The following is a 44,283-nucleotide window of genomic DNA, read 5'->3' as shown; positions in this document are numbered from 1 at the left end:
GTTGATGAATGAGTTAGGGCTCAAGTCAAAAGTAAGGCCTAAACGCTATAAATCCTATAAAGGTGAAGTGGGTAAAATCGCAGAAAATACGCTTAACCGCGAGTTTACTGCGCAGAAGCCAAATCAAAAATGGGTGACGGATGTGACGGAGTTTAAAGTGGATAATGAGAAGGTATATCTATCGCCTATGATTGACCTATTCAACCAAGAGGTAATCAGTTACGAAGTCAGAAAATCCGTTGCACTCCCTTTGGTAACTGACATGCTTAAAGCAGCAACTGCTAGGTTGAAGCCAAATGAAAAGCCAGTTGTACACTCAGATCAAGGGTGGCAATATCAAAACAAACAATATCAAAATCACCTTAAGGAAAAAGGATTGCAACAAAGTATGTCTAGAAAAGGAAATTGTTTAGATAATGCGGTTGCTGAGAACTTCTTCGGCATATTGAAGAGTGAGATGTACCACAACGAAACGTTTAAAGACGTGAATGATCTTATTGAAAACATTAAAGAATATATCCACTATTACAACAATGAGCGTATTAAACTGAAACTAAAAGGCCTGAGTCCGATACAGTATCGAAATCAGGCCTTGGCAGTCGCTTAGAAATGAGTCCAACTTTATGGGGTCACTTCAAATAATGGTGTGCGGTTTTTTTTATTAACTAAATTTTGTTGTTACAAAAGTATGGTTTAACCAATTGCGGGTATAAACCCCGCCATTTGCATAAATTGCGCAGCAATTATTAGCACGCCACATAACCCTGCAATTAATAGCCCAACACTACCACTTTGTACTTTATAACCAGTGACAGTGCTTGCTGAACCTCGTTGCTTATAAACCATAGCAACAGGTAAAAATACAGCTAATATAACTAAAGCTATAGCAGCGTAACCTAGGGCCATAATAAACCCTTGCGGGTAAAAAAGGGCAAACCCCAAAGGCGGTATAAACGTAACAAGCGCGGTTTTAATTCGGCCTACGTTGTTGTCGACTTGCTTGAATGTATCGGCAAAAAAGTCAAATAAACCCAAGCTTACACCTAAAAATGAAGTTGCTAGTGCTAAATCAGCAAATAACTTTACCGCTACTGACACATTTGAATTATGTGCAATGCTTGCAACACTGGCTACAAACCCGCTCAAACCTTCGCTATTAAGTAAATCGCTTTGGCTCATAATACCTTGGCTTAATAATTGCCAAAAAATATAAATAACTAAAGGAAGTGCCGCGCCTGCAATCATCACTTTACGAAGCGTTTTTACGTCAAGGCCTACGTATTTCACGATTGATGGAATAGAGCCATGAAATCCAAAAGAGGTAAAGACGACAGGGATCGCGGATAATATTAATCCTTGTTGTACTGGCATTTCGAGTAAATGCTTGGCTTGTACATAAGGTGTAAGCATATAAAATAAGCTGGCTAAAACAATCACTTTAATTGTAAACAGCACTCTATTGAATTTATCTACTTTGCTTGTTCCCAGTGTAACTACGCTTGCAATAATGACCGCTAATATGACAGACCCAAATTGGGGAGCCATGTCTAAATCAAATCCAAGATTAATTCGTTCTTGAAGCTGTGCACCACCGCCTGCAATATACGCTGCGCATAAAGCATAAAATAAAAACACCATAGAAAAATTGGCAATGTATTGACCGCGCTTCCCAAGCCAGCGTTTAGCAAGTGTATTCAACGTTGCATCACGTGGGGCAAATTGATGTAGCTCTAACATCAGTAAAGCGGTGTAAGTCATTAATACCCAGCTTGCAACAATAAGTGCAAGTGCAGTCATAAAACCTAAACCAGCAGAGGCGATAGGTAAAGCAAGCATGCCAGCACCAATTGTGGTACCTGCTACGATTAACATGCTGCCTATTGTTTTATTTTTGAGCACTTAATTACCTTAATTATTATTAATTTACACGCACGATATAACTACTTCAGTAAAACTCAAATAGTTTTGTTCTAAATGGCATTAAATAAAATGTAACTTACAATTTACAGCTGTATATTTACACGTTTTTTAATCTTTAATATGATTAAACGCCTATTCATAAACCCTTTACAGCGTATAATCGTGTGACCAGTTCTTAGGCGTTTATATTTTAAGATTAAGCTGACAGTTAAGTGCTTTTAGCGAGTTTTAACAAAAGCTATTTAGCTTTGCCTGTAACTCATTTATTCGTGCGTTAAGCTGGTTTTTACTTCCTAAGCTCAACTCGCCTTATTTTTAACTTACAAAGGAATGGCACGTGCCAGTTAAAGTTTCTTATTTTTTAATGGTTCTTATATGGTCCACCACACCGCTGGGTATTGTGTGGAGTAGTGAAAGTGTTTCGCCCTCATTAGCGGTGTTAATGCGTATGCTGGTGGGGCTATTTATGGGGGCGCTTGTCGTAGCCGTCACTAATGTAAGAGTGCCATGGAATAAGTCGGCGTGTTTACTATATTCTTACTCAAGTATTGGTATTTTTGGTGGCATGCTATTGAGTTATATGGCGGCTAAAACAGTGCCTTCTGGCATTATTTCACTCATGTTTGGGTTGGCTCCTATTTTATCGGGGTTGCTTGCTCAGCAGCTATTAAATGAGCCTAAATTTAGCCCAATAAAGCTCATTGCTTTAGCAAGCGCTTTAGTTGGCCTTTATTTTGTAAGCTACAACCAAGTACAAAATTCACAAACTCAGGGACTCGGGCTTTTATATGTATTTATAGCTGTGTGTTTTTTTAGCTTAAGCGGTGTCATGATAAAGCGGGTGAAAATTGCAATTCACCCTATGGCCACAACATTTGGTGCACTTGTGTTTGTAACGCCACTATTTTTTATTGCATGGTGGTTGCTTGATGGTGAGCTTAATATACAAAACTGGAATGTAAGGTCGCTTTGGGCAATTGGTTATTTAGGACTATTTGGTTCGTTAATAGGGGCATTAGCATATTTTCATGTTTTACAAAATTTAAATGCAAGTACTGTTGCGTTAACCACACTTATTACTCCAAGTTTTGCTATTGGACTAGGTGCGTGGCTTAACAACGAGCCACTGAGTATAGAGCTAATAACTGGCGCGGTTATCATTGTTATTAGTTTAGGCTTTTTTCAATTTGGCGATAAATATTTAAAAGCAAAGCGTTAGCACTAGGGCGTGTTGAACTTTGAGGCTAGAAATTTGTTCAATCTAGGAGCGATTAAATTACAGCGTGAGGTCTGTAACCTGTTGGGCTGAGTATAAGCTCCTACATTTTAGCTATTTGAATTACCAAACGGCGGTTTTTATCGCGACCTAAAATATTATCGTTGGTGTCTACAAAGCGCTTTTCACCAAACCCCGTTGTTTTGACTTTATTTTCATCTACTCCTAGGCTAACCATGTAGTCTTTTATTGCTTTAGCGCGTTTACGCGATAGGTCTAAATTGTTCCAACGACCGCCGTAGCTATCGGTATAAGAGTCGATACTAATTGATTCGATGGTTGAATCGTTTTTTAAATATTCAGCAATTTTGTCAAGGCGTTGCTGAGATGATTTAGTGAGCTTACTGCTGTTAGATTGATAGTTCATTACTGTAAACGAAATATCTTCAAAGCTGTAAGGCAGTAGTTCGTCACGACATTGTAAAAACGCCCAATAAGCTTGCTTAAAATTAACGCTTGAAATACCAACGGCAATTTTATCGGCATTATTTTGCCAGTCTTGATAGTAAAAAGTGGGGTAAAATCCTTTTTCAAGCTCGGTGAGCATTTCCCAAGCTGTTTGATTGCCTAGCTCGCCATCAAACTTTTTTAGTAGTTTCATATTCGCAATATCTCGGGCTGGTAGCCCAGAACGCCATGAAGGCGGAACTGCTTTAAGTCCAGCAATAGAGTAGTTATCTGGGCGCACAACCATATCTAAATTAAAAGTTAGGTTTTTATTTTTGCTGGCAGTGGCTTTAAAAATAGCTTCCCCGTAGTAAGGAACCTCATGATTTAATTGGCACTGTAAGCGTGTTGTTCTAACGACTTCCCAGCTTGAACTGTCTTGATTAGCAGAGTAATTACGCATGGCTGCAGTTGCACTTGTGCTTAATAGCACAGAGCTAATACTGGCGCTCATCAATAATAATTTAAACTTCATAAAACTCTCCGTAACCCTACACGCCAAAAATTTGGCATTGTTCAGTACTACTTTATTAAAGTGCAACGTACACTTTGCTAGCGTCATTCTAAAGCAAGTTATATGCCTATTATTATAGGCGTAAATAATAGTTAATGCCTCTAGCCGAAAGCCCTATACTTTTGACATAATAGAAGGCTTATACCTACAAACCAAGAAGACTATGGCAAATACTGAGCAAACTCTTTTCGCAAAACGCTTTCGTGGCTTTTTTCCTGTTGTTATTGATGTTGAAACCGCAGGTTTTAATAAAGAAACAGATGCATTACTTGAAATTGCAGTCTCTGTATTAAAAATGGATGACAATGGCTTGTTGAGCATAGATCAAACAGTGCATTTTCATGTTGAGCCGTTTGAAGGTGCTAATATTGAGCAAGCGGCAATCGAATTTAACGGAATTGATCCATTTTCACCGTTAAGAGGAGCAGTAAAAGAAGAGGATGCCATTAAAGAGATTTGTAAGGTAGTGCGCAAAGCGCAAAAGGCAGCCGGATGTCAACGTTCTGTTATTGTGGCGCATAACGCAGCCTTTGATCACGGATTTTTAAATGCAGCTATTGAACGCAATAGTATAAAACGCACTCCATTTCATCCATTTGTAAGTTTTGATACAACAACGCTAGCAGGGCTTGCATTAGGTCAAACAGTATTAGCTAAAGCGTGTCGTGCAGCTGGAATTGAATTTGATAACAGCCAAGCCCACTCAGCACTTTACGACACAGAACGCACCGCTGAATTATACTGTTTAATTGTTAACCGTTGGCAAGAGCTAGGCGGTTGGCCGCTTGCACCACTCGATGATAGTGACGAAGATGAAGCAGCCAATGAACCTAAAACGACTGAGTAATTTTACCCTCAGATAGTTTTACGAAGTGGGGGGGGTAAATACGCGAAAACTGTTTTGTTTCTTTTGCTATTTTAACCTCCACACCAGGGTGCATTAATTCGTTCACTTTTACGCGGCTAGAAGCTAATAGTTGGGCTATTTTTCTTTTTACGAGTGCTTTTTGCTGCTTAACATTGCGAGAGCGAGCATTCACTTGCTTTTCGTTAGCACTGATTTTATCTGTAAATTGCTTACGCTGAGCAGGGTTCGTGATTTTTTCTGCTTTAGTTCGCGCATTTTTTAAATCCAGTAATTTAGTGCTTAATACTTTTTCAAAGTCGTTAATTTGGCTCTGCTTATCACGCAGTTCAAACCAATTTTGAGCTAAAAATACACGCGTTTTAGTACCGGCTGGTGCACCTAATTCGCCAGTCTCAATACGCATAGCATCAAATATATTACCACCTATAATTTTGCCTCGAGGCTTATCTGCCTTGCCAACACGAATCAAACGTTTAGCCGTTAAATCACAATGTAATACTTGACGTTCAATAAATAGGTTTTGATCGGTTTTAATATTACAGTATTGGGCATAACCTATAGAAATTGTGCGCTTAGCTGAAATGCTACATGTAAATGCTTCTTCGTTTTCACGGTTACGGCCTATAGCCCCTAGCACAATTGTAACTGCACTTTGGCTTTCAACAATGGCCGATTCAACAAAGCCTAAAACAGTAATATCACCTTTTGCCTTTACTCGCATACCGTCTTTTATGTCACCGCTGATAATTACACTGCCATCAAAATCAACATGACCGGTGCTCACATCGACATTATCGAAACATAAAACGTCGTCAACGCGCATCCCGCGTGGTAGCGCAACAGGTACGCCTTTGCAGTCTGCTATTAATAAATTTGGGTTTGTTGGGTCTATTTTTGTCCCTTCAAAAGGTTGCAGCTCAAGCTCTTTACCAGGCGTTGCAGGAATGATATCGCCAAACACGGTATAGCCGTCTTCACCCATTGTGGCTGCAATACGTTGCATAAGAGGTGTGCCTGGTTTAACAGTAATAATGGCACCAAGATCTTTCATATCAACTTTGCCACCGGCAGTAGCTTGAGGGCTTAAAATACGATCTTGTGCTGTTGAACAAAGGCGAACAAATTTAGCATCGCTTCCTTCTTTTGGGTTACGACCATGCGCAACAATAGCGCTGTAAGTTGACCCAGAGGCTTGTTCAAATTGTTGACCCAAAAAACTATCAAGTGCGCGAGGGCTAATCCCTTTTTTTACACCCGCTTTGTTCAACGCCTCTTGTGCATCTTCTATTGAAAGCAGTGCACCACCTTTGGCGGTTGTTATTGTTGCTTCTGCAACCATGTTTTTTTCATCAATATTAATTACAATAGATGCATCCACTGCTTTTGCGACAACTAAAGACACTTCTTTGTGGTTATTTGTAGGCGCAAAAAGTTTTCCGATATTGGCTGAGATGATCTCATATTCACCAAATTCAGATTGCTCAAACATTTCAATTAGTTGAGTGCTTGTGACCGGAAAACCACTATCAACAGGATGCTTAGTTAAAGACACACATCCTGTACTTTTATCTAATGAAAAAACCGACATTTTTAATTCCCTACTTCTTATGCCTGTTATTATTCTTAACTTTTACAGTTACAACTAAACCTTTAGCACTAGTTTGCTAATCCCTTATTTGAACACAGGTTAACCATATTGTTAAGTAAATGTTTACTGTATCTAGTACATTATTGTTAATTTGTTCATTAAATGTGCAGTTAACCTAGGTGAATTAAATAAAGCGTTATTAAGCCTTGAGTATCATCACTTTACTCAGTTATACTGCTTGCACGCTCTGAATGAGTTTACTAATTCAGGGGCTGATTAGGATTCGACGGAATTCAAGAAGCCCAAGGTGCATGTCGAGGTGCGGTTTGCCTCGTAAAAAAGCCGCAATCTAAAGTAATCGCAAACGACGATAACTACTCTCTAGCAGCTTAGGCTGGCTAGCGCTCCTTCCATGTATTCTTGTGGACTGGATTCTGGAGTGTCACCCTAACACCTGATCGCGATGGAAACCCTGGCCGGGGTTGAAGCGTTAAAACTAAGCGGCCTCGCCTTTACTTACCGTGTTTGTCCGGGATTTAAAGGTTAATTAAATGACAATACTAAACATGTAGTACCGACGGTCGAGGCTTTTCGGACGGGGGTTCAAATCCCCCCAGCTCCACCAATTTGCTGTTCGATAACATCCGAACAGATACAGGAAACCCGCTAAACATAAAGGTTAGCGGGTTTTTTATTGCCTGTAATATCCCAAGATGTTTACCTACATCCAGTATTTTTAGTACCATGGTTAGTACCACAGCACTCATTTGTGAAAATGCTGTGGTACTAAAAATAAGAAAGCCTTGAATTCACAGGGCTAGAGCATGGTATATATAAAATAAATGGCCAGAACTGTAAAACCCCTCAACGATACACAAATTAAGCAAGCTAAGCCTAAGGAAAAGGAATACTCACTTTCAGATGGCAGTGGTCTTCAATTATCTATAAGACCAAATGGTACTAAAAGTTGGATATTTAAGTATTACAAGCCATTCACTAAAAAAAGAACAAACCTTTCTTTTGGACAATACCCTCAAATTACCCTTGCCGCTGCTAGAGTAAAAAGAGAAGAAGCACGCGGGCTTCTTGCTAATGAAATAGACCCAAAAGAGTACAAAGAGCAACAATATACTCAAGAGACACAAGCACGTTTAAATACTTTAGAGAAGGTAGCGTGGGAATGGTTTGAAATTAAAAAGTTAGCAGTAAAGCCTAAACACGCAGAAGGCATTTGGGGTAAGGTAAAAAACCATGTACTTCCTGAATTAGGTAAGCGACCTATAAGTAGTATCGATGCAGTAAGTACAATTAATACATTAAAGCCTGTTGCTGCAAAAGGCGCCCTTGAAACAGTGAGTAGGACGTGTCAGATCCTCAATCAAATTATGCGCTACGCAGTAAATACAGGAGTCATCAAACATAACCCTTTAGAGGGAATTAGGGATGCCTTTGCAAAGCCTGTAACAAAGCCGATGCCAACGATAGATGTTATAAGGATACCTGAATTTATGGGGGATCTTTCAAGAGCTAGTATAAAGTTTCCTACTCGGTGTGCGATTGAGTGGGAATTACACACAATGGTAAGACCAAATGAAGCCACAAAAGCAAAATGGTCTGAGATAGACTTAGAAAACAATGTGTGGATATTACCTGCAGAAAAAATGAAAGCAGCTAAAATCCATAAAATACCATTAACTCCAAGAACGTTAAAATTGCTCGAATTGATGAGACCGATAAGTGGTCATCGTGAATATATTTTTCCCGCTGATAGAAACCCTAGAGGACATATGAGTCCTCAAACCCCAAATGGCGCAATACGTCGAATGGGCTATAAAGGAAAGCTTGTTGCCCATGGCTTAAGATCACTTGCAAGCACCGCGTTAAATGAATCTAGGTTATTTGACTATGAGTTAATAGAAGTTGCATTAGCGCATCAAGACACGAACCAAGTTCGAGCTGCATATAATCGAAGTGACTACCTAGAAAGTAGAAGAGAAATAATGTGCTGGTGGAGTGAGTATATTCATAACGCTAAGGTCAAATCGCTTGTTTGATAAATTATCCCAGTTCAACGCCATTGACATAGTTACTGCTAATTTGATTTCTAATAACAAAGAGCTTGTTGAATCAGGCTCATTATTAGCTTATTTAGAGCATATAAAAAATATATTTTTAGAAATTGAAGAGAGTACAACGTTAACAGCTTTTGATGAGCTTCACTTGCTGGGAGTTACTCGAAAAGAGATCAAGGCTAAGTTTGATAAGTTATATAGCTCGGTTAAAAAAGACCAAAAGTTACAACCAATAGATTTTTTAGCATTAGGTGAGCTTATAGGTGAGCTTAATGCATTGAGCCGTTATTCAAAAAGCTTGATGTATCATCAAGGAGTTTCTTTAAGAAATAAGAAGGTTGCCAAGGTAAGGGAGTTAAAAACCCTAACGTATAAAAGAGTAGCAAAGGAGTTATATCAAATAGTAAGCGCAAAAAAAGCTTATAATATATTTGATGCTTGGGCTGTTGTTTCAAGTATAGACTTGCTACTTAGGTTGTATCTAAATCCAAAGTTGGTCATATCTGAGCATAAAGCTACCCAAAGTTTAGCAAAATACATCGGCGTTAATTTAAGCAAAGGTAAAAGGAGCCAGGAGCAATTAAAGCAACGAGATATTGTGTTTAGCTACCTTGAAAAGCACTTTGCCTGTGATTGTACTACTTTATACCAGTCATTTTTTGATAGTGGTTACCAAGATATTAATGGCATAGCTAATACTGAAGAGGATCGGCGACTCACGTTAGCTTACAGTGTGGTTGATAAGCTTATCAAGCTAAAAGCTTTTCAAAGCTTAAAACCTAATATTAGCCTCGATGTGCTAGTTGATAAAATACTCAAAGGGCTTGCTAAAAAATTTCGTATTTCAGCATTTGATGACTATACCGAGGCTATTTATATTAGTTGCCTATACGTCAAAATCCCTAATTATGAGGCTTTTTATTACCAAAACAACAGGCTTCACAAAGACTTAAAATCAACTCAAAACAGTAAGCTTGATGAAATGATTTTTAATGCATTTAATAATACCCCTTTTATGTAAATGCTAATCTCATCGCTATAGTTATTACCTCAAGACTTATAGTTTTTTATTATGTTGTAAATGGAGTTTAACTAACTAAACTCCATTTTTGTCATCTATTTTTTTATTCATAATCCTTCCCGTACTTAAGCGAACATCTTAGTTCGTTTTAATAACTTATCGGATTCACCCCCTTCAATTATTGGAATTATATTATGAACTTAAATAGCCTATTAACTGACAGCAAAAGAATTTTACGCCTTAAAGATGTACAAACTTTAACTGGTTTATCTCGAACTATGGTTTACGACTTACAGAGTAAAGGCGAGTTCCCACAAAGTATAAAGTTAGTGCAAAGTGGGCGGGCTATGGGGTGGCAATATAGTGATGTTATTGATTGGATTGACTCAAGAGTACAAGCATGAGGTTTTTAGCTAAACGAGAAGTTAAAATTGCTGATGAAGATGTTTTTATTTCAAAAGTTGCGATTCAAAAGCACTTTGGTTTTTCGTCTTACTTAATAGGCAAGCTAGTAAAAGAAAGGACTCTTTCAGAGCCTGTGGAGTTAGTTCAAAAAGTTACTGGTTGGCCTTTGACAGAGGTAAAGCAACTCAACCAAATTAGCACTTCTTAGGATTACAAGGGATGTTATTTCATTAGTTAGACCCTTTTATATGACCTTTACTTGCTTAAAACGTCAATCATAGTGCGGTTAACTTCATTGTTGTAATGCAGGTTATTTATAATATTTAGAGAAAATCATGCCATCTCAGTTAGTTCAAAAATTAAAAGATAAATATGGTGTTGAAGTACATTATCAAAAACTATCAGAAGAATCTTATATGGCTTTGGAGATAATGAATTTCCCAAGTGGATATTACTACGACATTATTAAAGCTACGCTAAAACAATTGGATGTGATGCTTTGTAAGTTTTCCAAAGTGCTCGTACTCAGGCTCGATTTAAGATTAGAACAATATAGTAAAGACAATAAAGTTGTTTCACAGTTTATTAATAGTATTCAAAAGAAAATAAAGAATACATACGGTGAGTTCGCCTATATATGGGTAAGAGAGCAAAACAAAGCTGATAAGCAGCATTACCACATAGCTTACTTTTTTAATGGTCATAAAATCATACACCCTAGTAAGGTCATAAGTTTAATTCAGACAGGATGGTTTAAGGCTTCTGCTGGTGGAACACTATATATACCTGAGCATTGCTTTTATCAGTTATTTATCAATCAGCCTAACTTTTACGATAACTTTAAGGAAGCAGTTTACAGGCTTAGTTACCTTGCTAAATGCTATTCAAAACGGCGTGTCTCGCAATCAGTAAAAAACTACTCTTCAAGTAGACTTGAATATAATGAGGGTAGTTAAATGGCTAGGGGTGGCAAAAGAAAAGGTGCAGGTGCACCAAAAGGTAACAAAAATGCTCTTAAGCATGGCGGCAGGGCTAAGGTAATGCATGGTGTACCCTTAGATAAAGAGCTCTCTGACTTTGAATATAAAGCCTTGTGCTTAGTGCAGTTAGAAATGCTCAAAAAGCTCAATAAAGATGACAGTTACGAATCCAGACTTCTAATTTATAACCATTTTATGAGGTATAAAGGCACTTTGTCGTTCGACTTTTAAGGGGGTAGGTGGGCTTGGTACACAGCAAAGTCGCTTTAACACGGTAAAATAAAAAAAGGAAAGTTTCCGATCAAGCTACCAAACAATCAAAGATGTTTTTATTTACCCTTTAAATTCAGTGGCTTAAAGTTTTTATGACTAGCCTTGTATAAATTCTAAAAGGTGATCGCTCTTGTATTCGATCACCTTTCGCTTTTAAATTTACCATTTCACTACCATGCAATAGCTAAAGCAGCCTTTGTTTTGATAAACGGGTCAGTTTTATATAATATCTTTTACTTAATAATGGATTATAGCTAACTCATCAGTAAAGGAATTCTATGTCACTCCCTGATTACCAATCATTTATGACCCCGTTGCTAGTATGTTTAGGCGACAGTAAAACCGTTAAACTGCGTGATATTGATGCCGATGTTTACCGAAAGCTTGGGCTTAGTGCTGATCAACTAAAGCTCCGCATACCGAGCGGCAAGCAAACCTATGCCTATCATCGCTTGGGATGGGCTAAAACTTACTTAGTTCAAGCAGGTTTAATAGAACAGCCTAGAAGGGCTTTTTGTAAAATCACACAAAAAGGGCTAGCTGCAATAGAGTCGGGCGAGTCAATCAATAACCAATATTTAAGTAAGTTCGATGCTTTCCTCGATTTTAAAACACGCTCTAAAGACGCAAACGAGCCCGCACAAGTAAATGCCACCAGCATAGTAAGTAATAACGCTGATAAAACCCCTGAAGAGCTCATAGAAGCCGCAGTAGATACGCTCAATACCAACCTAAGTGACGAAATACTAAAAGCGATATTAGCAGCGTCCCCCGTATATTTTGAAAACCTAGTGGTCGATTTAATGCTCGCTATGGGGTACGGCGGGTCGCGCAAAGATGCAGGCCAAGCCACGCAATACACGCAAGATGGTGGTATTGATGGCGTAATCAAAGAAGATAAACTTGGTCTTGAAATGATATACTTGCAAGCCAAACGTTATACCAATAAAACAGTTGGTCGCCCAGATATACAAGCCTTTGCAGGTGCGCTTGATATGCACCGTGCTAAAAAGGGCGTTTTTATTACCACCAGCGGCTTTAATAAAGAAGCCCTCGAATATGTAGGCATGATAGAAAAACGCATAGTGCTGGTGGATGGGGCACAACTAACCGAACTCATGCTTACTCATAATTTAGGCGTAAGCACCAAACAGGTCTTTGAAGTAAAAGCGGTCGATAGCGATTACTTTATGGAAGATTAAAAGTATTTTTCAATAGGGCTGTGGTTTAAAGGATTACAAAAAGGTTGAATATCATCCACTTTTATAGTGTATTGAATATCGGAAAAGGATAATGATTTAAAGGATTAAGCAAATGGATGACTTTTCGCCTTCAGACTTAAAAACAATCTTACACTCTAAACGCGCTAACATGTATTACCTCGAATATTGCAGGGTAATGCAAAAAGATGGACGGGTGCTGTATCTCACAGAAGCGAAAAGCGAAAATCAGTATTTTAATATTCCGATTGCGAACACTACCGTTTTACTATTAGGTAATGGTACATCTATCACGCAAGCCGCTATGCGCATGTTGGCTCAAGCTGGAGTATTAGTGGGCTTTGCTGGTGGCGGCGGCACGCCTTTGCATATGGCCTGCGAAGTAGAATGGTTTACGCCACAAAGTGAGTACCGCCCAACAGAATACCTTCATGGCTGGTTACAGTTTTGGTTTAATGATGAAAAGCGCCTCAAGGCCGCAAAGACATTTCAACAAGCGAGAATTAATTACTTACAAAAGGTCTGGCAAAAAGACCGCGATTTAAAAGGCGAGGGGTTTGACTTTAATAGCGAACAAATACAAAACGCATTAACTACCTTTCATACCCGTACCGATGCAGCAAGTAAACAATCAGACTTGCTGTTGACCGAAGCCCAACTCACTAAAGTACTTTACAAATATGCTGCCAATAATACCAATGCAGCAGAGTTTAAGCGCCAATATCAGCCTGATAAAGATAGTACGAGTAAAGCTAATGATTTTTTAAATCATGGTAATTACTTAGCGTATGGCCTAGCCGCAAGTTGCTTATGGGTACTTGGTATTCCTCATGGTTTTGCGGTTATGCACGGTAAAACAAGACGCGGCGCGTTAGTGTTCGATGTGGCCGATTTAATTAAAGATGCAATCGTTCTCCCTTGGGCGTTTATTAGCGCCAAAGAGAACGCCACCGAACAAGAATTTCGCCAACAAGTATTACAAGTCTTTACCGACCACAAAGCACTCGACTTTATGTTCGATAAAGTAAAGGAAATTGCCTTACAAGATTATTCAACACAAGACATTGAGGCACAAAACCTATGATGGTCACGTTTGTCTCACAATGTGAAAAAAACGCCCTCGCCAAAACCCGCAGGGTACTCGACGCCTTTGCCAACCGCATTGGTGACAATACATGGCAAACCCTAATCACCGAAGACGGCTTACTCACCGTTAAAAAAATGCTCCGTAAAACCGCCAGCCGCAGTACCGCTGTGAGTTGCCATTGGATCAGAAGTCGCTCACGTAGTCAGTTCTTGTGGGTTGTAGGAAACAGATTGAAATTTAATGAACAAGGCATAGTGCCAGTGAATAGAACAGAAAAAGAGGTTTATATGGATGTCATAACCGACAAACCTAAATCTGGCGTACTTTATGCGAATACAAAGTTACAGCCTTTGGCTGAGCACTTGTTTGCCGTAGGCCACTTCGCAGAGCAGCTACATAAAAAGTTGTTCCCTGATAGCCCGCAATTTTCGTTGGTGAATTTTGTAGCGGGTTGTTTGCATGATGTAGGTAAGATAGACCCAAAATTTCAAGAGTGGGTCACTAACCCCAAAAAGAAAAGTTTTGTTGCTGATGATGGTCAACATATTGATGATGCAAAATTCAGCTTTGAAAAACACCCACGCCACAATGAAGTGTCATTATTTCTTTATCATCTTTTAGATAATGCTGAGTTAAAAGCGATAAACCCAAGCAATAAAGAATCCATAAAGCATGCTATTTATTGGCATCATGCAAAGCCATATCGTAAAGATAAAAGTAGTTTTACAACCTATAAAGACATTGGCAAAAAACTAATCGCTAACCAAAAAAGTGTGTTACTGCATGATATTTTAGGCCAAGCACACACCTTACTAAACCAAGTTATGGGGATAGATAAAAAATATCGCTCAGCAACGAGCTCAATTTTGAGTAAAGCTGTGAATAATGAAATAGTTTTAGAAAAAGAATTGACTATTTCAAGTTCATTGCACACGCCCAGTTATAAAGAATATGAGCTAGAAGAGTCTGTTTCTGCTAATCGTACTAATGTGAAAATAAATGCTTTAAATAATATTGCGCGAGCATGTGTGATCACAGCCGATAGAATTATTTCTGCAATGAGCGCAGCAGAATTACATGAAGCCATATTTCAGCAAACGCTTAATCAAAAAGTGAGTGAGCTTCTTGAAGTAGAATCGACACTTAAATCAGCTATTGAAGTTTGCCTGAGTGCATTTTATCCCAATAGTGAGCGCAGCATTAAGCAAACAGATATTGCTAAGCAGCTAACTAACGCTGAAGATGTTGCAGTATTAGCTGGGGCTGCAGGTTGTGGTAAAACCAAAATTGCCTTGGAGTGGGCAAAACTGCAAGGTGCAAAACGAATCATTTGGGTCTGCCCACGAGTGCAAGTCTGCCAAGGCTTGTTTTATGAATTAACCTCAGAACAATACTTGCCGAATAGCACCATCGAAATAAATACAGGCGAATTTAAGTTTCATAATCAATGGGATAACCCGATCCCTGAAGGTGAAAACTTCTCTGGTGATGTTGTTATTACGACTATTGATCAAATTTTAGGCTCGGTGATCAGCCACACCAATGCCAATACCCTCATCGACTTTTTAAACAACCATGTTGTTTTTGATGAGTTTCATGAATACGTCAACATGCCAGCGTTTAACTTACTATTTGCAGAGTTGATTGCCGCTAAAAAAGTCAAAGAGCAACAAGCGAATACACTATTGGTGTCAGCAACGCCGCATTATGTCTTTGTTGAAGAGTTATTGGGTATCCACCCCGATGACATCATAGAAATGCCATCGTTTAATCAAAGCCAGTATCAACTCGATTTTAAAACTTTTGATGATGCCAAGCTTGATAACAGCAACCCATTATTTACTCAGCAAAGTGACTGCACCTTTGTCATTAGTAATATGGCATTGACCGCACAAAATGGTTTTATTACCAATCAACATAATGAAAATGCGGTATTGCTGCATTCAAAATTTATTAAAAGCGACAAGCAGAAATGGTTTGAAGAAGTATTTGAATCCTACAAGCGCGGCGGCACACGTAAGTTTGAAGTGTTGCGCAGCGGTCCTATTGTACAGGCATCGTTAAATATCAGTTGTGATTACATGGTTGCTGAAATTACCAATGCAGAAGACTGCCTCCAAAGGTTAGGGCGATTAGATAGATTTGGTGAAAACGAAAAGGTCAATATTTACACCTTAGCAGTGCCAGAATCCATTGCAGCATCAAAAGGTAATAGCCCTGCATCACGATTTTTATCTAAGTTGTATGTGCTTAAATCTGTGCGTGAATGGTATCATTTTTTATTAAACTCATTAGAAGGTAAAGTATTTAACTTACCCGATATTTACGTCTTATATAAAAACTTTCATCATTCTGAGAGCACTAAACAGTTCATCGAAAGCGATTTGGTCGCAGCTTTAAAAGCCAGCGTAACAAAAATCAATGCCAAGGTAGTTGACCCTATCGTCGTGCCACCTAAAAAGACTAAAGATAAAAAACGCAGCAAAATTAGCAAAGGCTCATTGCGCGGTGATAACCGATTCGTACAAATGGCCGTTGTTGATTTAAGCGCATCTGAGCATCAATATCTCGAAGAATATGCTTACACAATACCGCTAGATGATGGCAGCGATATTGATAACTTAACCTACTCCACTAATGCAATTTTAGGCTATGGACAAAGCGATAAAGACTTACTTTCGCATATGTTTAAAAAACACCACAACATATTGGGTGGCACTAAGTCATATAACGATAATGCATTATTAAATGAAGCTAGAGATCCAGAGTCACCTATTTATTTAAGTTATACCACTAATGATTTACTGGCTGTGGGCGGCGAAAGTGCCCGCCATCCGCATGCAATATATTATGTCGTCTGTGATAAACAACCCATAGGCGCAATGTCAATTAAACAAATTAATCAAACCACAGAAGATGAGGAATAAATCATGGAAAAAGTAACAGGAATTAAAAGTGTTGATTTCAAAGTTAAAGCAGTAGGTCATGGCGTTGTGAACTGGAATGGGCCAACGACTTTAACTGGTGATAGCGGAAAAACAGTAGATAATCATACACTGCCAAAATTAAGAGGTTATACAAACTTAACAGGTAAAATAAAAGACGAAACAGGTTATAAATATAAAAAAGAGGCAACTGATATCGATTTTAAAAAAACACCGTTATATATCAGCCAAAACTGCATTCGCCATCATTTATTTAAAGAGCAATCATTTGATTTACATTTTGCAGGAGAAAAAAACTTAGAAAAAGTACTCGCTTCTATTACAGGATTAATTCGCGGTTACGTTGTACCTTCAAGCCAATGCAAAAGAACTAGCCCATTATTAATCGAAGACTTTGTAGATCAGTTAGGAAATGGTAACTTTGAGCAATTTGGTCAAGCTGGCGAGCGAGATAATTCATCCTTTTTCTCTAAAACAACGTTTGGCGACACTGAATATTTATCATACGGTTCTATCAGCATTGAACAATTACAGTTTATCTCGCTAGATAAAAAGTTCGATCGCGCTAGCATGATCATTAAAGAAGGCCAAGGTGAAGAAGTTGCTACGACAGTGCAAAACTTTATCAAACAGTTAAACCCATCACTGAATCCAGTCGCCACGTTTCACTCAAATTATGTTCGCAAAGGCACTATTTTCGAAGAAGGCGAATGCGGAATTTTACTGAATGACGATGCGATAAAAGCAATCATTGAGCATACACTAGCTCGTATAGCCGATTTAAGTATCCGCCAAGCCAAAGGTTATATGTATGTTGATGAAATCACGATTGATTATAACGATAGCCATAAAATGATGCGTATTAAGCGTGATGAATCCGATATTGTAACCGAGCCACAATCTCAATTCGCTCAATATTTTTACGCAAAATAGGTGGCAATATGAGAATCACCATTGATTATGATTCATGCTGGCGTAATTCGTTTTTAGGCGGTTCTAATAATGAACCATTGCCTAAAAAAGGCAGAGAGTTTTTAGGTTCTATGACCAATCTAAAAAAAGATGGGAACTTTAAAGTTTGCGAAAATACTTTAGATACAGTTATGGGGTTATTAAATCGTTTAATTGGCGATCAAAGAAAGCTCTATCAAGCACGCAGTAAAATGTATGAAGGTACTTATTTTTTCGAAGATCTTGAAAGTAAAATCTCTTTTGAAGACAAGCCTCAATTGACTAATGAAATGACATTTATCCGAAACATGAACGGCAGTACAGACCAAAATTCGTTTACAGGAATGATTAAAGTAACTGATCCTGTTTTCACTTCAGATTATTCATTGAAGTTTTGGGGAGTATTAAGTCTAGATATTACAAATCTATGCAGCTTCATAGTTGATGAGGAAATGAGTGAGGAAAGTATTCAACTTAACCCTCTGAGTATTATTAGTCGTCTTGAGTTTTTGAATAAAGAGAAGCCATTGGAAAATGAAGGCGCGGTTGCGAGGGCTGTGGAAACTCTTCACACAATATACCCAGATATCGAATACTTCAATAAAAAAGGGCAAATCATGACTATTAGCCTTTACTGTTCTGCTTTGTATTTGCAATTAGCACGTTTAGAAAAACAATATGATATGTCTTCAGCAAAAACCAAGGTTGGAGGAATCAGTGGTATTTCTAAGCGAGGCTTTACAAAAAAAGACTTTATGGATCGTTATACAACGGGACCTAAAAAAACGATTTGGGGTAATCCTTTTATTAAAAAGGAAAAAATAAAAGGCCAAGGTGAAGTGACTTCAATGATGACAAAGGCTAGTGGCCAATTAGAAATTACAATTGATGTTGATCGTGAGAAAGGTCAAGAAATAAAAACACTCATTGAAAATGCCGGAGTATCGAGTTTTTACCTCGGTAAAAAAGGCCTTGCTTATGTTTCAAGCATTCGAGTTTAGGAGGAAATATGGATTCTTATATCGAATTACAACTAAAACCTGATGCTGAAATGCGTGAAGCAGAACTCAGCAGTAAAGTATTTACCAAATTCCATAAGGCATTGGTAAAACTAAATACCAATAGTGTTGGTATTAGTTTCCCAAAGGTTCATTTAAAACTAGGGAGAGTATTTCGTATTCACGGTAAATCAAGCTTGCTTAATGATCTACAAGGGCTGGAGTGGTTAGGGCCTATAAGTGGCTATTGCCAATTAAGTGGTGTATTAACTGTACCTGAAAATACACAGTATCGCGTTATTTCTGAAAAAAGAAGTAATTTAAGCAAGGCAAAGCTAAGGCGCTTAATCGCCAGAGGTAATATCGATAAAGAAGGCGAAAAACGCTACAAGGTTAAAATGTTAAGTCAAGGTTTTGATAATCCATATCTAGACTTGTTCAGCAGTTCAACAGAGCAAGTACATCGCAAATTCTTTGAGTTTAGTGATATCAAAGCTGAACCTATCGATGGCGTCTTTGATTCATACGGGTTAAGTAAAACCGCTACAGTACCTTGGTTTTAACCTTTTAATTTCGCTCTTTAAAAATACAACATAAAAACAGTAGGTTACGACAGGTTGAGATTCGCAGGGTTAAATTAAAATAATTAACCTAATTACCTGTTGTAACTTATTTTTTGCCTGATATTCTATTGTTCACTGCCGCACAGGCAGCTCAGAAAACCATATTGCTTTGGTATAACTCAAAGTTGGCGTTCACTGCCGCACAGGCAGCTCAGAAATTTTAACTTTGCAAGCTCTTTGTGTAACTCTGGTTCACTGCCGCACAGGCAGCTCAGAAATTATCAAGTGGCGTAATGTTGGCGTTTTTAGTGTTCACTGCCGCACAGGCAGCTCAGAAAATAAATACATTTGGTTGACTTTTCCAGCCTCTGTTCACTGCCGCACAGGCAGCTCAGAAAACTACGAACGTGGCTAAGCTTTTGTTTTGATAGTTCACTGCCGCACAGGCAGCTCAGAAATCTAAAGACTTTATGCACGACATTATAGTATTGTTCACTGCCGCACAGGCAGCTCAGAAAGTCAACTGTATTAGCAAGACCATCAACAGAGCGTTCACTGCCGCACAGGCAGCTCAGAAATAAAGGCGCTGAATTTATAACAGAGCAAGAATGTTCACTGCCGCACAGGCAGCTCAGAAATAAAACTACTGCGGCAGCAGGTTGTGAAGTGCGTTCACTGCCGCACAGGCAGCTCAGAAATAAAGTAATGGTTAAACTACGTGAAGAGGGCCGTTCACTGCCGCACAGGCAGCTCAGAAATAAAAATCTTGAATAACCTGCTTTACTACACCGTTCACTGCCGCACAGGCAGCTCAGAAAAGTTGGGTCGGTTATGTTTGACTGCACACTTTGTTCACTGCCGCACAGGCAGCTCAGAAAACAACCATTACGCCCGCTTATGTGATCAGCGCGTTCACTGCCGCACAGGCAGCTCAGAAAGCTAGTGCTGGCACAGGTGAGCAAAATAATCAGTTCACTGCCGCACAGGCAGCTCAGAAAAACATACTTTGATTAGCAAAGTGTTTGTAATCGTTCACTGCCGCACAGGCAGCTCAGAAAGCTAACGTCAGCAATGGCGAACAGACAAACAGGTTCACTGCCGCACAGGCAGCTCAGAAAATATACACATACATACTGCGGGTAAAAAGCTTGTTCACTGCCGCACAGGCAGCTCAGAAAGTACTGAGTTGCTATATCTTCAATCGTTGGATGTTCACTGCCGCACAGGCAGCTCAGAAAGTACTGAGTTGCTATATCTTCAATCGTTGGATGTTCACTGCCGCACAGGCAGCTCAGAAAACTAAGAAAAACAGTAGGTAAAGTATCGGAGCGTTCACTGCCGCACAGGCAGCTCAGAAAAATATGATACAATACAACAAATACCAAACATAGTTCACTGCCGCACAGGCAGCTCAGAAATCAAATAATTGTTGATAACGTTATCAAAGGCAGTTCACTGCCGCACAGGCAGCTCAGAAAATTTTAGACCTCACTTAGCAGTTTGTTTTTTAGTTCACTGCCGCACAGGCAGCTCAGAAAATTTTAGACCTCACTTAGCAGTTTGTTTTTTAGTTCACTGCCGCACAGGCAGCTCAGAAAGTTAAACGCACAACAGCAAAAAACAGCGGGCCGTTCACTGCCGCACAGGCAGCTCAGAAAACAATCAAAACAGTGCTGATTACGCTTGGCGTGTTCACTGCCGCACAGGCAGCTCAGAAACCGATCCGTTTATAGTGCCGCGAGAACATGTAGTTCACTGCCGCACAGGCAGCTCAGAAATCTAAAGGCATTGGTGTTGGCATGATTAAAGAGTTCACTGCCGCACAGGCAGCTCAGAAAAGATGATAAAACAGAATTAAAATTATTAATCCGTTCACTGCCGCACAGGCAGCTCAGAAATCTTATATACGCCATTTTTGTTTAATAGATGGGTTCACTGCCGCACAGGCAGCTCAGAAAATAAACGGCACCGTGTTTGAGGTTGATCAGCCGTTCACTGCCGCACAGGCAGCTCAGAAAAAAACAGTTACAATAACACTGATTTAAACACAGTTCACTGCCGCACAGGCAGCTCAGAAAGCACGATCATGGCATGGCAAGACAGACTAAAAGTTCACTGCCGCACAGGCAGCTCAGAAAATTGTGCGGGGCTTTTTGTTGTCTACACGGTTGTTCACTGCCGCACAGGCAGCTCAGAAAATAAACGGCACCGTGTTTGAGGTTGATCAGCCGTTCACTGCCGCACAGGCAGCTCAGAAAAAAACAGTTACAATAACACTGATTTAAACACAGTTCACTGCCGCACAGGCAGCTCAGAAAGCACGATCATGGCATGGCAAGACAGACTAAAAGTTCACTGCCGCACAGGCAGCTCAGAAAATTGTGCGGGGCTTTTTGTTGTCTACACGGTTGTTCACTGCCGCACAGGCAGCTCAGAAATTACTGTATGGTTTGAGCCATTCCCAAACCGCGTTCACTGCCGCACAGGCAGCTCAGAAATGCAGCGGAAGTTATGATAAATAAATCATTCTTGTTCACTGCCGCACAGGCAGCTCAGAAAACTTGGTGCTAATTTATATACTCAAGAGGTTAGTTCACTGCCGCACAGGCAGCTCAGAAAACATGGATACTTGATTTGCCATCTGTACCAGCGTTCACTGCCGCACAGGCAGCTCAGAAGGCACTAACCAGCCACTAAACAACTAAATACCAGTTCACTGCCGCACAGGCAGCTCAGAAGTTTAACGGGAAACGCGCCACCAAGCTTATCAGGTTCACTGCCGCACAGGCAGCTCAGAAGTAAAGACTGCATCTTGCGTATCAACTCATCATGTACACTTCCGCACAGGCAGCTCATAAAAATGGTTATTGGCTTCCCACAGAGGTAGGTCTTCATTTTATAGCTGTAAAATATGGATAAGGGGATTGGGCATTCGATTTATAAAATGGTATGGTAAAAATTAATTGGAGGCAAAGTTATTGTATACAGTACACTGGAAGGTTTAATAAGAGATAGTAATATAGAATGGCCAGAAGAAACTAAAAACGTAGAGCTAAAAAAGACCCAAATATAGATGCTGATAATCTATGGGAAGAAATGTAGGACTAAAAGTTATAAAAGTTTTATTAAACGAATTTAGCGTGGAGGTTCGAATATGACACTGGTTTTTAGTACCACGATTAGTACCTATTCCTACATCGCTTTAATTTAAACCTTAATTAAAGCAACGACTTAAATTTTTGGTTAAGACTCCCCCAGCTCCACCAATAAAGGTTTTTAAATTCGTTTGTTTAAAAACCATAAAAAACCCGCAACTTGAGTAATCAGGTTGCGGGTTTTTTTATGTAATGAACAAAAAATATTATGCTTCTCTAATTGTACGTAGCTTCATTTTTATCACAATGATCATTAATATAAGCAGTGATAAAACGCTAATTGATAACGTTAAATTAAGCACCGAATTGTTGGGCTCATTAACTTTAGGAAGAGAGTTATCGTTTTGATGCTGCCTAATATAGCGTTGGCTTATCCAGTCTACGGCGTTGATCCATTGTACTTTATTTGGATCTGTATTATTGAGTGTACTCATTGTATGTGCGTCATTATTTAAACTTTTTGCTAAATTAATGAGTTGCAACCAAAACGCATTTTTCTCACCTAAGTCGTCTATTTCTTGCAGGCGAAGGTTTAATTTTTCTCCTCCCATTTTTTCTACATTAGGCTGTTTTACACTTTCAGCATAACTATTAATTAATAGGGCAAACCGATTGAATTGCTGACTACCTTGGTTTTGCGGTGCATTATTATCGGTATTTATATTGCTTTGTTGATTGTTAATTGCGTTTTGGTCATTTATGTATTGTTTGTAATCTTGATAGGTTAAGTTAACTAAAGTGTTACTTTGCGGCTCATTCACAATGTTTGAAAGTAAATTACAGCTAATGGTAAGGCCTGTAATTGTCACAACTAACAGGGCTATGTAACAAAAATAGAGCAGGCTTTTTAATGACGCGCGCTGCAGCTTTACTTTGTCGTTTTTGTAACGCGTAATCATATCTCTTACAGAAATTGCTTTTTTTTGCAGTAGTATACGTTTTGAATTAGAGGTTTTATGTTCTTCATCATAATGTTCTGTTAATTTTTTTAACGCTAAAGGATACTGCTTTGCTGTAAGGGCGGTAGATTGATGCAGTTCAACTCGTGTTATTAAGCCCATTTTTTTGAGTGACAATTCTGTTTTAACGGCTTCAATGCTCGTTAGATCTTTTTTTAATGCGTAAGATTTACCATCAAACAACTTTATAGCAATAGTATGGGGAATATTTAAAAATTGGCTAAGTTGTTTTTGTACCAATGAAATATCGGCATGTTGGTGTAGTTGGCCATTAAAAATAATTTTAAATGTAGCGCTCACTTTAATTCCTTTGTTTTCATTTCCCTTAAGGAGCTTTTTTATCTATATACATAACATAAACTTAACAGATTAAGACTCTGTTTTCTATATTCCTCACTAATGATTTTTTATTAATAATTTAATGTGCTTAAACTTAATAGAGTAAAGTGAGTTTACGAGAGGGAATTTGAAAGAAAGAGGGATAGTAGGTTACGTTTAGGTCATAGAGCGCTGCTCACTAGGGGCTTATCGTGAAGAGATTCTATTGGTAATTTGTTAACTCTTATAGGCAATGCTTTGGTTTGCAGTTGTTGACGTGGCTAGAGGGTAAATTGTTTAGGGTAGCCTTATGGCTGTTGTGGCGTATCTAAATGATTTGTTCTTTTTGAATTAAATATTAGCAGCTTGTTTTGAGTGTCAGCTGTTTAGTTAACTTGCTAATAGTTGAAAGTGGTGCCCCATTAACGCTTTTGTTAATGGAGCACTTTGGCTATTTAACCGCAGATTTAATGGCAGTATCACCGTCAAAAAGTTCAAAAACACGGTTCTTTTCAAACGAATTGGTTGCGATATGCAGCAGTGCATTAGCTACATTTTCACGACTAATTTTAGCTTTGTCTTGATCATCAGGGCGCTGTGTTGTTACTTTCATTGATGCACTTTCATCAGTGAGTGTACCCGGACGAACAATGGTGTAATTTAAACCACTAGTAACAAGGTGTTCATCGGCCATGTGCTTAGCAACTAAGTAAGGTTTTAAATCACTTTCTATTGCGTCAGGGTTATCTGCCCCAATTGAGCTGACCATAATAAAGTGCTGAACATTATTATTTTTCGCGTAATTGGCCGCTTTTGCTGCTGCCCATAGATCAATTAATAGTGTTTTGTCGTCGCCGGTGCTTGCGCCAGAACCCGCTGCAAAAATTACTTGGTCGCAACCTTTGACAGCTTCACTAAAATCACCTTCTAAGTCCTGCTCTACAATATTTAAAAACGGGCTTTCTAAATCACTTAGTTTAGTTTTATCACGAACAAGGGCGGTAACATTTTGTTCATTCTTAAGTAATAACTCTGTTGTCATTTTACCAATTTGACCACTAGCGCCAATAATTAAGGTCTTACTCATAATTAACTCCTTTCACTTGTTAGTAAATGTATTTGCTTACAAATAGACCTTGGGCTTAAAAATTGTTTTTAAAGGGCAAAAAGAGAGATTAACGTATTAATTTTAAAAAACATTTAATGTAAAAAGAGTACCTTAACTGAGTATGAAAATGAGTGGTTATATTTGTGTTTTTTATAACGCTTTTTCAATCATTATACTCACTTCGGTCACATAGTTACGGTGGTATAAGCTAATACGTACTTTACGATTTTGGTAATTGTAATAAAGGGTGCGGTAGTTTTCACTGCCGGTTATCTTCAATGGCTCACCTAATTGTTGCTGATAAAAGTCTGTAATGAAGGAAATAGATTGCGTTAAATACCCAGTTTTAACCAGTGGGTATTCATCTGTTACTTCCATAGTTGTTACAAACTCATCTGGCACTGCAATATCAATAACATTTATGGCAAGTGTTTTAAACGAGGTAAACAATATCAGCGATAGTACAATTAATTTTTTCATTGTGGCTCTATAAGTTCCTTTTATTAAGAATAGTTTACCTAAATTAGGGGCTTTGTCATTTATATTTTATTGCGGATTAAATCTCTTACAATAAAACGAGCAGGATGTATTGCTTGGTTCACTCGCTCGCTGAGTGGGCGTGGCTCGTTTGCTAAGCAGCTAATAAAGTGTTCGGCACACAGTGGTGCGCTGCATAAAGCGCGAGCTCCGAAACCTGTGAAAATATGCAGTCCTTGTTGAGGGTTAGTCAGAGGCAAGTATTGATAACGTTTCCCCAACCTTAGATTTGCAAATGCGTTAGTATAATCGCTTTGTTCACACCACTGCCCAGCCATTGGCAGGTGATCGATGAATGTGCATCGGACAGCGGCTTTTGCTGAGTTTACTTTACCTAACGTTGTGGCAAAGTCGCTATGTTCGTAAAAGTTTATGAGTTGATCACGGTTAGTTTGGTTATCTTCATCTGAAACATGACGGCTTTTACTGTTTTTATCAAACGTAGCGCCCATACAATGGTGGTCTAAATAAGCTGGCGTAAAGTAGCCTTTATGGCAAAGCACCGTTTTTAGCTTTTGAGATTCAGGGCTTGCTTGCACATGCGATACTTGCCCGCGCACGCCTACAATAGGAAGTGCTTTTGTTTGCTCAAATGCGTCGCTATGCTCACCAGCGCAAATAATAACATCGCTAAATGGGCCAAACTGTTGGTGATTGCTTGTTAAAAACCAGCCGTTTTCTGTTTTTTTTAGGTTGGTGATATTGCAATTAAAGTGGCTGTTATGGGGCGCTAGTTTATTGGCTGCGGCTAGCATTGCATTAACGAGTTGTGGTGGATTAACCCAGCCCCCTTGTTCAAAAAACACACCTGGGTAACCAGTTTGCACGCCGGCTATTTCATCGCCTTGCTCTGCGGTTACGTTTTGCATAAGTTGCTTTGGCCAAAGTTGTTTTTGAGCTAGGTTTTTGTGTTTATCAGCAAGTGGTTTTTTTACTGCATGTTGCAAAACACCACACCATTGATGATCAAAGCTAAAGCCTTCATCCAACAGCTGCTGGAAAACGCGCTTTGCGTATAAAAAACTATGAGCAAAAAGTTCACTATGTGGTGAGTTTTTAGCTTGTAAGTGAGGATACACCGCGCCTTGCACATTATGAGACGCGCCCATAGCGGGACGTGGATCTTGGCAAAACAACTCAGCTGCAATACCACGTTTAGCAAGGCTATATAAAATACAACTACTTGCTATACCGCCACCAATAATAGCAATTTTTTCGAGTTTGCTCGCATTTTGATTAAAGTAAGGCGGCGCAGATTGCGCTGTATTTGCATCATTTATTTGGCCAATTAGCATGTCTCTTTTTTTGCCAAAGCCTTTACTTTTGATTGTATTAAACCCGGCTTCTATTAAGCCACGGCGAACAAAACCTGCGGCGGTAAATGTAGCGAGTGTTGCTTTTGCTTTTGAAATGTTAGCCATGCTGTTAAATAAGCTTTGTTGCCACATGTCAGGATTTTTACTTGGGGCAAAGCCATCCAGATACCACGCATCAACAATACCTGTTTGTGGGTAGCTCATTGTATTAATAGACGCCAGCGCATCACCAAAATGTAAATCGAGCACAACACGCCCGCTGTCAAACTCAAGGCGGTGGCATCCTTGTAAGTTAATAGGGTAACTGTTAACGAGTTTTTTGCTTAATTTTTGTAATGTAGGCCATGCTTGAAGTGCTCGGCTTAAATCGTCGACTTTTAGTGGGTATTTTTCAAACGAAATAAAGTGAAGGCGTTTAACACCTTTATCTAATTGATTTTGTGATTGTTGACGTGCAATATGATCGTTAAAGTGTTGCCATGTATTTAAGAAATTCAGCCCTGTGCCAAACCCTGTTTCTGCAATTACAAAATGGGATTGGTCATGAGTTTGTAATCGAGTGTCTATATTATTTTGCTCATAAAACACATAATGCGATTCAGCAAGGCCATCGTCATTCGAAAAATAAATATCACCGAAGTCATCAGCAAACGGTGTACCTAAATCGTTAAAGTGTATATGTGCGTTTTTGATCATAATTAACAAATTTATAGAATATATTTTTCATTATTTTACGGGTTTTCTTTGTAATAGTCTGGCGTTATTTATAAGCTAGCAGTTCAGAGTACAAGTGTACGCTAGAAAGCTGACCACTTAAGTGATTAAATTCGCGTAAAATAAAACGCAATTAAGTATTAAGCTAAGGGAATCACCCATGAGAAGAGCCGTAATTACCGGTATCGGTGTCGTATCAAGCATTGGTAACAACAAAGAAGAAGTTTTAGAGTCATTAAAAACAGGTAAAAGTGGTATCGCTTTCAACCAAGAGTTTGCCGACTATAACTTACGCAGTAACGTATCGGGTAAAATTGACATAAATGTTAAAGATCACGTTGACCGTAAAGCAATGCGTTTTATGGGCGATGCAGCTGCGTACTCTTACATTTCTATGACGCAAGCAATTGAAGACTCTGGATTATCAGAAGAGCAAGTGTCAAATGAGCGCACGGGTATTATTGTTGGCTCTGGTGGTGGTTCATCTAAATGGCAAGTTGAAGCTGCTGATATTTTACGTGAAAAAGGCGTAAAACGCGTAGGGCCTTATATGGTGCCACGTACTATGGCCAGTACAACATCAGCATGTTTAGCGACTCCTTTTAAAATAAAAGGCGTTAATTATTCAATTAGCTCTGCATGTGCTACGTCGGCGCATTGTATTGGTAATGCGGTTGAACAAATTCAACTGGGTAAGCAAGACGTTGTGTTTGCTGGTGGCGGTGAAGAACTTCACTGGACGCTTGCAATGGAATTTGACGCAATGGGTGCACTGTCGACTAAATACAACGAAACGCCAGAAAAAGCATCGCGCACCTATGATGCTAACCGCGATGGGTTTGTTATTTCAGGCGGTGGTGGCATTGTGGTTGTGGAAGAGCTTGAGCATGCATTAGCACGTGGCGCACATATTTACGCTGAAATAGTAGGGTATGGTGCTACATCTGATGGTTACGATATGGTTGCACCTTCGGGCGAGGGCGCTGCACGTTGTATGCGCCAAGCAATGCAAAATGTAGACAGCATTGATTATCTTAACACGCATGGTACATCAACACCGGTGGGTGATGTTAAAGAGCTTGGTGCAATTCAAGATGTATTTGGTGGTAACTCGCCAATGATCAGTGCAACAAAAGCAATGACTGGTCATGCATTAGGGGCTGCAGGTGTGCATGAAGCCATTTTCTCTTTGCTAATGCTTGAGCATGGCTTTGTAGCGCCGTCTATTAATGTTGATGAATTAGACGAGCAAGCTGAAGGTTTAGATATTGTGACGGAACGTAAAGATGTAGCGCTTAATACAGTAATGTCTAACAGCTTTGGTTTTGGTGGTACAAACGCCACTCTGGTAATGAGCAAATATAAAGCTTAATTACCCACAGTTGTTATGTACGATACAAAAAAGGTAAGCCGTAATGGCTTACCTTTTTTTATTACAAGGTTTATTATCCCTTATTATGTTTTTCACGAGCTTGCTCAATTTCATCAGCAATTTCTTGCGCTTTTTGCTTCGTTTTTTCTGTTAATTCACCTGCGGCTTCTTTACTTTTTATCCATGCATCAATAGCAATTTCTTTACCATCGTCGTACATGTCTAAGCCCATTGCTTTACTTTCTTGCAGCAGTTCGTTTAGTGACTCATCATTTTTAAGATCGTTTGTTGTTTCTTTTACTTCATTCCATGCATCACCCAATTGCTCTTGCATTTGAGCGGTTTTTTCTTTTGTTTCTTCTTTTACTTCTTTGGCATCTTCACAACCCGTTAAAGTTATTAAAGTGCCTAATAATGCTAAACCTGCTAATTTGTTCATGTGTTATCTCCTCAAGAGATTAATAATTGATTTAAAGGAACTATACACTAATGAAAATGAACGCCCCCGTAACAAAGCGGTTAAAATTTAAATTAATGGACGAGCATGATTGGCATAAACTGTATGAACTTGATAAAGACCCTGCCGTTATGCAATTTTTAACACGCGGGGTTCCTACCTCAAAAGAGCAAATTAAAGAGGAAGGTATACCGCGTATGCTTGCTTATCGAAATGAGCAAACAGGGTGGGGGCTTTGGTCAATAACAATTAAAGACACGAATATGTTTATTGGCTGGATTCTACTGAGGCCTATGAATTTTTTTAGTGATTCACCAAACTTTAGTGATATTGAAATTGGTTGGCGCTTTAAACAAGCTAGTTGGGGACATGGATACGCTACTGAAGCGGCTAAGGCACTGTGTGGAGAGTTAGCAAAACAGTCTAGTGTAAAAAAAATTAGCGCCAGTGCTCTGGCTGATAATATCGGTTCTATAAAAGTAATGGAAAAGCTTGGACTGTTGTTTATTAAAACTTACACACATACCGATGAACATGGTGAGCTACCTGCTGTTCTTTATTCCAAGCGTTTAAGGTAAGACTAAAATCTGAATGCGCAACGATTGACCTAGCCATTAAAGCTATGCATAAATAAGCGTGAGGTTATGCTGTTAGATATTTTTAAGATGTTTACTTTTTAATTAATTTTTCAATAACACCAATATTAAAACAATAATTTAAGGATGTTGTATGGGCTTATTTTTCTCGCCAAACAAGTTAGTGATAACTAGCGTAGTTATGCTGCAATTTAGTGCATTTAATGTAGCGGCTAAGCAGGTTGCGCAAAGTGCTGTCGCTATGCCTGACTCGTTCAGTGCAGATGCGGCTAAAAACATATTAGAGCAAGGTGGTAACGCAGTAGATGCAGCTATAGCTGCACAATTTGTACTAGCTGTGACGCTTCCCGAAGCGGGTAACATTGGTGGCGGCGGTTTTATGCTCATCCAAAAAGATGGCAAAAGTGATTTTATTGATTACCGAGAAACTGCCCCAAGTGCTGCACATCGTGATATGTATTTAGATGAACAAGGTAATGTGATCCCCAATAAATCAATTTATGGCATCCATGCAAGCGGTGTACCCGGGAGTGTTGCGGGTATGTGGTTAGCACATAAAAAACATGGCACGGTTGACTGGGAAACGCTAGTGCAACCCGCAGTTACTTTGGCTGAGAAGGGGTTTGTTGTGCCACCAAAGCTAGCGCAAGGAGCTAGTAATTATATCAGCTATTTAAACGAGCAAAAAATAAACGTTAACTTCGAAAAGTATTTTGCAGGTTTACAAGCCAATGAAATATTTAAGCAACCCGACCTAGCAAAAACCTTAATGCGAATTCGTGATAATGGCCAAGCAGGATTTTATGAAGGCGAAACAGCTAATATTATTGAAAAGTTCATGCGCCAGCATGGGGGAATCATAACTAAGGCTGATTTAAAAAATTATACGGCTAAATCACGCACACCATTAAAAGCACGTTGGAACAGCTATGAAGTACTTACTTCGCCGCCGCCTAGTTCTGGTGGCATTGCAATTTTACAATGGCTTAAAATGTATGAGCTAAAAAAACCAGTTAACGACATAGCTCATAACTCAACACCCTACGTACATTTACTTTCTGAAATAGGTAAACGCGTGTTTGCCGACCGAGCGGAGTATTTAGGTGATCCTGACTTTTTTAATGTGCCGGTAAATGCATTAGTTGATGAACCGTATTTGCAAACACGTAGCAGCGGTATTTCGTTGGCAGCCATTACTACAACCGAAACAATAAAGCCTGGGTTAAAAGAAAGCGAACAAACCACACATTTTTCTATTATTGATAAAATGGGTAATGCTGTTGCAAATACTACGACCATAAACTTAGGGTTTGGCAGCGGTGTAGTGGTTGACGGCGCTGGCTTTATTTTAAATGATGAAATGGATGACTTTAGTGCTAAACCTGGTGTTATGAATGTGTTTGGTGCTATTGGCGGCAAAGCCAATGAAATACAGCCACACAAACGTATGCTTAGCTCTATGACGCCTACTATTTTATTAAAAGACAACACGGTACAAATGGTCACAGGCTCACCCGGTGGTACAACTATTATTAGCTCGGTTTATCAGTCAATTTTAAATGCTATTGAGTTTGATATGAGTGCAGAGCAAGTCGTTAATTCACCTCGTTTTCATCATCAGCTTTGGCCTAAAAACGTTGTACGTGCTCATGTAGGGTTGAATGATGAAGTAAAACTAGAACTTCAAAAAATGGGTTACACAATTGACGAGCGCCACTTTGGTGACTTGCATGTAATTATCAATAAAAACGGGCAATTAGACGCAGCGTCTGAAAGTTCAGGAAGAGGTAAATCAATCGTTTTTTAATAGATAAAAGGTAGATACAAAAAACCGCTTAGCATGGACTAAGCGGTTTTTTATTTACTGGGGTTTAAAGCCAACGAATTGCGTTAGTTACTCGCTCGTTATAAGTATCAAGCGGTGCACCTACACTGGCTACTAAAATAGTATCGGCTTGGGTTCCGCGATTAATTTGCCCTTCAAATCGCTCGTCTTGGAAATGGTCGTTACCCAAGCCAAACGATTTATTTTCAGAAGGAACAATAAATACTGTCATCGGCCCAAAGTCCGATTCAAAAATTAAGTGTAAGCCTCTTTCACCTTTAAAATCACAAAACATAGCGTAAGTTATATCACCTGGTAGCTCGTCTATGTAGCCACCTAATACAGCCAGCTTATCATTCACACTTTGCAGGCTAATAGGAGATTTTTTATCAAGCGCATTTATTTCGTAGTAAACATGTGCGAGTGCATGTTCGCCTGCTTCGTGACCAATATGTTGCTCTGAGCTAAAAAAGAATGCACTCACAGCCACCATAAATGATGCGGCTAAAGCAAGGTGCACACGATCAAACTTAAACCGAGATTTAGCATCAACCACATTGGTACCAGCAGCTTGTTCTTCCTGCAACGCCTTTTCTTTTAACGAGGTATTTAAAATAATACGGTCGGCTAAATTATCAGGTACAGGTATATCGAGTGCATCTTGGATATGCTTATCAAAATCTTTCATTTCATTAATAAAATTCTGTCGTTCAGGATTGCTTTGGGCAAACTCCTGAAGTTCTTTGTCAATATCGTTTGGCTGCGCAATAGTGCGGCGACGAAACTCAAGTTCATCCATTACTTTGATGCCCCTTTAAGTTGTTCATCATCACGGCTTAAAGCCTCTTTAAGTTGGTTTCTGGCACGGTATAGACGCGTCATAACCGTGTTTTTATTTAAATCGAGAATGTCGGCAATTTCCTCGCCAGTACACCCCATTACAACTTGTAGCAATAGTGGCTCTCTGTATTCATCAGATAATAATCCAATTTGTCGTTGAATAACGGTTTGCTCCATTTCATCATCAAGCGAATGGCTGGTTTCATCAACCAACGTGTCGTTTTCTACATCGCTGTAGTCAAACTGTTTGCGTTCAAATCGGCGCGCATTCTCTCGTCGCAAAATAGTAAGTAACCATGGTTTTGCGGCTTTTTGATCAAGTAATGAGTCAAGTGAGCGCCAAGCACGCAAGAATGTCTCTTGTACTAAATCATCTGCTATGTGCGGGTCACGGCATAACCAATAAGCAAAGCGATAAAGCTCCTTATTGTAAACGTGGACCAAGGCTTCATAACGTTTTTGTTTCTCTGCCATATCGATTAAGACCTGATTGTTTGACTTTTTATTTCCCAACATAAGCACTTTTTACTACTTTATTTTTATTTAATTAAAAAAGACTCACCTTTAACTTCACTTTAGTTATAAAGGTCTTTTAATACAGTTGGTTGTAATTTTGATGACTGAGTTTGCTCGCTCTCAAGTATTTTTATAATAGCACCAAGATCGCTATTTGTAGCCTTATTACCATACAGTTGTGCTTGTAATTGAATAATTGCATTGTTTAGCTGCGGGTTATTTATACTTTGGCATAACTTATCAATTGCCCCTGTCTCTTCGCGTGTGACTTGTATTGCATAATGAGTAAGCTCGTTATAAAACGCTTTAATATCGCCAGTTTTATGTACTTTTATCAACTTTTTTAAGCTGGGTTGATTAAGTGAAGTAGGTGACGGCTGCACATTTTCAACTGTATTAATATTAGAACGGTTAAACCAATAAAAAATTACAGTAATGATCCATAAAACATAACCCAGTATTGCAACACCAATAAGCCACAACGGAGATTGGTTTATAACCGTTGCTGTTTGTGCCATAGGTTTACCAGCACTATTACTTTCGGTATTAGCTTCATCCAAAGGTAAGTCGTTCATATTTTGTGGTGCATTAATTGGTGTGTTAACACTGCTACTATTTGGAGTAACAGTTATTGTTCGCTCTGCAATGGTCGCATAACTAATACGGTTTATTTTTGTATTAAACCACGGCAATTTTATTTCGGGTAATGTATATGTTCCAGGTTTTTGTGGAAGTAATGCGTAAGATGCGGTTTGTTGCGATACTACACGCCCATTACGAACAGCGTTGTTGTTTTCTTTTTGATCCGGGTAACTACGAATTCCCTCGATGGTAGGCATTGTTATATCAGGAAGTTGCTCTTTGGTTACCCCTAAAGCCGTGAGTGTAATTGTGCGTGTTATGGGAGTGCCTACTTCTACGGTGCTATCGTTAGGTTGCCATTCTTCATCTAGGTTCACCAGTTCGCTGGGTAGCCAAGCCCCTTTGTAGTCGCTTGGAATAGGTTTAATTTCTATTTCTAGATCGTCGCCAAGTGCTGATACTTCTAACTGACGATAATTTTGTTGAACTCGGCCCTGAAATACCGGAGCTGCAATAGTATACGCACCACTTTTTTGGGGCTGAATTAAATACTCTCGGGTAATAACCAGGTATCGTTTTCCGTCGACTAATTCATAACTTTCTGTTTGTTTACCTAATTGTGTTAGCTGTGCATCTTCCATGCTGGGTGTACTTAAACTGCCATCAAGTAGCTCTTTAGCTAAGTACAGTTTTAACGTGTAAACGCCTGCTTCTTGGACGTATAGCGAGCTGCTAGAAAGTGATGTTTTTACAAAAATATCGTTATTTTTGTCTGCGTTTACAGCCCGTTTGGCGACAGTTAAATCAATGGGTTCAGAGCTAAGCCCAGCAACACTAAACGAGGGGATTGTATACTGCCCCTCAGTGCGGGTCATTAACTTAACGCTCCAAGTGGTTTGTTTATTAATGCTGCCGTTTATGATATTTGTGCGGGTACTTAAACTTGTGGGGCCGACTACAAAGTCTTTTAACAATACAGATGTATCGGGTTGTTCACCATTAACGGTATCGTTTACTGAAATGTTAAGCATAAAAAACTCACCCGCTAATACTGGGTTTTTATCTACGCTTGCTTCGAGTTTTGTCGCTGCGAATGACGGCATCGCGCATAGTAGCAATAAACAGCAAAATAATCGCATTACCATGATTTTTCTACTCCTGTAGGGCGGCGTTGATATTGTCTTTTTTGGGCTTCGAGTTGCATTTTATTCCGTAATAAAATTGCCGGATCGTCCGGTACTTTTCTGAGTAATTGATTAAGCTGCTGCGCTTTTTCTTTTTCTTCGTTTGTCAGTTCACTTGCTTGGGCTTGCATAGCCTGTTGTTGCGCTTTTTGCTTTTGCTCATCGCTGACTGGTTGCTCGCTCATTGCCTGCGGTTTTGGCTGGTCAGACTGTTCAGCATTATTACTTTCGCTTTGCTTATTTTGTGGCTGTGCTTGCATATCAGGTTTATTTTGCTCTTGAGATTGCTCACCTGTTTGACCTTGCTGATCTTCAGAGGGTTCAGACTCCTGCTCAGACTTTTCGTTTGCATCGCTTTGGCTTTGCTTTTCACCTTTTTGAGAGTTGTTTTGGTTGTTATTTTGTTGCTCTTGCTCAGATTGATCGTTATTTGGTTGTTGGTTTTGATCGCCTTTTTGCTGATTTTCTTGGTCTTGGGATTCATCACCACTTTGTTCCTGTTGATTTTGTTGATTTAACAACTGCTCAACTAAGGTCTGATTATCTGCGGCTTGGCTAAAATCACTTCGTAGCGTTTGAGCTTGTTTATAGGCGTTTATGGCCTCTTCTAGTTGGCCAGCTTTGGCAAGTGCATTGCCGTAGTTGTAATAACCTGTGGCTGACTTATCCTGACTAAATGCATCCAGTGCAGCATTAAAGTTGCCTTGCTTGTATAACGCTGCGCCTTTTAATTGGTTTGATTGCGCATTAGCGGCTTTGTCGTATTCTTCATTGTTGTATGCGGTGAGTGCACGTTGGTCTGTATTTTTTAATATTGTAGGGAGCTCAAATGCATAAGCGTTTTGCTGTGGTAAAAAGGCAAGCAATAAAACTCCCCCTAAAAAGGCAGAGCGCCTAAATAAATACAAACCAAATGGTAATAAAAGTAAAAGCCCGTAAATACCCGCATCAATACGCCATAGCGCGTGGCTTTGCGTCTCATCTTTAATTAACTCGCTGTTAGCCATTGGCGAAAACGTATTTATGTCGCTATTACTTGGTTGATAGCGCGCAAATTTACCACCGCTGCGGGTGGCCAAACTTTTTAGTTGTGAAATATTCATAGTCGGGATGACAATTTGACCGTATCTATCTTTTAAAAAACCGCCTTCAGGTAATTTAATAGGTGCACCTTGCTCAGAACCTACCCCAAAAATATTGAGTCTAAACGTTGTGTTACTTATAAAGCGTGTGACATCCGTTTGTTCTTCTTGCTCTATGCCGTCGGTTATTAAAATAATATCGCCATCAATATAGCCTGCTTGAGTTAATAGCTCTTTTGCCATATCAAGGCCTGCTAGCACGTTAGATCCTTTGTCGGGCATTATGTCAGGGCTCAGGCTGGGTATTAAATTACTGAGTGTTGTGGCGTCGTTGGTTAGCGGCGATATAGTATAGGCCGTGCCCGCATATGCGACTAAGGCGGTGTCGCCTTCTTTAAATAGCTCAATCATATCAAGGGATTTATAGCGCGCTTGTGTTAAACGATTTGGTGAAATATCAGTGCTGTACATTGAATACGACATGTCAATGACAATGACACGTGCACTTTTACTTTGAAAAACGGGCACGTGTTTTTTTTCAAAACTGGGGCCTGCACTAAATAAAACCCCTAAAGTGCAAAACACAGCTACAAGCCAAAGCGGTTGGCTGGTTTTGATGTCCGTATCAGTCATAACAAATTGCGCTAAATGAGGGGCAATTAATTGCTCGCTTGTGGTTTTTTTGTGCTTAATTAACGCCACAAAAAACAGCCCAATTGCCGGTATAAGTAGCCATAAAATGGCAGGACGAATAAATTCAAAATCCATCAACTTGGCTCCTTTAATGTGCGCAGTGTATTTAGCATTACGTTTATACTAATTAAAAAAATAGCGATGAGTAATGGGTAATAAAATAATGAGCTTTGCGGTCGAAAGGTTTTTTCATCAGCACTAATGGGTTCAAGTTTATCAAGCTCAGCGTAAATCTGTTTGAGGCCCGCTACATCTTTTGCTCTAAAATAAAGCCCCCCGGTATCGTCGGCGATATTTTTTAGCAGGCGTTCATCTAAATTACTCCCGCCTGAGCCGCCCATATTAAATAGGCTAAATCCACGTGGGTTATCAGAGCCAACACCTATGGTATACACTTTAATACCTTCTTCGCGCGCTAGAAGTAGGGCGTCGTCAGGGTCTAAGTTACCCGCAGTATTTTGACCGTCGGTTAATAGCACGACGATTCGGTTGCTGTCTTCTTTACTTGCAAAACGTTTAACCGATAAACCAAGTGCATCGCCAATAGCTGTAGCGCGGCCAACTAAACCTATTTGTGCTTCGTTAAGCATTTTGGTTACCGTTTTTAAATCGCGTGTCAGAGGGGTTTGTAAAAAAGCGGTATCGCCAAATAAAATAAGTCCGAGCCTATCGCCAGTCCGCTGCTCTATAAAATCACTAAGTACTGCCTTTACCATGGTTAAGCGATCAACGTATTGACCATTGTAAGCCATATCTTGTTCGGTCATTGATCCAGATAAATCCACCGCAAGCATGATATCTCGCCCTTCATTTGGTAATAAAATTGGCTCATCTAGCCATGTTGGGTTTGCTGCTGCGCTGACAAGTAATAGCCAAAGTAGCCATTCAAATATAGATAAACGGCGTGATTGAGGTGCTGAATTTGGGTTATTTAAGGCATGCTTAGCAAAGCCCGGAATACGCAGGCGCGTATTGCTATTGCTCGCTATTGGTTTTAGTAATAAAAGCGACAAAGGTAATGGAATTAATAAAAATAGCCACGGCCAACTAAATTCAAACATGTAGTGGCTCCTTTACTTTAAAGCATTTGATTGCTTGGCTAAATTTTTTACTTAATGCTAAATCGCTGTTATCACTGCTGTATAGGCTTAAAATTTCTTGCTCGGTAAAAGTCAGCCCACTGAGTGTGTTTAGCGTTTCACACCATTGCTTTGTAGGCTGCGCGGCAAGGTGTTTACCGTAATATTCAACTACTAGGCGTTTTAAAATAATATGTAACTGCTGAGGGCTCTGCTCATTTTGACTCAATAAAACAGCATAGCGTTTTGCTTCTTTATATTGATACGCTTTGTAAATTGCATAAACTGCACTCAATAGCGCAATAAAAAGTAGAGCAATGATCACCCACCATGTTGGGGCAAGTGGCCACCAGTCAACGTGGTTTGGTGCTATTACATCGTGCAGGCCCTCAAGAGGATTGGTTTGCATGGTTTATTTTCTCACTAGCTGCAGCTCAAGTGGGTCGGCTGCATTGAATGATATTAAATTAAGACCCGATTTAGTTAAGCGAGTAAGGCGCGTATTAAAAGCATCTTCTGCATTTTTGGCAAACTGCGCCCTAAATGTATTATCCATAAGCGGTAAGGCAAAGTTTTGGCCGTTCGCATTAACCGTTACTGTGTTTTTAAAAGCGGGTAATTGATGTTCAAATGGGTCGCTAATATGGCACCCTATGAGCTCACAATGACGGCTAAGTATTTCAAGCTGTTTAAAGCTTGCGTCATCTAAGGCGCTGAAGTCAGAGACTAAATACACTAAACTCCCAGGCTTTGCCAAATGATTAAGGCGCTTTAGGTTATCACTAAAGTTATTGCTGGCTTTAGCATCAATATTTGTAAGGGCTTGCTGATGGTTTGCGCATAAGTTGTGGCAAAGCTTTAATACTGCTTTTTCTCGCGCACTCGGCTTAAGTTCTAGGTGTGCATGCTGATTGAATACAATACCGCCAATTCTGTCGCCACGCTGGCACGCAGACCAAGCAACTAATGCACTAATGTGCGCAGCTTGCACTGACTTAAGCAGTAGCTTTGAGCCAAATAGCATAGAGTTTGAAAAATCGGTAAATACAAAAACTGGGCGTTCTTTTTCTTCTTGAAAAAGTTTTGTATGGGTTTCGCCTGTACGCGCTGTAACTCGCCAGTCAATTGAGCGTATATCGTCACCTTGCTGGTAATGACGTACTTCGGCAAACTCCATACCACGGCCTTTGTGCGGTGCAAGGTATTGCCCCGCTAAAGTATTTTTAATCTTTACCTTAGGGGCAAGCTCAAGCAGTTGCGCTTTGGCTTTGTAATACATTAGCTCTTTTAGTGCTAAATTAACACCGTGGCTATGGCTTTGTTTAAGCCATGCCTGAGGGTCTAATTGTTTTTGCATAAATTACGGTACAGCTACCAGTTCAACAATTCGGCTAATGACCTGATCTTTAGTAATGCCATCGGCCTGTGCCTCGTAACTCAAAATAATACGGTGACGTAATACATTATGAACAACGGCTTGTATGTCATCAGGGGCTACAAAGTCACGGCCCTGTAACCACGCATGAGCACGTGCACATTTATCTAGCGCAATAGTTGCACGAGGGCTTGCGCCAAATTCAATCCAGCGGCCCAATTGCTCATCTAGTTTAGCGCCTTCTCGCGTTGCAATAATAAGTTGAACTAAATACTGCTCAAGTGGCTCGGCTAAGTACAAACCTAAAATTGCTTGGCGGGCAGTAAATAATTCGCTTTGGCTAATTTTTTGTAAAACAGCTTGCTGCTCTTTTAATGCTTCGCCTCGCGTTAAGCGTAAAATGTCAAGCTCGTGCTCGGCGCCCGGATAACCAATACTCAAATGTAATAAAAAGCGGTCAAGCTGTGCTTCAGGTAGCGGGTAGGTGCCTTCTTGCTCTAGCGGGTTTTGAGTTGCCATAACCATAAATAAGTCGCTAAGTGGGTACGTGTTTTTACCTACCGTTACTTGGCGCTCTGCCATGGCTTCTAGTAGTGCTGACTGTACTTTTGCTGGGGCGCGGTTAATTTCATCAGCCAAAATAAGGTTATGAAAAAGTGGGCCTTTTTCAAATACAAACTCGCTTGTTTGTTGGCGGTAAATATCAGTACCTGTAACATCCGCAGGTAATAAATCGGGTGTAAACTGGACACGTTGGAACGAACCTTCAATACCTTTTGCAAGCGCATTTACGGCGCGTGTTTTTGCAAGCCCTGGTGGGCCCTCAACTAATAAATGGCCGTCAGCTAAAATAGCAATAAGTAATGCTTGAGTAAGCTCTGGCTGGCCAATGATTTGTGTATCTAAGTACGTTTTTAATTGTGAAAATGCGTTAGCTGCCATAATAAGTGGACTGTCCTCGTCAGCTGGGTTAGTACCTAAATGGGTTAGGTTGCAAATACTGACCTATTTATAAGGTTTATAATTAGGTAACTCAAGAGTTAGACTGTATTTTTTAAAATAGTTCGTTATTTTTTAACGGTTTTTAGCGTACCACAAATCTTTGTAAATGCGTTTAAAAAAGCCTATTGTGCTATATGTAAAGTTGACTACTTTGTATAAATTTCAGTTTATCTATTGGCTTTAGCACACGGGTTGTTTAGAATCGAGGAAAACAAACAGGTCAGACCTGTCAGCGGGAGAGCATAAATGTCTGAGCAAAACATACTAAAAACACCAAAGGGTGATCGTATTGCCATAGTAAGTGGCCTTCGTACACCGTTTGCAAAACAAGCAACAGCATTCCACCACGTACCAGCACTTGATATGGGTAAATTAGTGGTTAACGAAATGCTTGAGCGATTAAATTTCGACAAATCAGAAATCGATCAACTTGTATTTGGTCAAGTAGTACAAATGCCAGAAGCGCCGAATATTGCGCGTGAAATTGTACTGGGTACAGGCATGCCAGTTGGTGTTGATGCTTATTCAGTGTCACGTGCATGTGCTACCAGCTTTCAGGCAATTGCTAACGTAGCTGAGTCTATTATGGCGGGCTCTGTAAGTGTAGGTATTGCCGGTGGTGCTGATTCATCGTCTGTATTACCTATTGGCGTAAGTAAAAAATTGGCAGGTAGTTTAGTTGATTTAAACAAGGCGCGTACTTTAGGCCAACGCTTACAAATTTTTTCAAAGTTACGTTTAAAAGACTTAATGCCAGTACCGCCTGCAGTTGCAGAGTACTCAACTGGTCTTTCAATGGGTCAAACGGCTGAGCAAATGGCTAAAACACATAACATTAGCCGTGAAGATCAAGATGCATTAGCACATCGTTCACACACGCTTGCAACGCAAGCCTGGGCTGATGGCAAGCTTAAAGATGAAGTAATGACGGCTCATTTACCACCGTATAAAAGCTTTATTGAAGAAGATAACAATATTCGTAAAAACTCTACTGTTGAAGGTTACGCAAAGCTAAAACCTGTATTTGACCGTCAACATGGCTCGGTTACAGCTGCTAATGCAACACCGCTAACAGATGGCGCAGCTGCGGTATTAATGATGAACGAAAGTAAAGCGCGCGCGCTTGGTTACGAAATTTTAGGTTACGTTCGCAGCTTTGCTTTTTCTGCTATTGGTGTAGAGCAAGACATGCTAATGGGTCCTGCGCATTCAACGCCTATCGCACTAGACAGAGCCGGTATTACGCTTGCTGATTTAGATTTAATTGAAATGCATGAAGCATTTGCATCGCAAGCCCTTGCGAACATGAAAATGTTTGCCTCAGACAAGTTTGCGCAAGAAAAACTAGGTCGTAGCAAAGCAATTGGCGAAATTAACATGGACAAGTTTAACGTGAATGGCGGCTCACTGGCATATGGTCATCCATTTGCAGCAACAGGTGCTCGCTTAATCACACAAAGCTTAAACGAGCTTAAACGTCGTGGTGGCGGTTTAGCATTAACAACAGCGTGTGCTGCTGGTGGTTTAGGTGCAGCCTTTGTATTGGAGAGCGCGTAATGACAGATTCAGTTTTTAATTTAGCGGTAGACGAAAACAAAATTGCCGTTGTAACTATCGATGTGCCGGGTGAAAAAATGAACACCCTGCGCGACTCGTTTGCAGACGATTTAAAAGCGTTATTAGCACTAGCACAAGAGCATGCTGTTAAAGGCATGGTTTTTATTAGCGGCAAGAGTGATAACTTTATTGCAGGCGCTGACGTGAAAATGCTTGATAGCGTAGAAAAACGTGAAGATGCGCTTGCCATCAGTGAGCTGTGTCATCAAGCTTTTTTTGATATGAAAAAACTACCTTATACCACGGTAAGTGCCATTCATGGTGCGGCGCTTGGTGGTGGTTTAGAGTTTGCATTAGCGTGTGATTACCGTGTCGGTACAGATAGCGATTTGACGAAAATTGGCTTGCCTGAAGTTCAACTAGGTTTATTACCTGGTGGCGGTGGTACGCAGCGTTTAACAAAAATCGTGGGCATTCAAAAAGCACTTGAGTGGATGCTAACTGGTAAGCAAATACGTCCTAAGCAGGCTAAAAAAGCAGGCGTATTGGATGAGTGTGTACCGCATAGCGTACTTTTAAAAGTGGCAAAAGAATTTGCTGCCAAGAAAAAGCCACAAGCTAAAGAGCCAAAGCTCGATAAAGTAAGCAAGTTATTAGAGTCAAACCCATTTGGTCGTAACTTTATCTTTAAAAAAGCGAAAGAAAACGTCTTGAAAAAGACGGGCGGGCACTATCCAGCGCCATTAGCTATTATTAAAGCGGTACGTGCAAGCGTAGAACTTGATGAGCTAAAAGCTTACAAAACAGAAGCTGAGGGTTTTGCAACACTTGTAATGAGTGAGCAATCTAAAGCGCTTCGTGGCTTATTTTTTGCTACCACAGAAATGAAAAAAGAGTGGCGCAACGACGATGCACCCGCAATCACCAAAACGGCAGTATTAGGTGGTGGCTTGATGGGCGCGGGTATTGCCCACGTCAGTGCTGTAAAAGCGAAGCTGCCTGTTCGTATTAAAGATGTAGCAGAGCAAGGCATTAGCAATGCAATGAACTACACCTACAAAATTCTTGATAAGCGCCTTAAGCGCCGCATTATGTCTAAAGCAGATATGCAGTTAACAATGAACCGTATTACCGGTACAACTGACTACAGTGGCTTTAAACACATTGATTTAGTTATTGAAGCGGTATTTGAAGACTTAGTACTTAAGCAAGGTATGGTTGCGGACGTAGAACAGCAATGCCAAGAGAATACAATTTTTGCGAGTAATACGTCATCGTTGCCTATTTCTCAGATTGCGGCAAATGCTACACGTCCTGAAAACGTAATTGGCTTGCATTATTTCTCTCCAGTAGAAAAAATGCCACTGGTTGAAATTATTCCGCACGAAGGCACGTCTCAAGAGACAATCGCACGTGTTGTTAATTTTGCGCGTAAGCAGGGTAAAACGCCAATTGTTGTTAAAGATATGGCTGGTTTTTACGTAAACCGCATACTTGCACCTTACTTAAATGAAGCGGCTAACTTAATGCTTGCTGGTGAGCCAATTGAAAAAATTGATGCAGCCCTTGTAGAGTTTGGTTTCCCAGTAGGTCCGCTTGCATTACTTGACGAAGTAGGTATTGATATTGGCTCTAAGATCGCACCTATTCTTGAAAAAGAATTGGGAGAGCGCTTTAAAGGACCTAATGCCTTTTCACGTATGATTGATTCAAAACGCCTTGGTCGTAAAACGGGTCGTGGTTTTTATGATTACGAGAAAAAAGGCAAAAAGGTTGATGAGTCAGTATACGAGCTACTAGATGTAACACCAAATTCACGTTTAAACAAAAGTGAAATTGCACAGCGTTGTGTAGCGCAAATGCTAAATGAAGCTGCACGTTGTTTAGACGAGGGCATTATTGCAAGCCCACGTGATGGTGACATTGGTGCTATTTTTGGTATTGGCTTCCCACCATTCCTAGGTGGTCCATTTAGCTACATGGACAAACTCGGTGCGAGTAAAGTAAGTTCGGATATGTCTACGCTTGCCAATAGCAACGCTATATTTACACCGTGTGAGTCGCTAGTATCAATGGCTGCGTCAGGTGAAACGTTTTATGGCCAAAAGCCAACACAAAACGAAACCGTTGCTGAAGTAGTAAAGCTAGAAACATTAGAGCCAGAAGCAGACGAGGTATCTGAAGAGCAATCAGACGTTGCTAAAGATGATACTAAATAACGTTTAACACGTATTAAAAAACCGCATTTATGAAGTGACCCCCAATAGTTGGACAATCCAATTACTGGGGGTCTTTTTATGTCCAAGTACAAAAGAATATTTAAGTTAAAGCTCGCACAACTTGCTGAGCAGGAAAACTCTGAAGCATTAAGTAGAAAGTACAATATTAGCGCTCGGCTTATTCGTTATTGGTTTCAGGTCTACCTGCTTAATGGGTCAAAGAGTTTTATCCATAAACAGTTACCTTATTCAGGCGGGTTCAAAATTCATGTGCTCGAGACGATGGAAATTAATGATTGGTCTTTGGGTTATACTAGCGCCTATTTCGACTTATCATCCCCAGGTATTTTATTTCAATGGCAAAAGCTTTATGCTCACGGGGGTATAACCCGACTAAAACCAAAGAAAAAAGGTAGGCCTCGCGTGACGAATCATTCTTCAACTCCTAAACCATCAGCAGACATGTCTGAAAAAGAGCTCAGGGAAGAATTGGATTATCTACGTGCAGAGAACGCAGTCTTAAAAAAGTTAGAAGCCTTGGCTCAGGCCAGAAAGAAAAAAGCAAAGACAAAACGATAGTTGTCGAAGAGCTCAAGGCAAAATACAGCTTACAACACTTATTAAAGGTCACAGGGCTTCCCAAGAGTGTGTATTATTACCATCGTAATA

37 protein-coding genes, 1 other RNA gene and 1 CRISPR repeat array are annotated in these 44,283 nt (G+C 39.8%); of the genes, 22 read left to right on the top strand and 16 right to left on the bottom strand.

The genetic code is table 11. From position 1 onward, the window contains the following. On the top strand, nucleotides 1-607 hold a 607-nt coding region (locus ATS76_RS10135), incomplete at its 5' end, for an IS3 family transposase (protein ID WP_058552057.1). Between the two features lie 86 nt (nucleotides 608-693). Here the strand turns inward: ATS76_RS10135 and ATS76_RS10130 are convergent. Beyond that, nucleotides 694-1,899: an aromatic amino acid transport family protein gene (locus ATS76_RS10130; RefSeq protein WP_082664340.1), complete on the bottom strand. Its 1,206-nt coding sequence runs from the start codon at nucleotides 1,897-1,899 to the stop codon at nucleotides 694-696. 358 nt (nucleotides 1,900-2,257) lie between these two features. Between ATS76_RS10130 and ATS76_RS10125 the strand changes: the two genes are divergently transcribed. After that, nucleotides 2,258-3,139: a DMT family transporter gene (locus tag ATS76_RS10125; RefSeq protein ID WP_058552056.1), complete on the top strand. Its 882-nt coding sequence runs from the start codon at nucleotides 2,258-2,260 to the stop codon at nucleotides 3,137-3,139. 100 nt (nucleotides 3,140-3,239) lie between these two features. On the opposite strand, the gene ATS76_RS10120 is transcribed toward ATS76_RS10125, so the two are convergent. Next, nucleotides 3,240-4,118: a flagellar protein MotY gene (locus ATS76_RS10120; protein WP_058552055.1), complete on the bottom strand. Its 879-nt coding sequence runs from the start codon at nucleotides 4,116-4,118 to the stop codon at nucleotides 3,240-3,242. Between the two features lie 202 nt (nucleotides 4,119-4,320). Between ATS76_RS10120 and rnt the strand changes: the two genes are divergently transcribed. Beyond that, nucleotides 4,321-5,004, top strand: coding sequence for a ribonuclease T (rnt, locus tag ATS76_RS10115; RefSeq protein WP_058552054.1), 684 nt, complete (start codon nucleotides 4,321-4,323; stop codon nucleotides 5,002-5,004). Here the strand turns inward: rnt and ATS76_RS10110 are convergent. Further along, nucleotides 4,988-6,613, bottom strand: a complete 1,626-nt coding sequence (locus tag ATS76_RS10110; RefSeq protein ID WP_058552053.1) for a DUF342 domain-containing protein — start codon at nucleotides 6,611-6,613, stop codon at nucleotides 4,988-4,990. The two genes, rnt and ATS76_RS10110, sit on opposite strands and share 17 nt — an antisense overlap. Nucleotides 6,614-6,881: 268 nt before the next feature. Between ATS76_RS10110 and ssrA the strand changes: the two genes are divergently transcribed. The 13 genes from ssrA to cas6f all read left to right on the top strand — a co-directional run bounded on the left by ssrA (nucleotide 6,882) and on the right by cas6f (nucleotide 19,128). Continuing rightward, nucleotides 6,882-7,238: a transfer-messenger RNA gene (gene ssrA, locus ATS76_RS19030) on the top strand. A gap of 217 nt (nucleotides 7,239-7,455) precedes the next feature. Continuing rightward, nucleotides 7,456-8,667, top strand: a complete 1,212-nt coding sequence (locus ATS76_RS10100; protein WP_058552051.1) for an integrase domain-containing protein — start codon at nucleotides 7,456-7,458, stop codon at nucleotides 8,665-8,667. Beyond that, the gene (locus ATS76_RS10095; protein WP_058552050.1) at nucleotides 8,660-9,706 is read left to right on the top strand and encodes a hypothetical protein; all 1,047 of its coding nucleotides are present in this window, start codon (nucleotides 8,660-8,662) and stop codon (nucleotides 9,704-9,706) included. The genes ATS76_RS10100 and ATS76_RS10095 overlap by 8 nt, the downstream gene beginning before the upstream one ends. A 194-nt stretch (nucleotides 9,707-9,900) precedes the next feature. Then, nucleotides 9,901-10,110, top strand: a complete 210-nt coding sequence (locus ATS76_RS10090; protein ID WP_058552049.1) for a helix-turn-helix transcriptional regulator — start codon at nucleotides 9,901-9,903, stop codon at nucleotides 10,108-10,110. Then, on the top strand, nucleotides 10,107-10,319 hold the full coding sequence (locus tag ATS76_RS10085; protein WP_058552048.1) for a hypothetical protein: 213 nt from the start codon (nucleotides 10,107-10,109) through the stop codon (nucleotides 10,317-10,319). Before ATS76_RS10090 ends, ATS76_RS10085 begins: the two co-directional genes overlap by 4 nt. Nucleotides 10,320-10,446: 127 nt before the next feature. Then, nucleotides 10,447-11,067 (top strand): YagK/YfjJ domain-containing protein, encoded by a 621-nt coding sequence (locus tag ATS76_RS10080; RefSeq protein WP_058552047.1) that lies wholly within the window; start codon nucleotides 10,447-10,449, stop codon nucleotides 11,065-11,067. Then, nucleotides 11,068-11,322 (top strand): hypothetical protein, encoded by a 255-nt coding sequence (locus ATS76_RS10075; RefSeq protein WP_058552046.1) that lies wholly within the window; start codon nucleotides 11,068-11,070, stop codon nucleotides 11,320-11,322. It abuts the gene before it with no gap. Between the two features lie 320 nt (nucleotides 11,323-11,642). Further along, on the top strand, nucleotides 11,643-12,566 hold the full coding sequence (locus tag ATS76_RS10070; protein ID WP_058552045.1) for a restriction endonuclease: 924 nt from the start codon (nucleotides 11,643-11,645) through the stop codon (nucleotides 12,564-12,566). 112 nt (nucleotides 12,567-12,678) lie between these two features. After that, on the top strand, nucleotides 12,679-13,668 hold the full coding sequence (gene cas1f, locus ATS76_RS10065) for a type I-F CRISPR-associated endonuclease Cas1f (protein WP_058552044.1): 990 nt from the start codon (nucleotides 12,679-12,681) through the stop codon (nucleotides 13,666-13,668). Beyond that, entirely contained in the window at nucleotides 13,665-16,598 is a 2,934-nt protein-coding gene (locus tag ATS76_RS10060; RefSeq protein ID WP_058552043.1) for a CRISPR-associated endonuclease Cas3'', read from the top strand. The genes cas1f and ATS76_RS10060 overlap by 4 nt, the downstream gene beginning before the upstream one ends. Before the next feature lie 3 nt (nucleotides 16,599-16,601). Next, nucleotides 16,602-17,549, top strand: a complete 948-nt coding sequence (gene cas7fv, locus ATS76_RS10055) for a type I-Fv CRISPR-associated protein Cas7fv (protein WP_058552042.1) — start codon at nucleotides 16,602-16,604, stop codon at nucleotides 17,547-17,549. Nucleotides 17,550-17,557: 8 nt separating this feature from the next. Next, nucleotides 17,558-18,568: a type I-Fv CRISPR-associated protein Cas5fv gene (gene cas5fv, locus ATS76_RS10050; RefSeq protein WP_058552041.1), complete on the top strand. Its 1,011-nt coding sequence runs from the start codon at nucleotides 17,558-17,560 to the stop codon at nucleotides 18,566-18,568. Nucleotides 18,569-18,576: 8 nt separating this feature from the next. Then, nucleotides 18,577-19,128, top strand: a complete 552-nt coding sequence (gene cas6f / locus ATS76_RS10045; protein ID WP_058552040.1) for a type I-F CRISPR-associated endoribonuclease Cas6/Csy4 — start codon at nucleotides 18,577-18,579, stop codon at nucleotides 19,126-19,128. Nucleotides 19,129-19,258: 130 nt separating this feature from the next. Continuing rightward, nucleotides 19,259-21,987: a CRISPR direct-repeat array (repeat unit 28 nt; unit sequence GTTCACTGCCGCACAGGCAGCTCAGAAA). 502 nt (nucleotides 21,988-22,489) lie between these two features. Here the strand turns inward: cas6f and ATS76_RS10040 are convergent. The 4 genes from ATS76_RS10040 to mnmC form a co-directional block, all read right to left on the bottom strand. Continuing rightward, nucleotides 22,490-23,542: a hypothetical protein gene (locus tag ATS76_RS10040; protein WP_058552039.1), complete on the bottom strand. Its 1,053-nt coding sequence runs from the start codon at nucleotides 23,540-23,542 to the stop codon at nucleotides 22,490-22,492. A gap of 469 nt (nucleotides 23,543-24,011) precedes the next feature. Then, nucleotides 24,012-24,647, bottom strand: a complete 636-nt coding sequence (locus ATS76_RS10035) for an SDR family oxidoreductase (protein WP_058552038.1) — start codon at nucleotides 24,645-24,647, stop codon at nucleotides 24,012-24,014. A gap of 171 nt (nucleotides 24,648-24,818) precedes the next feature. Further along, nucleotides 24,819-25,148 (bottom strand): hypothetical protein, encoded by a 330-nt coding sequence (locus ATS76_RS10030; RefSeq protein ID WP_058552037.1) that lies wholly within the window; start codon nucleotides 25,146-25,148, stop codon nucleotides 24,819-24,821. A gap of 59 nt (nucleotides 25,149-25,207) precedes the next feature. Further along, nucleotides 25,208-27,217, bottom strand: a complete 2,010-nt coding sequence (gene mnmC, locus ATS76_RS10025; protein WP_058552036.1) for a bifunctional tRNA (5-methylaminomethyl-2-thiouridine)(34)-methyltransferase MnmD/FAD-dependent 5-carboxymethylaminomethyl-2-thiouridine(34) oxidoreductase MnmC — start codon at nucleotides 27,215-27,217, stop codon at nucleotides 25,208-25,210. Between the two features lie 178 nt (nucleotides 27,218-27,395). Here mnmC and fabB point away from each other — a divergent pair, with 178 nt between their 5' ends. Continuing rightward, nucleotides 27,396-28,607, top strand: coding sequence for a beta-ketoacyl-ACP synthase I (gene fabB, locus ATS76_RS10020; protein ID WP_058552035.1), 1,212 nt, complete (start codon nucleotides 27,396-27,398; stop codon nucleotides 28,605-28,607). A gap of 73 nt (nucleotides 28,608-28,680) precedes the next feature. Here the strand turns inward: fabB and ATS76_RS10015 are convergent, their stop codons facing one another. Continuing rightward, the gene (locus tag ATS76_RS10015) at nucleotides 28,681-29,046 is read right to left on the bottom strand and encodes a hypothetical protein (RefSeq protein WP_058552034.1); all 366 of its coding nucleotides are present in this window, start codon (nucleotides 29,044-29,046) and stop codon (nucleotides 28,681-28,683) included. Between the two features lie 50 nt (nucleotides 29,047-29,096). Between ATS76_RS10015 and ATS76_RS10010 the strand changes: the two genes are divergently transcribed. Continuing rightward, a complete protein-coding gene (locus ATS76_RS10010; RefSeq protein WP_058552033.1) occupies nucleotides 29,097-29,642 on the top strand; it encodes a GNAT family N-acetyltransferase in 546 nt (181 codons plus the stop codon). Nucleotides 29,643-29,793: 151 nt separating this feature from the next. Beyond that, nucleotides 29,794-31,467, top strand: coding sequence for a gamma-glutamyltransferase (gene ggt, locus ATS76_RS10005; RefSeq protein ID WP_058552032.1), 1,674 nt, complete (start codon nucleotides 29,794-29,796; stop codon nucleotides 31,465-31,467). Nucleotides 31,468-31,531: 64 nt separating this feature from the next. Here ggt and ATS76_RS10000 read toward each other — a convergent pair whose 3' ends face one another. Genes ATS76_RS10000 through ATS76_RS09965 form a run of 8 tightly spaced genes read right to left on the bottom strand, consistent with a single transcriptional unit; the run spans nucleotide 31,532 to nucleotide 39,778 of the window. Next, nucleotides 31,532-32,284, bottom strand: coding sequence for a DUF3379 family protein (locus ATS76_RS10000; protein WP_058552031.1), 753 nt, complete (start codon nucleotides 32,282-32,284; stop codon nucleotides 31,532-31,534). Continuing rightward, nucleotides 32,284-32,841, bottom strand: a complete 558-nt coding sequence (locus tag ATS76_RS09995) for a sigma-70 family RNA polymerase sigma factor (protein WP_021032391.1) — start codon at nucleotides 32,839-32,841, stop codon at nucleotides 32,284-32,286. Before ATS76_RS09995 ends, ATS76_RS10000 begins: the two co-directional genes overlap by 1 nt. Nucleotides 32,842-32,900: 59 nt before the next feature. Then, nucleotides 32,901-34,568 carry a BatD family protein gene (locus ATS76_RS09990; RefSeq protein ID WP_058552030.1) on the bottom strand — a complete coding sequence of 556 codons (1,668 nt, stop codon included), beginning with the start codon at nucleotides 34,566-34,568 and terminating at the stop codon, nucleotides 32,901-32,903. Further along, complete coding sequence (locus ATS76_RS09985) at nucleotides 34,562-36,457, bottom strand: VWA domain-containing protein (protein ID WP_058552029.1); 1,896 nt, start codon at nucleotides 36,455-36,457, stop codon at nucleotides 34,562-34,564. Before ATS76_RS09985 ends, ATS76_RS09990 begins: the two co-directional genes overlap by 7 nt. Further along, a complete protein-coding gene (locus ATS76_RS09980) occupies nucleotides 36,457-37,443 on the bottom strand; it encodes a vWA domain-containing protein (protein ID WP_058552028.1) in 987 nt (328 codons plus the stop codon). Before ATS76_RS09980 ends, ATS76_RS09985 begins: the two co-directional genes overlap by 1 nt. Beyond that, nucleotides 37,436-37,870, bottom strand: coding sequence for a DUF4381 domain-containing protein (locus ATS76_RS09975; RefSeq protein WP_058552027.1), 435 nt, complete (start codon nucleotides 37,868-37,870; stop codon nucleotides 37,436-37,438). The genes ATS76_RS09980 and ATS76_RS09975 overlap by 8 nt, the downstream gene beginning before the upstream one ends. 3 nt (nucleotides 37,871-37,873) lie before the next feature. Beyond that, complete coding sequence (locus ATS76_RS09970) at nucleotides 37,874-38,818, bottom strand: DUF58 domain-containing protein (protein ID WP_058552026.1); 945 nt, start codon at nucleotides 38,816-38,818, stop codon at nucleotides 37,874-37,876. Between the two features lie 3 nt (nucleotides 38,819-38,821). Continuing rightward, on the bottom strand, nucleotides 38,822-39,778 hold the full coding sequence (locus tag ATS76_RS09965) for an AAA family ATPase (protein ID WP_058552025.1): 957 nt from the start codon (nucleotides 39,776-39,778) through the stop codon (nucleotides 38,822-38,824). 306 nt (nucleotides 39,779-40,084) lie between these two features. Between ATS76_RS09965 and fadI the strand changes: the two genes are divergently transcribed. The 3 genes from fadI (at nucleotide 40,085) to ATS76_RS09950 (ending at nucleotide 44,193) form a co-directional block, all read left to right on the top strand. Then, complete coding sequence (fadI, locus tag ATS76_RS09960; protein ID WP_058403425.1) at nucleotides 40,085-41,395, top strand: acetyl-CoA C-acyltransferase FadI; 1,311 nt, start codon at nucleotides 40,085-40,087, stop codon at nucleotides 41,393-41,395. After that, nucleotides 41,395-43,614, top strand: a complete 2,220-nt coding sequence (gene fadJ / locus ATS76_RS09955) for a fatty acid oxidation complex subunit alpha FadJ (protein WP_058552024.1) — start codon at nucleotides 41,395-41,397, stop codon at nucleotides 43,612-43,614. Before fadI ends, fadJ begins: the two co-directional genes overlap by 1 nt. A gap of 78 nt (nucleotides 43,615-43,692) precedes the next feature. After that, nucleotides 43,693-44,193 (top strand): transposase, encoded by a 501-nt coding sequence (locus ATS76_RS09950; protein ID WP_058552002.1) that lies wholly within the window; start codon nucleotides 43,693-43,695, stop codon nucleotides 44,191-44,193. The last annotated feature ends 90 nt before the right edge of the window (nucleotides 44,194-44,283 follow it).

The sequence above is a fragment of the Pseudoalteromonas sp. 10-33 genome, from assembly GCF_001469195.1.
GTDB lineage: Bacteria > Pseudomonadota > Gammaproteobacteria > Enterobacterales > Alteromonadaceae > Pseudoalteromonas.
The sequence above is the reverse complement of the archived record's forward strand: the minus strand, read 5'-3'. Positions and strand labels throughout refer to the sequence as shown.

Coding starts and splice junctions, on each gene's coding strand:
- ATS76_RS10120 (WP_058552055.1), bottom strand. CDS start 4,118: ATGAAGTTTAAATTATTATTGATGAGCGCCAGTATTAGCTCTGTGCTA.
- rnt (WP_058552054.1), top strand. CDS start 4,321: ATGGCAAATACTGAGCAAACTCTTTTCGCAAAACGCTTTCGTGGCTTT.
- ATS76_RS10110 (WP_058552053.1), bottom strand. CDS start 6,613: ATGTCGGTTTTTTCATTAGATAAAAGTACAGGATGTGTGTCTTTAACT.
- ATS76_RS10100 (WP_058552051.1), top strand. CDS start 7,456: ATGGCCAGAACTGTAAAACCCCTCAACGATACACAAATTAAGCAAGCT.
- ATS76_RS10090 (WP_058552049.1), top strand. CDS start 9,901: ATGAACTTAAATAGCCTATTAACTGACAGCAAAAGAATTTTACGCCTT.
- ATS76_RS10085 (WP_058552048.1), top strand. CDS start 10,107: ATGAGGTTTTTAGCTAAACGAGAAGTTAAAATTGCTGATGAAGATGTT.
- ATS76_RS10080 (WP_058552047.1), top strand. CDS start 10,447: ATGCCATCTCAGTTAGTTCAAAAATTAAAAGATAAATATGGTGTTGAA.
- ATS76_RS10075 (WP_058552046.1), top strand. CDS start 11,068: ATGGCTAGGGGTGGCAAAAGAAAAGGTGCAGGTGCACCAAAAGGTAAC.
- ATS76_RS10070 (WP_058552045.1), top strand. CDS start 11,643: ATGTCACTCCCTGATTACCAATCATTTATGACCCCGTTGCTAGTATGT.
- cas1f (WP_058552044.1), top strand. CDS start 12,679: ATGGATGACTTTTCGCCTTCAGACTTAAAAACAATCTTACACTCTAAA.
- ATS76_RS10060 (WP_058552043.1), top strand. CDS start 13,665: ATGATGGTCACGTTTGTCTCACAATGTGAAAAAAACGCCCTCGCCAAA.
- cas7fv (WP_058552042.1), top strand. CDS start 16,602: ATGGAAAAAGTAACAGGAATTAAAAGTGTTGATTTCAAAGTTAAAGCA.
- cas5fv (WP_058552041.1), top strand. CDS start 17,558: ATGAGAATCACCATTGATTATGATTCATGCTGGCGTAATTCGTTTTTA.
- cas6f (WP_058552040.1), top strand. CDS start 18,577: ATGGATTCTTATATCGAATTACAACTAAAACCTGATGCTGAAATGCGT.
- ATS76_RS10035 (WP_058552038.1), bottom strand. CDS start 24,647: ATGAGTAAGACCTTAATTATTGGCGCTAGTGGTCAAATTGGTAAAATG.
- ATS76_RS10030 (WP_058552037.1), bottom strand. CDS start 25,148: ATGAAAAAATTAATTGTACTATCGCTGATATTGTTTACCTCGTTTAAA.
- mnmC (WP_058552036.1), bottom strand. CDS start 27,217: ATGATCAAAAACGCACATATACACTTTAACGATTTAGGTACACCGTTT.
- fabB (WP_058552035.1), top strand. CDS start 27,396: ATGAGAAGAGCCGTAATTACCGGTATCGGTGTCGTATCAAGCATTGGT.
- ATS76_RS10015 (WP_058552034.1), bottom strand. CDS start 29,046: ATGAACAAATTAGCAGGTTTAGCATTATTAGGCACTTTAATAACTTTA.
- ATS76_RS10010 (WP_058552033.1), top strand. CDS start 29,097: ATGAAAATGAACGCCCCCGTAACAAAGCGGTTAAAATTTAAATTAATG.
- ggt (WP_058552032.1), top strand. CDS start 29,794: ATGGGCTTATTTTTCTCGCCAAACAAGTTAGTGATAACTAGCGTAGTT.
- ATS76_RS10000 (WP_058552031.1), bottom strand. CDS start 32,284: ATGGATGAACTTGAGTTTCGTCGCCGCACTATTGCGCAGCCAAACGAT.
- ATS76_RS09995 (WP_021032391.1), bottom strand. CDS start 32,841: ATGTTGGGAAATAAAAAGTCAAACAATCAGGTCTTAATCGATATGGCA.
- ATS76_RS09990 (WP_058552030.1), bottom strand. CDS start 34,568: ATGGTAATGCGATTATTTTGCTGTTTATTGCTACTATGCGCGATGCCG.
- ATS76_RS09985 (WP_058552029.1), bottom strand. CDS start 36,457: ATGGATTTTGAATTTATTCGTCCTGCCATTTTATGGCTACTTATACCG.
- ATS76_RS09980 (WP_058552028.1), bottom strand. CDS start 37,443: ATGTTTGAATTTAGTTGGCCGTGGCTATTTTTATTAATTCCATTACCT.
- ATS76_RS09975 (WP_058552027.1), bottom strand. CDS start 37,870: ATGCAAACCAATCCTCTTGAGGGCCTGCACGATGTAATAGCACCAAAC.
- ATS76_RS09970 (WP_058552026.1), bottom strand. CDS start 38,818: ATGCAAAAACAATTAGACCCTCAGGCATGGCTTAAACAAAGCCATAGC.
- ATS76_RS09965 (WP_058552025.1), bottom strand. CDS start 39,778: ATGGCAGCTAACGCATTTTCACAATTAAAAACGTACTTAGATACACAA.
- fadI (WP_058403425.1), top strand. CDS start 40,085: ATGTCTGAGCAAAACATACTAAAAACACCAAAGGGTGATCGTATTGCC.
- fadJ (WP_058552024.1), top strand. CDS start 41,395: ATGACAGATTCAGTTTTTAATTTAGCGGTAGACGAAAACAAAATTGCC.
- ATS76_RS09950 (WP_058552002.1), top strand. CDS start 43,693: ATGTCCAAGTACAAAAGAATATTTAAGTTAAAGCTCGCACAACTTGCT.